Source organism: Streptomyces griseus subsp. griseus, assembly GCF_000720255.1.
In the GTDB taxonomy this organism is placed as follows: Bacteria; Actinomycetota; Actinomycetes; order Streptomycetales; family Streptomycetaceae; genus Streptomyces; species Streptomyces griseus_I.
This window is the reverse complement of record NZ_JOJE01000008.1, coordinates 114,091-171,572: the sequence shown is the minus strand read 5'-3', so window position 1 is coordinate 171,572 and position 57,482 is coordinate 114,091. Positions and strand designations below refer to the sequence as shown.

Annotated in this window: 47 protein-coding genes and 4 pseudogenes (1 of these 51 running past the window's edge); 35 read left to right on the top strand and 16 right to left on the bottom strand. The window is 70.1% G+C overall.

The window, feature by feature from the left end:
* From IG99_RS45385 to IG99_RS14680, 3 genes are all read left to right on the top strand, one after another.
* Window positions 1-297, top strand: the 3' portion of a protein-coding gene (locus IG99_RS45385; RefSeq protein ID WP_199815520.1) for a DUF5994 family protein. 276 nt of this gene lie to the left of the window's left edge; the window shows 297 of its 573 coding nt (coding positions 277-573); its start codon lies beyond the left edge, outside the window; the stop codon is at window positions 295-297.
* A gap of 218 nt (window positions 298-515) precedes the next feature.
* Window positions 516-788: a hypothetical protein gene (locus tag IG99_RS14685; protein WP_037673951.1), complete on the top strand. Its 273-nt coding sequence runs from the start codon at window positions 516-518 to the stop codon at window positions 786-788.
* 287 nt (window positions 789-1,075) lie between these two features.
* Window positions 1,076-1,561: a DUF5994 family protein gene (locus IG99_RS14680; protein ID WP_037673870.1), complete on the top strand. Its 486-nt coding sequence runs from the start codon at window positions 1,076-1,078 to the stop codon at window positions 1,559-1,561.
* A gap of 38 nt (window positions 1,562-1,599) precedes the next feature.
* Here the strand turns inward: IG99_RS14680 and IG99_RS14675 are convergent, their stop codons facing one another.
* Together IG99_RS14675 and IG99_RS14670 are read right to left on the bottom strand one after the other, a co-directional pair.
* Window positions 1,600-2,352 carry an ATP-binding protein gene (locus tag IG99_RS14675; protein ID WP_051865394.1) on the bottom strand — a complete coding sequence of 251 codons (753 nt, stop codon included), beginning with the start codon at window positions 2,350-2,352 and terminating at the stop codon, window positions 1,600-1,602.
* Between the two features lie 327 nt (window positions 2,353-2,679).
* Window positions 2,680-3,212: pseudogene (locus IG99_RS14670) on the bottom strand (GNAT family N-acetyltransferase).
* A gap of 614 nt (window positions 3,213-3,826) precedes the next feature.
* Between IG99_RS14670 and IG99_RS14665 the strand changes: the two are divergent.
* The 3 genes from IG99_RS14665 to IG99_RS14660 all read left to right on the top strand — a co-directional run bounded on the left by IG99_RS14665 (window position 3,827) and on the right by IG99_RS14660 (window position 5,255).
* On the top strand, window positions 3,827-4,432 hold the full coding sequence (locus IG99_RS14665; RefSeq protein ID WP_051865393.1) for a DUF5994 family protein: 606 nt from the start codon (window positions 3,827-3,829) through the stop codon (window positions 4,430-4,432).
* A gap of 5 nt (window positions 4,433-4,437) precedes the next feature.
* Entirely contained in the window at window positions 4,438-4,584 is a 147-nt protein-coding gene (locus IG99_RS48725) for a hypothetical protein (protein ID WP_158973183.1), read from the top strand.
* A gap of 248 nt (window positions 4,585-4,832) precedes the next feature.
* On the top strand, window positions 4,833-5,255 hold the full coding sequence (locus tag IG99_RS14660) for an STAS domain-containing protein (protein ID WP_051865405.1): 423 nt from the start codon (window positions 4,833-4,835) through the stop codon (window positions 5,253-5,255).
* Between the two features lie 238 nt (window positions 5,256-5,493).
* Here the strand turns inward: IG99_RS14660 and IG99_RS14655 are convergent, their stop codons facing one another.
* Both IG99_RS14655 and IG99_RS45370 read right to left on the bottom strand, forming a co-directional pair.
* On the bottom strand, window positions 5,494-6,744 hold the full coding sequence (locus tag IG99_RS14655; RefSeq protein ID WP_037673868.1) for a PP2C family protein-serine/threonine phosphatase: 1,251 nt from the start codon (window positions 6,742-6,744) through the stop codon (window positions 5,494-5,496).
* A gap of 237 nt (window positions 6,745-6,981) precedes the next feature.
* Window positions 6,982-7,167 (bottom strand): annotated as a pseudogene (locus tag IG99_RS45370) (allantoin permease); the annotation flags it as partial.
* An 889-nt stretch (window positions 7,168-8,056) separates the two neighbouring features.
* Here IG99_RS45370 and IG99_RS14645 point away from each other — a divergent pair.
* Window positions 8,057-9,736 (top strand): CocE/NonD family hydrolase, encoded by a 1,680-nt coding sequence (locus IG99_RS14645; RefSeq protein ID WP_037673944.1) that lies wholly within the window; start codon window positions 8,057-8,059, stop codon window positions 9,734-9,736.
* 412 nt (window positions 9,737-10,148) lie between these two features.
* Here the strand turns inward: IG99_RS14645 and IG99_RS14640 are convergent, their stop codons facing one another.
* Window positions 10,149-11,552, bottom strand: coding sequence for a flavin-containing monooxygenase (locus IG99_RS14640; RefSeq protein ID WP_234311850.1), 1,404 nt, complete (start codon window positions 11,550-11,552; stop codon window positions 10,149-10,151).
* 289 nt (window positions 11,553-11,841) lie between these two features.
* Between IG99_RS14640 and IG99_RS14635 the strand changes: the two genes are divergently transcribed.
* Both IG99_RS14635 and IG99_RS14630 read left to right on the top strand, forming a co-directional pair.
* Window positions 11,842-12,477 (top strand): ABC transporter ATP-binding protein, encoded by a 636-nt coding sequence (locus tag IG99_RS14635; RefSeq protein WP_078947707.1) that lies wholly within the window; start codon window positions 11,842-11,844, stop codon window positions 12,475-12,477.
* Window positions 12,474-13,265: a hypothetical protein gene (locus IG99_RS14630; RefSeq protein ID WP_037673865.1), complete on the top strand. Its 792-nt coding sequence runs from the start codon at window positions 12,474-12,476 to the stop codon at window positions 13,263-13,265. Before IG99_RS14635 ends, IG99_RS14630 begins: the two co-directional genes overlap by 4 nt.
* Window positions 13,266-13,603: 338 nt before the next feature.
* On the opposite strand, the gene IG99_RS14625 is transcribed toward IG99_RS14630, so the two are convergent.
* The gene (locus tag IG99_RS14625) at window positions 13,604-14,083 is read right to left on the bottom strand and encodes an RICIN domain-containing protein (RefSeq protein WP_037673862.1); all 480 of its coding nucleotides are present in this window, start codon (window positions 14,081-14,083) and stop codon (window positions 13,604-13,606) included.
* Window positions 14,084-14,532: 449 nt separating this feature from the next.
* On the opposite strand from IG99_RS14625, the pseudogene IG99_RS52005 reads away from it, so the two are divergent.
* From IG99_RS52005 to IG99_RS45360, 3 genes and pseudogenes are all read left to right on the top strand, one after another.
* Window positions 14,533-14,659, top strand: a pseudogene (locus tag IG99_RS52005) (transposase); the annotation flags it as partial.
* A gap of 283 nt (window positions 14,660-14,942) precedes the next feature.
* On the top strand, window positions 14,943-15,068 hold the full coding sequence (locus IG99_RS51395; RefSeq protein WP_267882530.1) for a hypothetical protein: 126 nt from the start codon (window positions 14,943-14,945) through the stop codon (window positions 15,066-15,068).
* A gap of 333 nt (window positions 15,069-15,401) precedes the next feature.
* Window positions 15,402-16,208, top strand: coding sequence for a 3-oxoacyl-[acyl-carrier-protein] synthase III C-terminal domain-containing protein (locus IG99_RS45360; RefSeq protein WP_078947705.1), 807 nt, complete (start codon window positions 15,402-15,404; stop codon window positions 16,206-16,208).
* A gap of 159 nt (window positions 16,209-16,367) precedes the next feature.
* Here IG99_RS45360 and IG99_RS14610 read toward each other — a convergent pair whose 3' ends face one another.
* A complete protein-coding gene (locus IG99_RS14610) occupies window positions 16,368-16,859 on the bottom strand; it encodes an STAS domain-containing protein (RefSeq protein WP_051865388.1) in 492 nt (163 codons plus the stop codon).
* A complete protein-coding gene (locus IG99_RS14605; protein ID WP_063768315.1) occupies window positions 16,859-18,322 on the bottom strand; it encodes a PP2C family protein-serine/threonine phosphatase in 1,464 nt (487 codons plus the stop codon). The genes IG99_RS14610 and IG99_RS14605 overlap by 1 nt, the downstream gene beginning before the upstream one ends.
* 1,177 nt (window positions 18,323-19,499) lie before the next feature.
* Here IG99_RS14605 and IG99_RS14600 point away from each other — a divergent pair.
* On the top strand, window positions 19,500-20,090 hold the full coding sequence (locus IG99_RS14600; RefSeq protein ID WP_037673858.1) for an isochorismatase family protein: 591 nt from the start codon (window positions 19,500-19,502) through the stop codon (window positions 20,088-20,090).
* A 6-nt stretch (window positions 20,091-20,096) separates the two neighbouring features.
* Here the strand turns inward: IG99_RS14600 and IG99_RS14595 are convergent, their stop codons facing one another.
* Together IG99_RS14595 and IG99_RS14590 are read right to left on the bottom strand one after the other, a co-directional pair.
* Window positions 20,097-21,842 (bottom strand): prenyltransferase/squalene oxidase repeat-containing protein, encoded by a 1,746-nt coding sequence (locus IG99_RS14595; protein ID WP_051865387.1) that lies wholly within the window; start codon window positions 21,840-21,842, stop codon window positions 20,097-20,099.
* A gap of 99 nt (window positions 21,843-21,941) precedes the next feature.
* On the bottom strand, window positions 21,942-22,904 hold the full coding sequence (locus IG99_RS14590; protein ID WP_158973182.1) for a terpene synthase family protein: 963 nt from the start codon (window positions 22,902-22,904) through the stop codon (window positions 21,942-21,944).
* Window positions 22,905-23,965: 1,061 nt separating this feature from the next.
* Between IG99_RS14590 and IG99_RS14585 the strand changes: the two genes are divergently transcribed.
* The 9 genes and pseudogenes from IG99_RS14585 to IG99_RS14545 all read left to right on the top strand — a co-directional run bounded on the left by IG99_RS14585 (window position 23,966) and on the right by IG99_RS14545 (window position 31,415).
* A complete protein-coding gene (locus IG99_RS14585; protein ID WP_037673856.1) occupies window positions 23,966-25,078 on the top strand; it encodes an IS110 family RNA-guided transposase in 1,113 nt (370 codons plus the stop codon).
* 198 nt (window positions 25,079-25,276) lie between these two features.
* Entirely contained in the window at window positions 25,277-26,392 is a 1,116-nt protein-coding gene (locus tag IG99_RS14580) for an IS110 family RNA-guided transposase (RefSeq protein WP_037673853.1), read from the top strand.
* A 32-nt stretch (window positions 26,393-26,424) separates the two neighbouring features.
* Window positions 26,425-27,726 carry a bifunctional 3-oxoadipate enol-lactonase/4-carboxymuconolactone decarboxylase PcaDC gene (pcaDC, locus tag IG99_RS14575; protein WP_037673851.1) on the top strand — a complete coding sequence of 434 codons (1,302 nt, stop codon included), beginning with the start codon at window positions 26,425-26,427 and terminating at the stop codon, window positions 27,724-27,726.
* A gap of 45 nt (window positions 27,727-27,771) precedes the next feature.
* The gene (locus IG99_RS14570) at window positions 27,772-28,407 is read left to right on the top strand and encodes an MBL fold metallo-hydrolase (protein WP_037673930.1); all 636 of its coding nucleotides are present in this window, start codon (window positions 27,772-27,774) and stop codon (window positions 28,405-28,407) included.
* Between the two features lie 49 nt (window positions 28,408-28,456).
* On the top strand, window positions 28,457-29,236 hold the full coding sequence (locus IG99_RS14565; protein ID WP_037673849.1) for an exodeoxyribonuclease III: 780 nt from the start codon (window positions 28,457-28,459) through the stop codon (window positions 29,234-29,236).
* A gap of 115 nt (window positions 29,237-29,351) precedes the next feature.
* Entirely contained in the window at window positions 29,352-29,768 is a 417-nt protein-coding gene (locus IG99_RS14560) for an ATP-binding protein (RefSeq protein ID WP_078947703.1), read from the top strand.
* A gap of 43 nt (window positions 29,769-29,811) precedes the next feature.
* Window positions 29,812-30,171: a hypothetical protein gene (locus IG99_RS14555; RefSeq protein ID WP_063768314.1), complete on the top strand. Its 360-nt coding sequence runs from the start codon at window positions 29,812-29,814 to the stop codon at window positions 30,169-30,171.
* A 99-nt stretch (window positions 30,172-30,270) separates the two neighbouring features.
* Complete coding sequence (locus IG99_RS14550) at window positions 30,271-30,678, top strand: DUF6278 family protein (protein WP_037673846.1); 408 nt, start codon at window positions 30,271-30,273, stop codon at window positions 30,676-30,678.
* A 129-nt stretch (window positions 30,679-30,807) separates the two neighbouring features.
* Window positions 30,808-31,415, top strand: a pseudogene (locus tag IG99_RS14545) (amino acid ABC transporter ATP-binding protein).
* 182 nt (window positions 31,416-31,597) lie between these two features.
* On the opposite strand, the gene IG99_RS14540 reads toward IG99_RS14545, so the two are convergent.
* A complete protein-coding gene (locus IG99_RS14540) occupies window positions 31,598-33,169 on the bottom strand; it encodes a CocE/NonD family hydrolase (RefSeq protein ID WP_037673843.1) in 1,572 nt (523 codons plus the stop codon).
* A 117-nt stretch (window positions 33,170-33,286) separates the two neighbouring features.
* Window positions 33,287-34,051, bottom strand: coding sequence for a hypothetical protein (locus IG99_RS14535; RefSeq protein WP_199815519.1), 765 nt, complete (start codon window positions 34,049-34,051; stop codon window positions 33,287-33,289).
* Between the two features lie 104 nt (window positions 34,052-34,155).
* On the opposite strand from IG99_RS14535, the gene ggt reads away from it, so the two are divergent.
* Window positions 34,156-35,955, top strand: coding sequence for a gamma-glutamyltransferase (gene ggt, locus IG99_RS14530; RefSeq protein ID WP_037673840.1), 1,800 nt, complete (start codon window positions 34,156-34,158; stop codon window positions 35,953-35,955).
* Between the two features lie 98 nt (window positions 35,956-36,053).
* On the opposite strand, the gene IG99_RS14525 is transcribed toward ggt, so the two are convergent.
* On the bottom strand, window positions 36,054-38,597 hold the full coding sequence (locus tag IG99_RS14525; RefSeq protein ID WP_037673836.1) for an ATP-dependent Clp protease ATP-binding subunit: 2,544 nt from the start codon (window positions 38,595-38,597) through the stop codon (window positions 36,054-36,056).
* 307 nt (window positions 38,598-38,904) lie between these two features.
* Between IG99_RS14525 and IG99_RS14520 the strand changes: the two genes are divergently transcribed.
* Window positions 38,905-40,113 carry a PP2C family protein-serine/threonine phosphatase gene (locus IG99_RS14520; RefSeq protein ID WP_078947702.1) on the top strand — a complete coding sequence of 403 codons (1,209 nt, stop codon included), beginning with the start codon at window positions 38,905-38,907 and terminating at the stop codon, window positions 40,111-40,113.
* Between the two features lie 21 nt (window positions 40,114-40,134).
* On the opposite strand, the gene map is transcribed toward IG99_RS14520, so the two are convergent.
* Window positions 40,135-40,911 (bottom strand): type I methionyl aminopeptidase, encoded by a 777-nt coding sequence (gene map / locus IG99_RS14515; RefSeq protein WP_037673827.1) that lies wholly within the window; start codon window positions 40,909-40,911, stop codon window positions 40,135-40,137.
* A gap of 32 nt (window positions 40,912-40,943) precedes the next feature.
* Between map and IG99_RS14510 the strand changes: the two genes are divergently transcribed.
* The 9 genes from IG99_RS14510 to IG99_RS14470 all read left to right on the top strand — a co-directional run bounded on the left by IG99_RS14510 (window position 40,944) and on the right by IG99_RS14470 (window position 52,063).
* The gene (locus IG99_RS14510; protein WP_037673825.1) at window positions 40,944-41,195 is read left to right on the top strand and encodes a helix-turn-helix domain-containing protein; all 252 of its coding nucleotides are present in this window, start codon (window positions 40,944-40,946) and stop codon (window positions 41,193-41,195) included.
* 148 nt (window positions 41,196-41,343) lie between these two features.
* Window positions 41,344-42,921 carry a hypothetical protein gene (locus tag IG99_RS14505; protein ID WP_037673823.1) on the top strand — a complete coding sequence of 526 codons (1,578 nt, stop codon included), beginning with the start codon at window positions 41,344-41,346 and terminating at the stop codon, window positions 42,919-42,921.
* A gap of 181 nt (window positions 42,922-43,102) precedes the next feature.
* Complete coding sequence (locus IG99_RS14500) at window positions 43,103-43,945, top strand: nitrilase-related carbon-nitrogen hydrolase (protein ID WP_037673822.1); 843 nt, start codon at window positions 43,103-43,105, stop codon at window positions 43,943-43,945.
* Complete coding sequence (locus IG99_RS14495; RefSeq protein WP_037673819.1) at window positions 43,942-45,225, top strand: aspartate aminotransferase family protein; 1,284 nt, start codon at window positions 43,942-43,944, stop codon at window positions 45,223-45,225. Before IG99_RS14500 ends, IG99_RS14495 begins: the two co-directional genes overlap by 4 nt.
* Window positions 45,226-45,253: 28 nt before the next feature.
* On the top strand, window positions 45,254-46,834 hold the full coding sequence (locus IG99_RS14490; protein ID WP_037673817.1) for a PucR family transcriptional regulator: 1,581 nt from the start codon (window positions 45,254-45,256) through the stop codon (window positions 46,832-46,834).
* Window positions 46,835-46,989: 155 nt separating this feature from the next.
* Window positions 46,990-47,832: a nitrilase-related carbon-nitrogen hydrolase gene (locus IG99_RS14485; protein WP_037673815.1), complete on the top strand. Its 843-nt coding sequence runs from the start codon at window positions 46,990-46,992 to the stop codon at window positions 47,830-47,832.
* A 139-nt stretch (window positions 47,833-47,971) separates the two neighbouring features.
* Window positions 47,972-49,375: a dihydropyrimidinase gene (hydA, locus tag IG99_RS14480; protein WP_037673812.1), complete on the top strand. Its 1,404-nt coding sequence runs from the start codon at window positions 47,972-47,974 to the stop codon at window positions 49,373-49,375.
* Window positions 49,376-49,386: 11 nt separating this feature from the next.
* A complete protein-coding gene (locus IG99_RS14475) occupies window positions 49,387-50,406 on the top strand; it encodes a TIGR03842 family LLM class F420-dependent oxidoreductase (protein ID WP_037673809.1) in 1,020 nt (339 codons plus the stop codon).
* Window positions 50,407-50,536: 130 nt separating this feature from the next.
* Window positions 50,537-52,063: an NCS1 family nucleobase:cation symporter-1 gene (locus IG99_RS14470; RefSeq protein WP_037673806.1), complete on the top strand. Its 1,527-nt coding sequence runs from the start codon at window positions 50,537-50,539 to the stop codon at window positions 52,061-52,063.
* A 28-nt stretch (window positions 52,064-52,091) separates the two neighbouring features.
* On the opposite strand, the gene IG99_RS14465 is transcribed toward IG99_RS14470, so the two are convergent.
* Entirely contained in the window at window positions 52,092-52,757 is a 666-nt protein-coding gene (locus IG99_RS14465) for a hypothetical protein (protein WP_037673923.1), read from the bottom strand.
* 168 nt (window positions 52,758-52,925) lie between these two features.
* Window positions 52,926-54,653, bottom strand: coding sequence for a DNA polymerase/3'-5' exonuclease PolX (polX, locus tag IG99_RS14460; protein WP_037673803.1), 1,728 nt, complete (start codon window positions 54,651-54,653; stop codon window positions 52,926-52,928).
* Between the two features lie 123 nt (window positions 54,654-54,776).
* On the opposite strand from polX, the gene IG99_RS14455 reads away from it, so the two are divergent.
* Together IG99_RS14455 and IG99_RS14450 are read left to right on the top strand one after the other, a co-directional pair.
* Window positions 54,777-56,102, top strand: a complete 1,326-nt coding sequence (locus IG99_RS14455; protein WP_037673801.1) for a phosphoribosyltransferase — start codon at window positions 54,777-54,779, stop codon at window positions 56,100-56,102.
* 14 nt (window positions 56,103-56,116) lie between these two features.
* Entirely contained in the window at window positions 56,117-57,226 is a 1,110-nt protein-coding gene (locus IG99_RS14450) for a CapA family protein (RefSeq protein WP_051865403.1), read from the top strand.
* Window positions 57,227-57,482: the final 256 nt, after the last annotated feature.

Sequence of the window (57,482 nt, the reverse complement as noted above, 5' to 3'; positions counted from 1 at the left end):
GATCCGCACAGACTCACTCTCTTCTCCGCTGACGGACGCCGCGACGTGCTGGTGATTCCGCCGGAAACCGGTGCGGATGCCGCCGCGCAGCTGATGGCCGGCGACGGCATCGATGTCCCGGCGCGGGAGCAAGCAGCCGAAAGGATCGATGCCCGAAGCAGGGAAGAAGCCTGGGAGACCGACGGCGGAGCGGGCCGACCGTCGTCCCTGCCCCGGCCCGTCGGCTCGACAGGACCTTCGCCCGGCGGAGGTGAGATCCCGTGCTCGTCATCGCCGTGGCCGTGCTGCTCGTCCTGATCGCCGTCGGAGTCGCTCTGATCCACCAGCTCAACGGTCAGCACGACGAACGGATCGCTGCCTTCCACTACAGCGATGTTCTGCCGGGGATCGGGCGTCGGCCCCAGAGGCACCGTCGGTCGTCGGCGGACGCGAGCGTTCCGACGCGCCCCACCGCCCCGGCGGCCGCGGATGACATCGACTCCGGCCCGACGGTGGGCAGTAGAGGAAGGCGCGTCATGGCGATATTGCGAGACCGGAAGACGTACCGCGAGAGGATCATGCAGGCTCTGTACCAAGCCGCCGAAGGCAATCGCCTCCTGGGCGTCGATGGGGCGAAGCTCCGCAACGATCTCGGTATCCCTGAGCAGGACATGGCGGCTGCCTGTACGTACCTGGCGGGCGAAGGCTGGGTCGTCGTGGACTGGGCGAGGGGCAACACGCCCGCGATGATCACGCTGACACACCAGGGGATCCGGCAGATGGAGACAGAAGAGGAAGGGCGAAGCTGAGCCGCCGCGTCGGCTTCTCGGACCGCAGTGAACCTTGGCAAGGAAGTGCTTATGCCGGAGTAATCCCTTTGGCGTAATGTGGAAAGCGGGTCGGCGCACGCTCACGTGCAATGACCCGGAAGGGCGGCTCCGGCGGGTATACGTCGGAGCCGTTGCCTGTCTCCGGTACCGCCTGCGGCGAAGCGCTCGCTTGAGCGTCGTGCGCAGTACGGTGAGGTGGCAGGATCACTTCGTGCGGCGGTCGCACGCCCTGCAGTCGCACAGCTCTCTGCGGACGGACGGACACCATGGCCGACTCCGACACCCCCGACCTCCCCAAGCTCCTGCCGGACGCCGTCCACCGGTCGGTGAAACCCGGGACGGCCCTGCTGAGGCTGGAGACGACACACGCACGCGAGGCAATCCTGGACGGCGCATGGTGGCCGCGGTCCCGGGACATCGGTGCCGAGCTCCCCTCGCTCATATCCGCGTTGAGCGAGCATCTCGGTCCTGTCACTCGGGTCGGCCTGGACGGCGGTGCCTGGGACGAACTGCCGACCCGGGTGATGGTTGACGGCCGAGTCGTGCACATCGACTCCTTCCCGGTCGGTGACGACACCGTCCTCATCACCCGAGGCGACCGGGACCATTTCTCCCTGTTGGTGGTCCCACCGGACATGTCGCCCGACGCTGCACGCGACGCGATGGCCAGGGCGGTACGAGCCGACAACGTCACCGAGGCCAAACAGATCCTCATCGATACCGGCAGCGACACGCCACCTACGCCGGCCTGACACCTCCGTCGCAGATCGACTCCCCGCCGGCCAAGACGCTAGATGCGGGCGAACTTCTGCGTCTGCTGGGCGAATTCCTGGGCCATGGCGGCGCTGACCGTGGCCCTGGTGTCGCGGATCGAGTCCAGGTAGTCGTCGGTGGTGGGGGCGGTCCTGGTTCCGGTGTCGAAGGTGCGCTCGAACTGGGCCTGGGAGACGGTTCGCGCAGCGCGGGCGATGTCGGCGGGGGTGAACCCCTCGTTGGCGGACGCGAGTACCGCGCTGTCCGCCCGCGCGCCGGCTCGGGCTGGGCAGCTCTCCCACAGCGCGGTCCTGGCGGTGTGGTCGGGAGGGCCGATCGGCAGCACGTAGTCGAAGCGGTCGTGCCGCAGAAAGGCGGGGTCGAGCGTGGGCACGTTGTTCGTGGCGCAGACGAGGAGCCGCCCGTCCTGGCTTCGGAACCGGACGATCGCCTTGAGCAGTTCGTCGACGACGCCGACAGCGGTCGCGTCCGCGCCGCCGCGTTCGCCGGCCAGACGTGCGGGGAACAGTTCGAGGAAGGGCCAGCCCAGGCCGCTGGCGATCGCGTGCGCCAACGTGCTCTTGCCGGTCCCGGGCGGGCGGAACAGCATCACCGCCCGGGACAGTTCCACCCTGTGCTGTGCGGCCAGTTCGGGATGGGCTAGCGGCAGGACCAGGGGGCTCTCGATGAGCCGCCTCTCGTTCTGCGTGCCCGCAACCTTCTGCCACAGTCCGCCGGGCGGCAGCTGCGTTCCGAGCGAGGACAGCGTGCCGACGGACTGTGGGGTCACCGGCCCGCGTTTCTCGAAGCAGACCAGTCCGGAGCGGGCGCCGAAGTCGCAGTTGCGCAGAGCGGTGGCGTCTCGTCCTCGGGCGGGACGGCGTGCACCGCCCGGACGCCGTCGGAGGCAGCTGTTGCTCAAGGGCTGTGATCAGGGCACCGCCCAGCCCGCGCTGCCGCCAACCGGGCGCCATGCAGATGCGCTGGATCCATGCCCGTCGCCCTCCACCCTGAAAGCAACGTCTCTCGCCTGGGTGTCCACTCCGTGGCGATCAATGTGGTCAGGGACGTATGGACAGCGGTCGGTTGTCTTGTGGCGATCGACGGCTCGGCCGGTTCACGCCTGGAACTCGGTGAGATCGATGGTGTGAACGCGCAGCGGAGAGCCGTACACCGGGTGCGCTGTCTCCCGCTCCGGCACCATGCCGAGTTTGCGGATGACGTTCTCCGAGGCGTCGTCACCCACCCGGTGAATACTGATGACGCGGTCGAGGCCGCGGTCCTGGAGCGCGAACTCCAGCGTGGCATGGGCGGCTTCGGATGCGTATCCCTGACCCCAGAACTGTGAGCCGAGCCGCCAGCTGATCGCCACGGCAGGCAGTACCTCCGGCAGGAACTCAGGCACGGACAGACCCGTGAAGCCGGCCAGCTCACCCGAAGCCAGCAGCTCGACGGCAAAGAGTCCAAAGCCCTCCTCGTCCCACTCCTCCTCCCACCGCTCGATGGCCTCTACCGTGTGGTCCAGATCGCGCACCGAGCCGTCGTCGGCCCAGCGCATGACCCGCGGGTCCGAGTTGATGTCCGCCATCGGCGCGAGGTCGTCGTCATGCCAGCGACGCAGGAGGAGGCGGGTGTACGGATCTCGGTCATGGCGCCCATCCTGCCAAGGGCAACGGCCTCATCAATAATCGGCGCTACGTGGCTTGTCCAAGAGGCCGCGGGACGTGCCGTCGGTCTTCAGCGCGAGACGCGCGGCCGGGGCTGCGACTGGCTCGTGGTGTGGCAGGGGTTGGGGCAAGGTCGCCGACATCATGCGAACCCGTCTCCGGGCCGCCTGTACAGCGACCCGGGCTTCATCTCTCGCCGAGAACGACCCGGCGTGGAAGCCAGTGTGCGAAATGCCCTCGGTGGTATCCGCGGTACTCCGTACACGCCGGGGGCGGGCTCTGGAGACGTCTCCGCATTCCGCGAAGCGGCCGCCCGCTACCCACGGGAGTGCGCTGCGGGCGGCGGGGCACGTCGTAACCGGACCGGTCTCACGCTGATGGCGCGCGCCCTGGCCCAGCACTCCTTGGCTGCGTTACGTGAGAGGTGTTGCTCGTGCTCCGTTCAGCCCGTCACTCCCTCTCGGTCCGCCGGGCCTCGGCGAGGAGTACCCTGGTGATTACCGAGGGCATTTCGTACAGCGGCTTCCATGCCAGGTGGTTCTCGGCGATTCATGACAACCGGGCCGGCCGTGACCGGCCCGGGGTTGGGTCCGCATCATGACCGCGACCATTCTGTTGACGCCCGCGGTCGAAGAGCGGGCCCCTTGTACGTTGCCGCCCCGACTCGTACTGGCACCTGGCGAGACCACCCCGGTCCTGATCGACGGTGCCTGGTGGCCCCGCTCCCGCGACCTGACTGCGGAGCTTCCGGCACTCATCGAGATCCTTGACCCTCTGTGGGGGCGGATCACCCGAGTAACGGTGAACCCCACGTTCTGGCCGGTCATCCCGCGAAAGGTGCCCGTCCGAGGGCACGTGGTGCACGTCGGCTGGTTCGAAGCCGAGCAAGACCCGCACAAGCTATTGCTGCTCTCCTACACCGTCGGCCGCTGGGACCTGCTGGTGATCCCACCGGAGACAGAACCGGCCATCGCCGCCCGGCTGATGGCCACGGCCACCGACCCGTCGCGAAGTCTCACGGCGACCGGTCTGATCCATGAGGCCGAACGCTTCCGGATCACGGCAGAGGAGGCGGTCGGCTCGGACTCGCTCCGGGAGGCGGTCTGGGACTCCGAAGGCGGGAATGACGCCCGCCGCCCGGCCTCACATGCCTCTGCCGGAGCGGTCATCGACCACGTGCCCAGCCCGGCAGAAGGAAGGTGAGAGGCATGGAGACCGTCACGACGGTGGGCGTCGCCCTGGGCGTGCTCCTGATGCAGCTCTTCACCACGCGCCACGCTGATCGCATGGCGACCTTGCCCTCCGGCCGTTCCCGGCGGTGGCGGCGCTGGCCGTGGCACCGCACCGAGACGTGAACCCCCTGCACACGGCTCTGTCCCAGATTCCGATGCGCGTTGCTGTTGGCACAGATGTCTGCGGTAGTGGACTTCGTCCGATCGCCGGCGCATCCCCCGAGGCAACCAGTCGGCCCTGCGCCTGGAACACAGGCTGCTGAACCGGCCGTTCGCCTTTCTGCACGAGAGCACGACCGTGTACCGAGCGCAGGAAGAGCCGGATGTCCGGCCCTTGGCGCCGCCAGGCCGGTCTCCTGAACCGAGGTGCCATGCCCTTTCCACAGCTGACCCTCTACCGGCACGACAGGCACAGCCGGGCGTTGATCACCCTGGCGGGTGAGATCGATCTGACAACGGAGCGCATCGTGCGCGAGTCACTGGGGCAATGTGTGCGCGACGGCATCCGCGCCATCGACGTCGACCTGACCACGGTCACCTTCTGCGACGTGACCGGCCTCAACGCCTTCCTCCACGCGTCGCGGGCCACTGCCGTGGCCGGCGGGTCCCTGCGCTTGCACCACCCGCCCTCGGCGCTGGCTCGAATCATCGCACTCACCGGTAACAGCACCCTGCTCCACGGCTACCCGGGCGTCCCACCGCGGCCTTCGTCGCCGCCCTGGACGCCCGGAGCGCCAAGTGGGGAACCCTCCCGCGCACCGACGGCCACCGCGATCCCTACGCCAGGGAACTGACCGACTCCGATCCCGACCGACCGCAGCCGACCCCCACCCCTCACCGCCCGCCGTAAGCGCCGAATGCGGCAACACCTCCATGACGCTCGCTCAGCACGATCCGCCTCAATTTAGTGAGGCGGCTGGCTGGGGTGCGTTGAGCCATCAGACGCGACAAGCTCACAGCTATACCGAAGCCCCGGGTCCGACGGTCTTGCGCATCGCTGCTTCGAGTCCACGCTCGGGTGCTGGGACAAGCTCAGGCCGGGATGGCCGGGATGGCCGGGTGGTCGGCGGTGCCCCCGCGCCACTCGACCAGGAAGAGCGTCGCGTCGTCGCTGGTGTGGCCGCCTCGTTCTTCCTTGAGGGTGTGGGAGAGCCGGCGAAGCTCTCCGCGTAGTCCCTCTTCCGCCGGCTGCATGCTGTTGATGCAGTTGATGAGACGGTCCTCGCCGAAGGTCTCTCCGACGAGGTTGCGCTCCTCAATGACGCCGTCGGTGTAGAACAGCACGCGATCACCGCGCTGGAGCTGTCGCCCGCTGATCTTGGGACGTTGTCCGCCGAAGCCGACCGGCAGGGTGGTCGCGCTCTCCAGCCGCTCCACGACCTGGTGGTCGCGGATCAGCAGCGGAGCCGGGTGGCCCGCGTTCACCCACAGCAGACTGCCCTCCACGATGTCCAGATGCATCATCTGGGCCGTGACGAATCGTTCGGGCCCGAACATCTGGGCGATGGCCTGATCCATGAAGATGTACTTCTCGGACAGGTCGACCTGGGCGCGCCGGGCGTGCCGGTATGCGCCGACGGCGACGGTCGCCATCGTGGCGGCCTCCAGGCCGTGGCCCATCGCGTCGAACACGGCGGCGTGCAGGATGGTGTCGTTGAGGGCGTAGTCGAAGCTGTCACCGGCGATGTTGTAGGCGGGTTCCAGGATCCCGGCGACCGCGACCTGCGGAACCGCCATCGCCAGCGGCGGCAGCAGGGACCACTGCATCTCCGCCGCGACGCTCATGGGTTCGCGACGTCTGGCCTGGAAGAACTGGTCGGTGTAGCTGTGCTTGGTGACGATGATGTCGGCGACCAGTCCGCCGAGCCTGCCCAGCAGGCGCCGGTCGTCGTCGTCGACGGTGTCCAGAGTGACGGCCATTACCCCCACCTGGTCGCTGCCGTCCAGCAGGGGCAGGTACATCCGGACGCCGTCCCCCTGCGGGACCTCGACAGCGGTCGCGTTGAGGAACGCCCGGCCGGCGGGGGAGTCGGCGATCGGCTCGGGCCCGCCGACCAGCAGTCCCCTGCCCGGCAGCGGCGCCAGGAGTTCCTGGCCGTAGTCCTGCAGCAGGATCGACACCTCGCGGCCGCCGATCCTGGCCACCTCCTCCGCGACCAGTGGAGCGATCAGCTGCGGTGGCATCTCGTGGGCCCGGTCCAGCAGCAGGCCCAGGAGCCGCTCACCGAATCCTTCCGATCGGTCGGGCTTGCTCCGAGGAGGCTGCCGGTCACCTTCCGCCATGCCCCCACCCTCCCCTCCACGTCCCTAAGCTGCCACTCGTGCGTATCCGGCGACGGGCACGGTGCCCCTCTCGAGCACAGTGCGTACAGAGTGCCGCCGCACATCGGCCGTACGGGGCCATTACGCCGACTGCGGCATGTCCACCCCGCCGTCGACTACACCCACCGCGCGCCGGACCTGGCAGACCCCCTCCTCCAGGGCGCATATCAGGTCGAGAGCGGTCGGCGGCTCCACAGGCGGCGTGAGTACGAAGGCGATGACGGCGGCTACGGGAGAGTACGGCTGGAGGGTGTCGCCGAGGACGTGGAAGTACATGGCGATGGACAGGCCGGAGGCGGCCACGCCGACTGGGTTGACGGCGTGGAGCATGCCGCGGCGGAACTCCGGCTGGAGCGGGGAGATCTTGAGTACGTACTTGTTCATGCGCCGCACTTGCTGCTGGCGACCCCTGATCGCGCCGCTCGCCTTCGTGCGCTGTTGTGCTCGGTCGGGATCAGGTTGGGGGTGTCGCGTGGAGGGGATTGAGCATGTCCTGCGGTTCCTGCGTGGTAGCGAGATGAGGGGCGGGAGGATGGGCGGGTGCTGTCCCGGGTCCGGGGTCTGACTCATGATTCCTCTGACCGAAGTGTCTCGATCACACGGTGTCGGCCGTTGGCCGGGGATGGTGCGTTGTCGGTGCCGGGCCGGCGGGGTGTGTCCCGATAGGGGCCTGCCGATTGTTGTGGCGTCCTCACGATTCTGACCGTCCGACGCGGCCCGGTACCGGCAACGCGACACCCAGTCCATGCATTCCGTCAGTGCGTTGCCAGCGCCTCCACAACCCCTCCGATGAGCTCGGTGCTTACCGGGTAAGCACCCGTCAGCCATCCCATAGCTGTCCCTCGCTCGATTCTTAACCACAGTGCTATGCAACAGGGCCGCACTACGGCGAGAAATCTCGCCGCTGGGGCGCAGCACCCGGGGCAGGGGCTGTGGCGGGAGCTGGTGCTCCCGATCCGTCCGTGCGGGTGGTTTCACCGGGACCGGCAGCACGGTCGTGTTCCGGCGTGGAGCCTGGAGCCAGCAGTTCTCGAGGTGCTGTTTGCAGGGGCCGAGCTGACCGGCGGGCCGTCCGGACGCTCGTGGGTCCAGGTGGGCAGCGTCCTGGCCTTGCCGGTAGAGCGGTGCGAGGCGCGCGGGGGTACGGGTGGGTGGCAGGTGGCCCGCCCTCGTTCGGGTGGTGGCCGCGGTGTGCACGCCGGAAGAGATCGCACGAGCGTTGAATATGTCCCTGGCATTCCGTCACACCCCCGTCGAGAAAGGTGGCATCTTCATGCCGGTCAACGGATCCGCGGAAAACCCGTTCGCTCTCAGCCCCGACGACGTCGCCCGGCTGGAGGCCATCCGGGCGGCACTGCTCGACCCGTCACCGCGCCGGATCGGCATGCTCGACCAGTGGGGCCTCGCCGACACCTACGAGGTCCAGGCGGAGGTCGCCGAGTACCGGGAGTTCCCGATCGCCATGGCGGACGGGACCCGCATCGATGCCGGACTGAGCATGCCGCGCCGCCTCGCGCCGGGGCAGACCTGCCCCGCCGTCGTCATGCCCGCCCCGCTGAACGACCTCGGCCGCCTGGCCTACTTCGGCACCATCCCGCGCTGGACGCTGGGCGGCTACGCAGTCCTGACCTACAGCCAGCGCGGCCTGGCCCGCTCCGAGGGCGAGATCCAGGTCGCCGGACCCCAGGACGTCGCCGACGGTGTCGAGATCCTCAACTGGCTCACCGCGCTGGAAGGTGTCGACGCCGACCGGATCGGGTGCTTCGGCGCCTCCTACGGCGCCGGGACCAGCCTGCTGCTCGCCGCCGAGGACCCGCGCGTCAAGGCCGTCGCCGGCGCCAGCGCCTGGGGCGACCTGTTCACCTCCCTCTTCGAGAACGGCACCCGGCACGTACGGGCGTTCGAGGCGCTGGTGGCACTGTTCCACGAGGAGCGCTGCTCGACAGAGTTCCGCAATGTCATCGCCAAGATCCGCGACAACGTCATCGACGACGAGGTCAAGGAGTTCGCCCGGCTGCGCTCGCCGATGCAGCACCTGAAGACCTACAACGAGCGCCGGCTGCCGATCCTGATGACCACCTACTGGCACGAGACGATCTTCTCGGTGCCCGCCGTCATCGACCTGTTCACCCAGCTGCAGGGCCCCACGTCGCTGCTGGTGCAGATCGGCGACCACGGCAACGGCGAACTGCCCGGCCTGTTCGGCGCCATCTCCAAGCCCACCGAGATGACCTACCGCTGGATGGACCACCACCTCGGCGGCAGCGCCGGCGACGGTGCGAAGCCGCACTTCGGCATCCGCTCGGAGTACATGCACAACCTGCTGTCCGACCTCAGCCACCGCGACTGGGCCGACTACGCGCTGCCCCCGCAGCGCTTCCACCTCGGCGCCGTACCCGACGGTCAGCAGGACGCGCCCATGGCACAAGGTCAACCACAGCCGGGCTGGACCCGCTCCCTGCAGCCCGCCGGCCAGGACACCGGCATCGTCGTCGCCCCCAAGCTCATCCAGACCGGTCTGAAGGAACGTGCGGGACTGCCCCACGTCTACCGGACCGCCGACATCAAACGCGACGTCGCCGCCATCTGGACGACCGCGCCGCTGGAGCACCCCATGCGTGTCCAGGGCGACCTGGAGGCCAGGCTCACCGTGAAGCCGCAGACGGACAACGCGACCTTCGTCGCCTACCTCCTGGACTGCAACCCCCGCACCGGCCGCGCCGCCATCATCACCCACGCCCCCTACACCCTCACCGACCAGCAGGCCACCACCGTCACCTTCCACCTGCAGCCCGCCCACTACGTCCTGGGCAAGGGCCGCCAACTGCAGCTCGTCATCACCGGCTACGACCCCTTCTTCGCCGACGACAGCACCATCCCAGCCGCCCTCGAGATCACCTCCCCGCAAGGCAACGAGTCCTACCTCGACATCCCCCTCGCCCCGCTGCCATAACACCCAGCCGCACCCCGGGGGCAGGAGGCGCCCAGAGGCACTCCCCCTGCCCCCGGTCCCGCGGGCCGGCAGCACCACTTTGCGCACGCCGTTGGCCGCGCCGGAAGGAAGGGAACGGCGAAGCCCGCACGGTCGACTCGCCTCGTGGTTGGTCGAGATGCGCACGCCTCCGTCGGGTCTGATCGTGCGTATGCACATGGCGCTGGACTGATCGGTACGCTGTGCCGGACGCGTCGTCCCGGCCGCCACGGCCGCCCTGGCCATCGAGCGCCACCGCGCCGGATACGCCCGGCAGGCAGCGGATACCTGATCACACGCCTTCTGTCGCGTCTGCGCGAAGGCATGCTGAATGCCGGGTGAAGGCCGCTGGCGCAACCGAGCGCTCCGGCAGTATCGGAATACTTCGGGCTTATCACTCCGGAGTTGGTCCTTCGCCACCGAGTCCAACCTCTCCTGGGTCATTCACCGCCGGATTCCGGCGAACACCCGCTGACCTGCGGCCAGGACAGATCACAGCATGCGCTTGCGCTGCTCTCCGACGTAACATCCATGCTTGCCACCGCGGCGTCCCATCGCCCTGCAGGGCAAACGCTGAAGGGTCAGGCTTCCGAAACTCCGTCAGCTCGGAGCATTCCCCCGAGGGGCGAGAAGGGGTCGATCGGGCCTTCTCACCGCGAAAAGCGTGGGCGATGGCGCGCGCCTCGATGCCCGCCTGGCGGAGAACCCCTGTGAGGGGATTGGTGTAGCCGGCGAAATACAGGCGTGGGGCTTCGGGATGGGTTTCCGACCCTACGACGAGGGGGAGTCCGTCCTCGTCGAGTACGCCCAGTGAGCCCACCAAGTCGTTCAGGTTGGTCCGGTACCCGGTGGCGGCGATGACCGTGTCGGGCCGCAGTCGGGTGCCGTCGGCCAGTACCACGTCGGGCCCGTCGAATTCCCGGACGGTCGTGACCGGTTCGACCCGTCCGGACCGCACGGCGTCCACGAAGCCGTGGTCGAGCACCGGGTTGACCCCCTCGCGGGCGTTACGGGTGTACAGGCCCGTGCGGGGCCGCGGCAGTCCCCGCGAGGTCAGGTCGGGCACCGCGACACGTTGCGTGAGCAGGGAGGTGCGGTCGCGCCACGCCAGCGGGAGAGCTTTCGTCAGCCGGCCGACCGCGTGCCATCGGGCGCTGGAGCGGGGCAGGATGTTGGGCGGGGTACGCACCGAGATCTGTACCCGCGCGGCTCCGGCCCCGGCGAGGACGGCGGCGATCTCGGTGCCGCTGTTGCCGGCGCCGACCACCAGGACGTGCTGTCCGCGGTAGGGCGCCGGGGAGCGGTAGCGGGCCGAGTGCAGCAGCCTGCCGGTGAAGGCCGCACGCCCGGGCCAGTGGGGGACGTGCGGGGTGTGGCAGCGGCCGGTGGCCACCACGACCGCGTCGGTGGGGATGGTGCCGTCCGGGGTGTGGACCAGCCAGCGGGCGTCCGAGCCGGGCCCGGCCCGCTGGATGCGCAGCACCGGGGTGGTGAGCCGGACGTCGAGCCGGTGGTGGGCGACGTAGCTCTCCAGGTAGCGCACGTAGTCGTCGCGGCTCACCCAAGGGCCGGCCTGGCGCGGTACCGGCAGGCCGGGGAGTTTCGAGGTGCCGGGGGTGGTGTGCAGGCGCAGGTGGTCGTATCGCTGCGCCCAGCTGTTTCCTACTCGGTCCGACCTTTCGAGGATCACGGTCAGTACGTCGAAGCGTTTGAGTAGCGCGGCGGCCGCCAGCCCGTGGGGGCCGGCTCCGATCACGATCGTGGGAGCGCCGAGGTCTCGCTGTGGTGTCGGGGGCATCGATTCCTACAACGGCGGACCGCGGCGCACGTCACGCCCCACTGGCGGGTGTGGAACATCGAGCCGGCGCCGTTACACCGGCCCATATGCAGTCGTTGGGCATCGGGCGGCAGCGCGCCGCCTCGCATGGCGGGTCCGGCACGCCAGGCCGGACCGTCCGGGCCGGACGAGGCTGAGCCGTCATGAGCCGGGCAGGCCGGCGGACGTGAGCCTGCGCGGTCCCGGCCACCGTGGCGGGCTTTCCTGCGGGTCGGCTCGCTCCACCTGTCCGATCTTTCAAGGGGCTCATGTGCAGGCAGTAACCACGCGACACCAGTCACGGCTGCTGATCAGCGGAGTCTGCAAGGCGTACGGCCGCAGGCAGGTCCTGCGCGACGTGGACCTTGATGTGTCCGCCGGGACGCTGGTCGGAGTCGTCGGCGAGAACGGCGCGGGGAAGAGCACTCTGCTTCGGGTCGCCGTAGGACACCTCGCACCCGACCGCGGAACGGTGACACGGACAGGGACAGTGGGGTACTGCCCGCAACGGGCTGTGCTGAACGACGCGTTCACCGTCGGACAGCATCTGCGGCTGTTTCGGACGGCCTACCGGCTGCCGACACTGGAACGCGCCGACGAGCTGATGGAATTGCTGGCGCTGACCGACTGCCGACGACAGCAGGTCGGCGAACTCAGCGGCGGAACACGCCAGAAAGTGAACCTGCTGATCGCTCTCATGCACGATCCTCAGCTGCTGGTCCTGGACGAGCCCTACCAAGGCTTCGACTGGGACACCCATCAGCGGTTCTGGACCCTGGCCGCCGACTTGCGTGACCGAGGCCGGTCGATCATCGTGGTGTCCCACCTGCTGCACGACCTGCACCACTTCGACGCGATCGCTCACCTGCGCCAGGGCCGTCTGCACTTCGAGGGGACCGACCGATGAGGCTCTCCTGGACGGCATTCACCCAACTGCTGCGCTGCACTCTGCTGGGCCACCTGCGCAACCGGCTGGCCCTCGTTCTGGCGGTCGCGTTCATCCCGGTTTGGATCACCGTGGCACGCCTGTGCACCTCCGACCAAGTGGTGCGCATCTCGCTGGACACCATCAGCGCCCCTGTCTCCGTCCCGGCCGGTCAGGTGGGGCAGGTGGCCAGTGCGCTGGGCGCCGTCACCATGGTCGCCGGCTTCATCACCTTCACCGAGACCTTCCTGTCCCGGCAGTTGGACCGCCGTCTGCTGCTGGCCGGCTATCCCCGGCTGCCGATGCTGCTGGCGAAGCTCGCTGCCGTCGCCCTCACCGCCGCGGTACTGGCGTGCTACACCACGATCCTGCTGTGCATCTCCCTGCCCGTTCGCCACGCGGCACCCCTGGCGCTGGCCCTTGCCGGCGCCGGCCTCGCCTACGGCGGCATCGGCCTTCTGCTCGGCTCTCTCGTCCGCGGCGAGCTGGAGGGCTTCTTCCTCATCATCATGCTCAGCCTGGTCGACACCGGCCTGCAGAATCCCGTCTTCAACACGCTCATGGACGTGGCAGGCGTGTTCGCGCTTCCCCTGTACGGCGTGACCCAGCTGGCACTGAGCTCAGCCCTCACCCCGCACATCCCCTGGTCCAACGGCCTGCTCACCCTCACCTGGTCCGCGGCAACCGGCGCCCTGGCGCTGCTCGTCCTCCACCTCCAGCGCCCTTCCCGCTCCTCGTTGGCGCGCAGGGCGAGGGCCCGGACTGTGTGATCACGGTGAGCACGGGCCTCTTCCTTCCGGGCCTGCACTGATCGTTGGAAGTACGTCGAGCCAGGGGTAGATCACCATCCACCTGTCCGGATCAGCGGCTGCGACCGGTGCGTCTCGGCCCGCCAGCGTCTCGTCATCTACGCGACGACGACTTGGCTTCAGGCCCGCGGGGTGTTGGCGAGGAAACCGGAGCAGCGCTTTTCGCGGCCATCCTCCGAGCCGCCGACATCGCCTGCCCTGACTGCCTGCTGGAGATGACCGTATGACAGGCCCGCCCTCCGAGGGCGGGCCTGTCATACGCGTCTGCCGTGGATGTCTTCGAAGCGTGCTGGGGGCTGTCAGTCCTGGTCTTCTGACGAGGGGTAGATCCGCCACAGCTGGGAGAGGTTGGGGCCGCCCCACATGCGGGTCAGGCCGACCAGCCGGTCGTTGCCCTGGAGGTGATCGGCGATGGCCAGGGCGTAGCGCGGGTGTACGACCGAGACCAGGTAGAAGTCGTTGCCTCGCTCCGCATGGGCAACGAGCCGCCAGTGCTGGTTGAGGCTGTCGGTGCTTTCCCGCAGGGTCACGATGTCGGACGGATTGGCACCGGCGGTGAGGCAGCGGTGGTTGGCGTACGACTCGATGCGCACGGTGCCGCCGGTGTTCTGCCGCAGGAACCACCGATGCGAGGTGTTGTCCTTGGCGAACGGGTCCTGTGCCCAGGTCTGGGTGTGGTTGCCGACGCCATCGTGCCAGTCGTTGCACATGAAGTAGGTGCCGGTGATGTGGTGGGTCATCGTCACCGGTCCGCCCGCGAGCAGTACGAGGTCCGTCACGGCAGTGCTCCTCCGCCTCGAGTTCGTCACAGGGGCGGGCGCCCCTTGCGACCCAGCGTAAGGAACGGCTCGCTGTTCAACAGGACGGTCAACCGGTCGTCTGCCGAGGTCAGACCCTGTCCGGGAGCTCCCGAACAGGCGGACGGCCTTACTCGAACTACGTGACCGAGCGTCACTCACATGCGCAACGGCCGGCGCAGTGTGGGGGTAGGACAGCGGTGGTTTCGAACAGGCAAGGGGGCCGGCACGCTGCGGGCGAGTGCGGCAAGAACGAGAAAAGGGCAGCTGTCTCTCCAGGTTGGCTGTCTCGTTTCAGGTGTCGCTGATCAGGCTAGCCCGCCCGTCGGCCCGCCTGCTTCCCGCAGCCGGGTCTTCGCCCAGCCACAGATGGGCAGCACGCGACTTCATGACCCTCGCGCCGGACCACGTTGCCTCTCCAACCGCCGCGCAACAACCCGGAACGCCTGGGCAGTGAGGCGTCCTTCGCGGCCCTGTGCGGCGTCAGCCCAGTCGAGCGTTCCCCGGGCAGCCGGCAGCACCGTCGCCTCAACTGGGGCGGCGACCGACAAGCGAACGCGGCCCCTGCATCAGATCGTGCGGACCGCCTGCAGGCAAAACCCGGCGCGAGACAGTCCGCAACCTCAAGCGCTACGCGGCCCGGGATGTTTTCCACCTGGATCGCATCGAAGCAATGACCCTGGCCCCCCCAGCAGCGGTCACGCCCGTCCCTCTGACCTGCATGGACGGCCGAGTCGTTCACTCGAACGGCCTCACGCCTGAACAGGCGCCCACCCCCCGTTCGGAGCAGTCTGGAGCAGCAGGAGTAGTCACCTGTGTCACCGCTTCCCCGGGAGGCGTCATGGCCGTGATCGTTCTGATGCTGCCGGTACTGCTCGTGCTCATGCTGTTCGGGTTAGACGCTCTGGAGCATGCCTTGTTCACCGAGGCGGAGCACTCCCGCAACCCTGGAGGAGCAAACCCCTGAACCCCACACAGCTGCGGCGCCGATACGGACCCACCGATCCCTGAGCCGTCGGATGTGAGGTGAGCTGACCTGGGCGGTCGCAGACGTTGCTCCCCGGATCGAGGACCGGCTGCGGGAAGGCAGCCCCGGACTGCGCGTCCCCGACGGTCTTCGACGTCTCCAGCGCCTGCAACGGCGTGCTGAACGTTCTTGAGGTCGCCGACGCCTGATCCGCGCCGGTTCCTACCGGCGGCGTACTGATCGCCTGCGATGAAACCCTCAGCCGCTTCAGCCGCTGGACCCTGACCGGCAGCCAACTAAGACCGCCTCGGCTGGCGTCCCTGACCGGCGCCGATGTGGGCGCGGCCGTCTTGGTCGAGGCCGGTAACTCACCGGGCATCCTCGCCTCCATGTTCCTGGCCGACTCCGCCGGGTGGCCGGCTGCCACGCTTTTCAATACCTACCAGGCGTCCCGCATGCCCCAGAATCCACATCGACTCCGAGCGGCTGCTCGCCTCCTTCCACGGACTCGACACCCAGGCCACGCTGTGGCTGGCAGAACAGGGCGCGGACCTGGACGCTTTCGACCTCGTCTGCGTCCATCAACCCTCCGTCCCCTTCCTGCACGTCTTGTGCGACCGCGCGGAAATCCGCCCGGAGAGCGTGGTGCCCGCGTTCCCCGGCGTCGGCAACGCGGCCTGCGCCACGGTTCCGCTTCAGCTCGCCTTCGCCGCTGAGCAGCACCGGTTACGTCAAGGGGCGGCAGTCGCCCTGTTCGGCCTCGCCAGCGGGGCCAGCGCGGGAGAGGCGTCGCAGACGCGGGCCTGGTCGGCGGGCTACCTCGACACCAACGGCGGCGCCAGCGGCGGCGGGGGAGCGAGGTACCAGGTGTCCACGGCGACCGTCCCCAACCGCGGCCCCGGCACGGGCACGGGCACGGGCACCTGGGAGTCGTCTCCGGTTCGTGCCAGGCCACCGGAAGCCCGGTCAGGAGCGGCGACATCATCTACCTGCGCAACCTCTACAAGAACGACGGCGGCTACCTCGACGTCAACGGCGGCGCCAGCACCGCCCAAGAAGAACGCCGGCGGCATCTACGACGTCTCCACCGCCTGGGGCAAGGACCGCGACGGCACCGACCGTCATGGACCTCGCACGTAAAGCTGATAACGTGCGCCTGTCGGTGTCGGGGAGATCGAAGTGATGCGCAACCAGCTCGCCCACCGCGGCGCCCGGGGAAGGGATCAGCTCGGACCCCGTCCTCCGGCGGGAGGGCCGGGCCCGATCGCTGGTACGAACCCTCTGGCGGGGTCGACGCGATCAGCTCAGGTCGGCAGAGGTATTGCGCGCGCTGTCGCAGGCCATGGGCTCCACCCGGGTCGGCGCACTGGCTCCGCCACCTGCGGAGGCGTGGGTGATCGAGCCGTGCTCGCCTGCGCTGGTGATCTGGCTGTCGGTCATGGTGGTGACGGCTTCGGCGGCGGTGGCATGGACCGGCAGGATCGTGTCGACACCGGTGAGGACGAGCATCCGCATCAGGCGGTCGGGGACGTCGGCGAGCCCGAGTGCACCGCCCACCGCCTGGGCGGCGTGCCAGAGACCGATGAGCGCGCTCAGACCGGCGGAGTCGCAAAAACCGACCTGTGACAGGTCCAGAACCAGGTGCCGAGACCCCTGCTCGATGATCATCGAGGCGTCGCGGCGCAGGGTTTCCGCGGTGCGCATGTCCACGTCCCCGGCGACTGTGGCGATGGCGAGGCCGGGACGGGGGTGCTGGACGGTCAGATGCAGCGTGTCGGTCACGTCGGTCATCACTCCTGGCCGAAGTGTTCGGGCGCGGCGGCGGTGTGGGCGGTGGCAGCGACACTGCCGTCGGGGGTGGTGTGAGGGTGGGGGACGGACAGGGCCAGCAGGGCCACGTCGTCGCCGGCTCCGTCGGGCAGCGAGGCCAGCAGGGTGATGCTGTCCTCGACCAGGGAGGTGGCGGTGACGGGCCCGGTGCGCTGGTGGAGGAAGCCGGCCAGGCCGTCGTCACCGAGCATGGCGCCCTCGGTGGTGCGGGCTTCGATCAGCCCGTCGGTGTAGAGGAACAGGCTTTCCCCGGCCGTCAGGGAGAAGGTGGTCTGGGCGAAAGGCGCCTGGGGAAAGGCGCCGACGAGCATGCCCCCCTTGGGGCGTATGGCCCGCACCCAGACGGCGCCGCTGTCGTCGGGGCGCACGTGGTAGGCCGGAGGGTGGCCGCCGGTGGCGACGGTGACGGTGAAGCCGCCGTCCTCCCGGGGCTCCAGGAGGCCGAAGACGACGGTGCAGAAGCGGCGGCCGGCGGTGACGTCGGTGAGCAGCATGGTGTTGAGCGCGCTCAGCACGGTGACGGGGTCGGCGTCGATCTGGGCCGTGGCGCGCAGGGTGTGGCGGGCCAGGGCGGTGACGGTCGCCGCCTCGGGGCCTTTGCCGCACACGTCACCGAGGAAGAACGCCCACCGGCCGCCGTCGAGGGGGAAGACGTCGTAGAAGTCGCCGCCCACGTCGTGGGCGGAGGCGGTGCGGTAGTGGCAGGCCAGTTCCAGGCCCGGCACCACGGGAAGGGCCGGGGGCAGGAGGGTGCGCTGGAGGGTGGAGGCGAACGCGGCGATGGCGGCCTTGTCCTGCTCCGCCTTCTCCCGCGCTGCCCGCTCCGCCTCGGCGTGCCGCCTCTCCGCCTCCCGGCGGGCCTGCTCGTCGCGCAGGGCGCGCAGCGCCGACAGCCGCAGCTCCATCTCGTCCAGCACGATCGCGGCGAGATCGGCAAGAGTGGCGGTGTCCTCCTCGGTGATCGAGCGCGGCCGGGTGTCGAGGACGTTGACCGTGCCCAGCCGGTGCCCGTCGGGGGTGATGATCGGTGCGGCGGCGTAGAAACGCACCCCCATCTCTCCGGCGACCAGCGGATTGTCCACCGCGATGGGGTCCTTGAGAGTGTCGGGGATGACCATCGTGTCATCGCGCAGGATCGCCGAGCCGCACAGGCCCGGATCACGGCCGATCTCCGTGACACCCTCCAGGCCGTGGGCGGCCTTGAACCAGATGCGGTCGGTGTCCACGACCGTGACGGTCGCCACCGGCACGTCGAAGAGCCGGGCAGCCAGTGCCGCCACCCGGTCGAACGCCCCGTCGGGCGGAGTGTCGAGTATGTCGTAGCGGCGCACCGCAGCGATCCGGGCCGCCTCCGCATCCGGGTCGGGGACCAGCTCGGGGCGGCGCCCGGGAGCCGGGTCGGTGGCCGATGCCTGCTGCATCATCGGCTTTCCTCTCCGTCGATGGGCTGCCGCCGTGAACGGCACGAATCGACGCAGCCTAAATCGACAACACGCCCGAACGCCAATGCCGCCGTCGGCCGGGCTCCGGTCGCGGTCTGCCGTGCGATGTGCCGGGCCGGCGTCGGTGGAAGGGCCCTACGGCGGGGTCTGTGACTGCTGACCGCGTCGCCCTGATCGAGTCGTGCTGGTACTCCAGTGCGGTTTCGTGATCTATCCAGCGAGTTCGTGGTTGGATCGCCGTCGGTAGTGGCTGCGTCGGGCTGTTGCCTGGTGGCGTCTGCGCCAGATCGACCAGTGCAGCAGCCTGGCAGCTGTCACGGCCGGCGGGCCGAAGACGAGGGTGCACAGGTGGCAAACCTCCGGGACGGTCAAGGAGATCGGTTCGCTGTTGCGAGTCGGGCGGTGCGGACCGGTGGACCGCTTCGGCGGCGAGGGCGGTCAGGAAGGCCAGCGCGAGCATGGCGAGGGTGATGTGCCGGTGCCATGAGGTCCGAGGGCCGGGCGCACACCCTTGCTGACAGGCGGCGCGTCCAGGACCGTGCCGTCGTCGGTCCACCAGCCGAAATGCAGCCCGGCGACATGCCGGATCCGAGGAGGCAGAGTGTGAACCCGGGACCGGACTAACGGACGCACCAAGGTCGCGGCCTGCGCGAGAATCGTCGCGCAGTCACGAGGTGAGTCAGCCACCCGCACCCCTTCCAAGGATCAGGCCATGTCCACGCCAGGATCAGGGTGCAAGCGGCCAGAGGGACAGGGAGTGACCACCAGCGCGCGACGTACACTCCGACCCGCTCCACTCCCGTGCACGACACACTGCGCCGCACGCGCCCGGCTATCACCGGCCAGCCAGCACACCCGTAAGGGCGCGGGCCTGCTCCAAGCAGCTCCCACAGAGAGCGAGCTCTGCGGCTCCGAGGCTCCGTCGAGGTCGACTTCCTTGGCCGCACGGCCCCGAAGTGGGCCGATCGATCCGGTGCGCCAGACGGCGGGCACCCAGAGGTGTGCCCGGTGCTTGAGTCTCGGCCAAGTGCTCGACCCGCAGCTGGACCCTTTCACCAAGTGCGTCCCTATCGGGTGAGTACCGGCGAGTGCTGCGTCGGCCCACCGACGAAGGGAGCGACCATACCGGCAATGGCTTCTTCCGAGAGAAAGGGTTCCCGTGCGCCGTGCACTGATCGTTGTTGATGTGCAGAAGGACTTCTGCGAGGGCGGCAGCATCCCGGTGAAGGGCGGCGCGGGCAGGGCCGTGGCCATCGCCGACCTGGTGCGGCGCGCCGATGGCAGGTATGCGCACATCGTCGCCACCCGAGACCACCACATCGACCCGGGGGCCCACTTCTCCGAGCACCCGGACTTTCAGAGCTCCTTCCCCGAGCACTGCGTCGTCGGCAGCGAGGGAGGCGAGTTCCATCCGGACTTCGCGCCCGCCGTCACCTCTGGCGGCGTGCACGAGGTCTTCTACAAGGGGGCGTACTCCGCCTCGAAGAGCGGTTTCGAGGGCTCAACTGAGGACGGCACATCACTGGCCGACTGGCTGCGCGCCCGCCACATCAGCAAGCTCGACGTCGTCGGCATCGCTACCGACCACTGTGTGAAGGCCACCGCGCTCGACGGCGTACGAGCGGGCTTCGCCGTCCGGGTCCTGCTCGACTACACCGCCGGCGTTGCCGCCGATACCACCAGCATGGCGATCAGTGAACTACGCCAAGCCGGTGTGACGCTGAGCGGCAAGCCAGTCGTCCTTGCCTGAGAACCACTAACGCCCTTGGCCGCGGGACCGGTCCGCACCAGGCGCACTGCTCTGGTGGGGCCGAAAAGGGTGGCCGTCGGCCGCCCGCAGAGTTCGCCACAACTGACCTCCTACACTGCCACCCGTGACGCCGCGTCCAGGACCGGCCTGCTTGCAGCCTGGACACGAACGAATGACGCCTTCACCGTGGTCAGGATTGCTCACCGGGAGTGTTCGGCATGGGGCGGATTCCAGGCGGCGGGTGAGGTGGCCGAGGGCGAGCAGGGTGAAGACATCGGCGAGTGCGGGAACGGTGAAACCGAACGGGCGGGGGCCGATCGAGTCCGGGATACTCGCGATCGATCCGTCGGAGCGTTGCTGGGTGAGCAGGTAGGCGACGCCCCGGCCGGCGGGGCCGGGAGTGTTCTGGGTCGTAAGGACCGTCAGGGCGTAGGCGGTGCTCAGCGCGTCGCTCGCGTCGCCGTCCTGCTGGCCCCACCCGCCGTCGGCGTTCTGACAGTCTGCCACCAACGTCACGGCTTTTCTGATGATGTGCTGTGCGAGGCTGCCGGGGCCTCTGTGGGGGTGGTGGGAGGCCGCTAGGACGGCGCGCGAGACGGTGTGCAGGCGGCTGCTGCTCCAGTCCGGCGGGAAGGAGCCGTCGGGGCGCTGCTGGGAGGCGATGTAGCTGAGGGCTGATGCGAACTCACGGTGGTAGGCCGGGCCCTGGGTGCTGAGGGCATTGGCTGCGGCGGCGGTCATGCAGGCTTCCGACGGCGCGCCGGCCAGGTAGGTCGGGAACCCACCGTCCTTGCCGCGCAGGGCGTGCAGCGCGCGCAGTGCGCCCTGCAGCGGTGCGCGGTAGGTGTCGGGGCCGGCGAGGTGGAGGACTTCGACGGCCACCGACGTGCAGTCCACGTCCGGGAGTTGGACACCATCCGTAAAGGACCAGCCGCCTGCGGGGTCTTGGAGAGCGACCAGGCGCCGGGCGATGAGGTCCACGACCGGTGCGCCGGCTCCGGCAGCGTGCAGGGCGACCCCGGCGGTGGCGGTGACCCAGGTGTCCTCGTCGCAGATGAACGGCATCCCGCCATCGGGACGCTGGTGCCGCAGCGCGGTCCGCACCCCCTCGACGACCAGCGGGTACTGGCCGGGGACGGGTAGCAGGGCGTGCAGTACCGAGAGGTGGATGAGCAGGTTGGCCTCCCAGACGGTTCCGGGCCGCTGGGTGGAGCGCAGCAGTTCCAGATCGCCTTTGTCGATCAGGCGGTGCCCGCGGGCGTGGGCGAGGACGGCTTTGACCGCGGTGACCTGGACGCGCGCCCACGTGTGCAGACCGTGCAGACTGGACGCCTCGGGGGAGGTGGGGATCTCGTCGTCGGTGGGGGCGGCGTCCAGGAGCGTCAGGACGGCATGCAACAGGGCGCGTTTGCGGGGGCCGGTGAAGTCCGGGGCCCGGGCGAGGAACCGTTCTACATCCAACAGGCAGGCCGGGTCGGGCCTGTGGTGCAGGGCGGCCCGGGCCATGAGCCGGTCCAGCGGTTCGGGAGAGTTGCAGTGCAAGGACAAGTAGGCGGCCAGGCGGCTGCGGGCGGCGGGTTCCACTCGGGCGCGGTCCAAGAGGGCCAACAGCAGTGCGGATTCCAGGACGCGGCTGCGGCACGGACTGTGCAGGGTTCCGTCCGGCCGGATCAGGCCCAGGAGATGAGAGTGCAGTCGTGCGGTGGCGGGGACCAGTTCGGCAGGCAGCGCGGAATGTGGCCAGCGGGGCATGCACGCAACAGGGGCAGCTGCTCTCATCGGGGTCAGTTCCTCCACATCGTCGTGTCCGGCCTGTACCTGGTGCGTCCGGTCGAATGGCCCCTCTTCGGGTCAGAGCAGCGGCCCTGACGTGTGAGGGGGTGCCGGCGGCCCGGGTTCGGGAGTGAAGCGCCCGGTGCGGGCCAGCCAGCGCAGCGTGGCGGCCATGAACGTCTGCGTCAGGTCCACGTACCGGCACACGTCTACCTGCCGCTCAGGGGGCACGCCCTGGCCCGTGCGCAGAGCGGTAGCGGCGGTGCGGAAGCCGCTGCGGCGGCCGGCGACCATGACAGCGGCCCGTGCACGGGCCGCAGGCAGGGAGCAGCCGTCCTGCCGGGCGAGAACTGTCACCAGATTGTCCTGACCGGCAGCCGCGTCGTCGGCCGCCGAGGCCAGATCATTCGCCCATCCCGCCACATCGGCCAACGCCTGCCGTAGCTCGCCCAGTCGGGCACTGACCTGCGGACACTCCACCAGCGGAGCATTGCCGGTGCGCTCCAGCACATCGAGAAGCGGAAGCAGGGTGATCGTTCGGCGGCGCAACCGCACATACGGCTCAAGGGACAGTCGGACACCGTGGCGGCGCAGGGCCACTTCCTCCTCGGTCGCATCCAAGAAGTCGGTGTAATCCGCGGTGAAACGCTCCCTCCACTGGGCGGACATCCCCTCGGCCGTGCGCTCCCACAGCCCTCTCAGCACTGCGGCATACGGGGCCGTTGCCGCGGGCATCAGACCACCGCCGGCGGTCAGGATTTCACGCAAAGGAGCAGTCAACTCCTCCACCTCCCCGGCGACCACCCCCATGCCTCGCCGGTCGATCAGGTCGTCCACCCAGCAGATGAACACCGCCCATTGGGCCGTCAGCGCCACGTCCTGGGCTCCGGCCCGCGGCAGAGCCCATTCAGCGAGTGCTTCCAACCTCATCGCGGCAAGCCGCCGCTGCTCAACCTCATCCCCCACCAGTCCCACTGCCCGAGCCCACCGCAGCACCGTCCCGGGCCTGGAAGTGCCCGAACCTGTCTGCGGGGCGTCCATGCCTCCACGGTGAGCGAACCGATTCCCGGGCGGCAGGCCAGGCGCCTGAATTAACCCATATGGATGATCACCGCCTACCCCTATCCCTTATTCGGGAGGCGACGGCAGAAGAACGGCACCCCAGGGCTCGGCAGAAAGACTGGTGCCTGTGACGTGGATGCTGCCGGAGCCGGTGCTGTGCACTCCGGTACCCAGGCCGGCCCAGGCGGGAGAACCGCCGTGGACGAGTTGAGGCAGCCTCGCCTGTATCCCTCGGCGAGGGGGCTGTTGCTCATGACGCTCGTGGTACAGCGGGCCGTGAAATGGGCTCTGACCTGTGCCCTAACGAACTTCGCCGAAGCCGACATCTTCCCGATGACTCATCATGTGGAATCAGCAGCCACACCGGCCTTCGGGGGTGGCTGACTCTCGTGCCCGACCTCGGTGCTGGCAAGTCGCGGGCCGGAACGGGGACCGTGCTGCCGGACTGTGGCTCAGGCGTCGATGATGCCGCGGACGATAGAGGGCTCCCGTTCCTGATGGGTCCGACGAGCTGAGCCCGGAGTGAGAGGCAGGGAGGAGGAGCCGCATTGGGGGCTGAGGTTGGTGGCGATTCCGATGAGGGTGCCGTTTCTGGTAGAGGGCCATTTTGCCGGGGCTGGGGTTTCCCGGGTGGGCGCTCGGAAGGTGGCGACGAGGTAGGTCCCAGGGCTTGCCCCTGGCGACACCTGATCGTGCCGCTCGCCTTCGTGTGCTGTTGTGCTCGGCCGGGATCAGGTTCGGGGTGTTGCATGCGCGGGATTGAGCATGTCCTGCGGTTCTGGGGCGATAGCGAGATGGGGGCGGGAGGATGGGCGGGTGCTGTCCCGGGCCCATGGCCTGACTCATGATATTTCTGACCGAAGTGTCTCGATCACACGGTGTCGGCTGTTGGTCGGGGACGGTGCGTTGCCGGTGCCGGGCTGGCGGGGTGTGTCCCGATAGGGGCCTGTCGATAGCTGTGGCGTCCTCACGATTCTGACCGTCCAATGCGGCCCGGTACCGGCAACGCGATACGCCATCGGACGGGAAGGGGAACGGGCATGTGCAGTTCGACACTGCCCGGAACGACGCCTGTTGCGCGGGCCCGTCGTCGCCCTGCGGGGGAGGTGGTGCTGGGCGTGGACACGCACCGGGATGCCCATGTGGCTTCGGTGCTCTCCTTGGCGGGGGCGGTGCTCGCTACCGACGAGTTCCCGGCCACCGCGGCTGGATACCGCGATCTGCTGAAGTGGGCGAGGAAGTGGGGAAGCGTGGGGCGGGCCGGCGTGGAGGGGACCGGCTCCTATGGGGCGTCCCTGTCCCGCTATCTCCTGGCCCAGGGCGTGGACGTGCTCGACGTGAACTGGATGGACCGGGCGGATCGTCGGCGGCGCGGTAAATCGGATCCGCTCGATGCCCAGAATGCGGCGCGAGCCGTGTTGAGCGGGCGGGCCCGGGCCAGGGCCAAAACGGGCGACGGGCCGGTGCAGATCGCGAGAATGTACAAACTCACGAAGGCGTCGGCGGTCAAAGCCCGCACCCAGGCCATCAACCAGCTCAAGGCCGTCCTCATTACCGCTGATCCCGTTTTGCGGGAAGAACTGGCCGGACTCGGCAATGCCGAACTCCTCCGCATCTGTGCGCGGTTCGCGGACGCGAGCAGTCGCGAGGAGGTCGGCGAGGAGTCGGTGCTGCAGGCCACGCGGGTCACATTGGGCCTGCTGGCTCACCGGATCGGCCAGCTCTCCGAGCAGATCCGGGACGTGGAGACTCGTCTTGCCCGGCTCGTGGAATGCCACGCCCCGCAGCTGCTCGACGTGGTGGGGACCGGTCCGGACACGGCGGTCGCTCTGCTGATCACGGTGGGGGACAACCCGGAACGGCTGGACAGTGAGGCGTCGTTCGCCGCGCTGTGCGGTGTCAGCCCGGTTGAGCGTTCCTCGGGACGCCGGCAGTTCCGTCGCCTCAACCGCGGTGGCGACCGGCAGGCCAACGCCGCGCTCCACCGCATCGTCTTCACCCGCCTGCGGGTCGACCCGCGCACCCAGGACTACTACGAGCGCCGGATCAAGGAGGGCAAGACCCGACGCGAAATCGTCCGTTGCCTCAAACGCTACGCGGCCCGCGAGGTCTTCCACCTGGTCAAACAGCCACAACCAGCACCCCGCTCATAGGGGCTGTGACCGAAGTGTCCCGCTGTCACAGTGTCGGCCTTTGGCCGGGGATGGTGCGTTGTCGGTCGGTGTACCGGACTGGCGGGGCGTGTCCCGATAGGGGCCTGCCGATCGCTGTGGCGTCCTCACGATTCTGACCGCCCGACGCGGTCCGGTACCGGCAACGCGACATGTCATAAGACCGGGAAGGGATCGAGTATGGCGAATTCGACCACGTCCAGTACGTCGCCTGCTCCGAAGTCCCGCCGTCGCCGCCCTGCGGGGGAGGTGGTGTTGGGAGTGGATACACATCGTGATGCCCATGTGGCTTCGGTGCTCTCCTTGACGGGGGCGGTGCTGGCCACCGACGAGTTCCCTGCCAGCGCTGCCGGATATCGGGATCTGCTGGAGTGGGCCAGGAAGTCGGGAGCCTTGAGGCGGGCCGGGGTGGAGGGGACCGGCTCCTACGGGGCATCCCTGTCCCGCTATCTGCTGGCCCAGGGCGTGGACGTGTTTGACGTCAACTGGATGGACCGGGCGGACCGCCGTCGGCGCGGCAAATCTGACCCGCTCGATGCCCAGAACGCGGCGCGAGCCGTATTGAGCGGGCGGGCCTGCGCGCGTGCCAAATCGGGCGACGGGCCGGTGCAGATCGCCAGGATGTACAAACTCACGAAGGCGTTGGCTGTCAAAGCCCGAACCCAGACCATCAACCAGCTCAAGGCCGTTCTCGTCATCGCCGATCCCGCCTTTCGAGAAGAGCTGGTCGGCCTGGGTAATGCCGAACTCTTCCGCACCTGTGCACGGTTCACCGACGTGAGCGGTCGCGAGGATGTCGGCGAGGAGTCGGTGCTGCGGGCCACCCGGATCACTTTGGGTCTGCTGGCATCCCGGATTGGCCAGCTCTCCGAGCAGATCCGGGAGGTGGATGCTCGTCTGGCCCGGCTCGTGAAATGCCACGCCCCGCAACTGCTCGACGTGGTGGGAATCGGCCCGGACACGGCGGTCACGTTGCTGATCACGGTGGGGGACAACCCGGAACGGCTGGACAGTGAAGCGTCCTTCGCCCCTTTGTGCGGGGTCAGTCCCGTGGAGCGTTCCTCGGGGCGCAGGCAGGTGCGTCGTCTCAACCGTGGCGGCGACCGGCGGGCCAACGCTGCGCTCCATCGCATCGTGTTCACCCGCCTGCGGGTCGACCCGCGCACTCAGGACTACTACGAGCGCCGGATGAAGGAGGGCAAGACGCGGCGCGAAATCGTCCGCTGCCTCAAACGCTACGCGGCCCGGGAGGTCTTCCACCTGGTAAGACAGCTACAGCCAGCCCCCCGCTCATAGGGGCTGTCGTGACAGATGAGAGGCTCAGAAGGGTGAGCGAGACACCACCGAACACCCTGCAATACCGCTTTGACGGGCCAGAAGAGGCTCCCGTCCTGATCCTGGGTCCCTCACTGGGTACCACATGGCACATGTGGGACCGGCAGGTCCCGGAGCTGGCCAAGCAGTGGCGGGTCTTCCGGTTCGACCTGCCGGGCCACGGCGGGGCCCCGGCGTATCCCGCGGGCTCCGTCGGTGACCTCGCCGCCCGGCTCCTCACCACCCTCGACAGCCTCGGCGTGCACCGGTTCGGCTACGCGGGCTGCGCCCTCGGCGGTGCGGTCGGCGTCGAGCTGGCCCTGCGCCACCCCGAGCGAGTCGCCTCCCTCGCGCTGAACGCCGCCTCCCCCCGCTTCGGCACCGCGGACGAGTTCCGGCAGCGCGGCGTGATCGTCCGTACGAACGGGCTCGACCCGATCGCCCGCACCGCGCCCGACCGCTGGTTCACCAGCGGGTTCTCCGCCGCCCAGCCCGCGATCACCGACTGGGCCGTGCAGATGGTCCGCACCACCGACCCCGGCTGCTACATCGCGGCCTGCGAGGCGCTCGCCGCGTTCGACGTACGGCACGAGCTGTCCCGCGTCGGCGTGCCGACCCTGGTGCTGGTCGGCTCGGACGACCAGGTCACCGGCCCCGCAGAGGCCCGCACGCTGGTCGCCGGCATCCCGGACGCCCGGCTCGCCGTCGTCCCCGGCGCCTCCCACCTCGTCCCGGTCGAGCAGCCGGCCGCCGTCACCGACCTCCTGGTCCGGCATTTCTCCACCGCCTGGCAGCCCGCCTACGACTCGACCACCGGCCAGACGGCGATCCCCGCGGCCCCGGTCAAGCCGGTCCTGGCCGCCGCGCCCCCGCAGCCCTCGCCGATCGCCGAGATCGCCGCGGCCGTCGTCGAACCGCCCCAGGTGATGGGGCGGCCGGACCCGTACGACGCCGGGCTCAAGGTGCGGCGCGAGGTGCTCGGGGACGCGCACGTCGACGGGGCGCTGGCGCAGGCCGACGAGTTCTCGGGCGACTTCCAGGAGTTCGTCACCCGCTACGCCTGGGGTGAGATCTGGGACCGTCCCGGCCTCGACCGGCGCTCCCGCAGCTGTGTCACCCTCACCGCCCTGGTCGCCGGCGGTCACCTCGACGAACTCGCCTTCCACACCAGAGCCGCCCTGCGCAACGGCCTGACCCCGGCCGAGATCAAGGAAGTGCTGCTCCAGGCCGCGGTCTACTGCGGGGTGCCCGCCGCCAACAGCGCGTTCAAGGTGGCACAGCAGGTCATCCGGGAGGAGACCACTCCCGAGGAGTGAGCACCTGGGTGAGCGACCCAGCGCGGGAGCGGCAGGATGGACCCCATGAAGCTCACGAAGAAGTCGCACGCCTGCATCCGGCTCGAGAAGGACGGGCAGACGCTCGTCCTCGACCCCGGAGGTTTCAGCGAGGCGGACGCCGCCGCCGGCGCGGACGCCGTCCTCGTCACGCACGAGCACCCCGATCACTTCAACGAGGAGCGGCTGCGGGCCGCCATGGAGGCCAACCCCGCCGCCCGGATCTGGACCCTGAAGTCGGTCGCGGAGAAGATCTCCGCCGCCTTCCCGGGCCGCGTCCACACCGTCGGCCACGGCGACACCTTCACCGCGGCGGGCTTCGACATCCAGGTGCACGGCGAACTGCACGCCGTCATCCACCCGGACATCCCGCGCATCACCAACGTCGGCTTCCTCGTCGACGGCGGCCGCGTCTTCCACCCCGGCGACGCCCTCACCGTCCCCGACCACGCCGTCGAGACGCTGATGCTGCCGGTGATGGCACCCTGGAGCAAGATCTCCGAGGTCATCGACTACGTCCGCGAGGTGAAGCCGCAGCGCGCCTACGACATCCACGACGCCCTCCTGACCGACCTCGCCCGCCCGATCTACGACAACCAGATCGGCGCCCTCGGCGGTTCCGAGCACCTGCGGCTGGCTCCCGGGGCCTCGGCGGAGGTGTGACGAACCCGGGCGGGCCGCGTTGTCGGACCCGCCCGGTAGGTTGTGAGGCATGCGCATCGCGACCTGGAACGTGAACTCGATCACCGCCCGCCTTCCGAGGCTGCTGGCCTGGCTGGAGAGCAGCGGCACCGACGTGCTGTGCCTGCAGGAGGCCAAGGTCGCCGAGGAGCAGTTCCCGGTCGACCAGCTGCGCGAACTGGGCTACGAGGCGGCCGTCCACGCGACCGGCCGGTGGAACGGCGTGGCGGTGCTCTCCCGCGTCGGCATCGACGACGTGGTCAAGGGCCTGCCCGGCGACCCCGGCTACGACGGTGTGCGAGAGCCGCGCGCGATCTCCGCGACCTGCGGCCCGGTCCGCGTCTGGTCGGTGTACGTGCCCAACGGACGCGAGGTGGGCCACCCGCACTACACCTACAAGCTCCAGTGGTTCGAGGCACTGAAGGCTGCCGTCGCCGGGGACGCGGCCGGCGGCCGCCCCTTCGCGGTCATGGGCGACTACAACGTGGCACCCACGGACGACGACGTCCACGACGTGGCCGCCTTCGAGGGACTCACCCACGTCACCCCGGCCGAGCGCGCCGCGCTGGCCTCCCTGCGCGAGGCCGGCCTGTCGGACGTGGTCCCACGGCCGCTGAAGTACGAGCACCCGTTCACCTACTGGGACTACCGCCAGCTCTGCTTCCCCAAGAACCGCGGCATGCGCATCGACCTGGTGTACGGCAACGAGCCGTTCGCGAAGGCGGTCAAGGACGCCTACGTCGACCGGGAGGAGCGCAAGGGCAAGGGCGCATCGGACCACGCGCCGGTCGTCGTCGACCTCGACGTGTGAGCTCCTGCGGCCGCAAGACGGCGGCGTCCTCGTGTCCGTGTGTCTGTTGCGGCGGGTGCAGGGTACTAGGTGCATGCACGTGCTGGTGCGGGGACGAGTGAGGAGGCCGGGGCCAGTGGCGGTGAAGGCGATGGGATGGGCGCACTCGTTCCCCATGTCCGAGGGAGTGCGTGCCGGGCGGGAGTGGACACGCGGGCGTCTTGAGTCCCTGCCCTGGGCCGCTGCCGAGCCGGACAAGATCGACGCCATTGTGCTGGCGGTGTCCGAGCTGATCACCAATGCGCACATCCACGCGCACAGCGACGCGCACCTGGTCCTCACGTGGGACGGCGACCGCCTTCATGTGAGCGTCCACGACGAGGACCCGACACTGCCGCGCCAGGGTGAACCCAAGCCGGAGGAGCCTTCCGGCCGCGGAGTGGCGATCGTGCGGAAGCTCGCCGACGAGTGGGGGGTGAGGTGCCAGCGGCACGGCAAGACGGTCACGGCATGCTTCCGCCCCGCCGACGCCGATGGTGGCAGCGGCAGTTGAGTTCTGCTCACCGGTGAAGCCCTCCTGAGAGGAAAGAGGTGTCGTGTACCTGGCACGAGGGGCGAGCGACGATCCCTACGTCCTGCTCCATGTCCTGGGCGCTCTCACGCTTTATGCGCTGATCAGCTACGGGCTGACATACCGGGCCCGCGCCCAGCGCGGTTCCGCGCATCCGGCTCATGACGCCCTGCACGACCTCAAGGACCGGGAGGAGCCCCAGCTGCCGAGAGCCCGCTTCATCAGCCGCTTGATCATGATGTTCGGAGCCGGACTCGTCGGCTCCGTCGCCTACCTGACCAGCGGCGCCGTGCGGATCCTGGCCGTCGGGCTCGCGGCCGTGATGGCGGCGACCGCGTGGGCGTACTACGACCACCGCACGCAAGGGCGCACCTCCGCGCAGTGATGACGCCGGCCCGTCCCCCGGCCGGAGCGTAAATCGCCCCGAAACGACCGCCCGCGCGCCTGTGGTGCGTACGCCGGTGCGAATGACACGCTGGGTGTTATGAAGATCCCTTTTCTGGGCCACCGGAGTGAGAAGCCCGGCTCCTTCGATCCCGAGGGCATCGCCGAACTCCTCTCCGAGTGCGACCTGCTCCGCTCTCAGGCGTCGAGGAGCGGTGTACGCCTCGACGACACCGCCGCCTCGTTGGAGGCACTCGACCAGTTGCTGCCCGGCTGGCGGGGTGACGAGGAGATCCTGCCCTGGCTCGGCAACGACGCGGGGCTGTACCTCGGCACCGTGATCGTGCGCACGGTGTCCGGTGCCGTCTGGGAGATCCGCGCCGACGGGCAGCCGGTCGTACGGCTCGACTCGGGCCGTGAGTTCGACGTCGTGGCCTCCGGTCAGGAGTGGGCGGTCAGCGGGGCGCCCGAGCTGTCGCAGCTGTACGCCGAAGTCGCCGAATCGTGAACCCGTGGCCAGAGGTCTCTTGTAAATACGGCTAATGAATAAATGGTGCGTGTCGGGCATTTCCGGCATGCAGGTCTGGATAGTTTGCGGCAACCACGACACAGCTGCTGAAAGTGAGTAGGGCTGCGCATGGTCGTTGTCGATCCTCTGATCGAACTACCTGACGTCAACAAGTACTACGGGGAGCTGCATGTCCTCCAGGACATCGACCTCGCCGTCGGAAAGGGGGAGGTGGTCGTGGTCATCGGCCCGCCGGGGCCGGGGTCGACCTCTTCGCCCACAAGACGGTCCCGCAGACCGTGTCGTTGGGTCAGGTCAGGGCCCGGGGTCGCAAGAAGGAGGATGCCGACCGGCGTTCGCGTGAACTCCTCGACCGGGTCGGCCTCGCCGACCAGGCGGCCAAGTACCCGGCGCAGCTCTCAGTGGCCGGCAGCAGCGTGTGGCCATCGCCCGGGCCCTCGCGATGGAACCCCAAGGCGATGCTGTTCGACGAGCGCACCTCCGCCCTCGACCCCGGACTGGTCAGCGTGGCGCTCGAGGTGATGCGGCAACTCGCCCGTGAGGGCATGACGATGGTCGTCGTCAGCCATGAGATGGGCTTCGCCCGCTCGGCCGCCAACCCCATGGTGTTCATGCACGACGGGCGTATCGTCGAGGACCGGACACCCGACGAGTTCTTCACCCGCCCGAACACCGACCGCGCAAAGGACTTCCTCTCCAGGATCCCCAAACACTGATGTCCGGACACTGAGTTCGTCCCACCGGGAAAACCGTCGTGTCGGTCCTCGACTACGATGTGCCGTTCATGCCCGTGGCCGAAACCGGGACGCCGCTGCCGGTTGGGGAAGCCCCCCATGGCCCCGAGACCGTAGGGGGGTGGCAGCTCACGGAGCCAGGCCCGACCGGCGGCAGCCGGAGATCACTGCTCGCGCAGCGGAATCGACACGTAGGACGGGTCGTTCGCCGGCGAGGAGAAGGTCAGCTGCGCGCCGGGCGGGTTGTGCTCGATGTAGAGCGGGTCGACCGTGTCGACCACCAGGGCGAGTCGGTGCCCTGCCGGGACGTCGTAGGCCGTGGAGTACAGCTCCAGGCCGATACCGAACGGCTTCCCGGGTGTACGCCCGTGGAAGGTGCAGGGCGCGTGGCTGACCAGCTTGCCGAGGCCGAGCGGCCCCACGTCGTAGAGGTACGCGACGAGGGTGCCGCTCTCCTTGGTGGGCGTGACCGTGGTGTGCAACTCGGCCGTGCCGCGTATGTGTTGGGCGGTCGCGTACTTTCCTGACTGCCAGACCGCGGCCCAGCGGCGGGGGAGCAGCGGGATCGAGGCCACCGGGGGCAGTTGGGCCGCCTGGTCGAGGATGCTGGACAGGAAGACGATCCCGCCGTCCGCCCCGGAGTCGACGTTGGTGCGGATCGTGGTGGTGCCCGCCAGATCGATCTTGCGACCGGTGGCGCCGACCGACTTCCAGTCCGGGTATCCCTCGTAGCCGCCCGACGAACGGGACTTCAGACGCACCGGCAGCTCGCGGTCGATGCCGTTGTCCGTGCCCTTGAGGTAGCGGTCGAGCCAGCGCCGGGTGTCGGTCCAGACGTCGTTGGGCAGGCCGAACAGGCCGGTGAGTTCGGCGGTCGCGTGGTCGCCGGGGCGCAGTTCCAGTCTCTTCGGACCGGTCAGCTTCTCGTAGAAGTCGGCGTACTGGTTGGGCGGGAAGACCGTGTCGCCCCAGGCGTTGGCCAGCATGACGGCCGCGCCGTTCTGGTTGAGCTGGTCCACGTAGGTTCCGGCAGAACGTTTCTTCCCCCAGTCGATCATGTCCTGCTCCTTCGCCAGGTTCGAGGCGTAGAAGTCGTCGAAGATCTGCCGGAGTTCGGCGCTCTGCCGCCCGGTGACGAGGCTCGCCCCGTCGAGCAGTCCCGCCGCCTGGACGTGCTGGGTGCGGCCGGAGTAGATCGAGCCGATGAGGTCGGCCCAGCCGCTGAGCGCGGCGACCGCCTTGATCCGCTTGTCGTGCGCCGCGGCGAGCAGGCTGATCCCGGCGCCGTAGGAGACGCCCGCCATGCCGATGTGCCGGGCGTCCGACGGGGTGTTGGCCAGCGCCCAGTCGATGACCTTGGAGGCGTCCGCCACGTCGGGTGGCCCCGCCACTTCTATCTCGCCGCCGGACTGCCAGAAGCCGCGCACGTTGTAGGTGAGCACGACGTAGCCGGAGTCGGCGAGCTGCTGGGCCTGGGCGAGGTACTCGACCTGCGGCAGGCCCCAGCTCGTGGGGAGCACGACCAGGGGGTAGCGGTGCGACGCGTCCGCTCCGGCGGGCGTGACGACGTTCGCCTTGAGGACGGTGCCGCCCTCGCCCGTGATGTCGACGAAGCGCACGCCGGCGTCCGCCGCGTGCGCGGCCGGGGCGAGGCCGAGGACGCCCCCGGCGACCAGGGTCGCGGAGACGGCGCCCACGGCGGTCGTACGCAGGGCCTTGCGGTGCTGGTGTCCCACAGGGTCACTCCTCACTCGTGTCAGTGCAAAGTGACCAGACGGTAACCGCGGTTCTTTACCGCAGGTAACCCGTCGGTAAGTTACGTGGCAGTAACGATTGTTGGCCTGTGCAGGTATTCAGGAGGAGCGGTGTGAAGGGCGTGGAGCGGTGGGCGTGGGTTCCGGCAGGGGCGCCTGAGCCGCCCGGGTCACGTCCGCGACGAGCTCGACGACATCGGGACCGTACGCCTGGGAGTTGACGACCTTCAGCAGCAGTACGAAGGAGCCGTTGCCGTGCTTGCGGGCCAGCCGCTCGTGGTGACGGGCGAGATAGCGGGTCGCCGCCTGATTGGTGATCGATTGCTGCCCGCAGAAGAGGAACACCGGCCGCTCCTCCCGGCGTTGGCCCGCGGTGAGCCGGGCCAGCAGCACGTACTCGTTGCTGCCGGGTTCCCACCGATAGTGCTCGCTGCCGATCAGGAAGGAGCCGCGGTCCGGGCCGGGTTCGCTGTCGACGTTCACCCGGATGCCCGGCAACAGGGATGTGAGGTGAGCCGCCATCCGGGAGTTGGAGCTCGGTCCGCCGACGCAGAACTCCGTGCGTTCCCCGAAACCCTGCCGTGCCGTGTCGTGGCCGACGACCTGGGTGTGGGCGTTGCAGTCCTTGATGAGCGCGGCGAGTTCGAGGAGGGCGAACACGTCGTGGCGCGCCACCGACATCTCGGTGCCGCCCGCCTTGCGGTTCACCACCAGCAGCGACTCGGAGTTGTCCGGCAGCCCGAAGAAGGCCTGTTTGCGCCGCAGCTTCCTCTTCCAGAGGTACGTGCGGGCCAGCCAGCCGAGCGCGGCACTGACACCTGCGGCTATCACGCCCAGGACGATGTTGCGCACGTCGTCGTTCATGGGCGCGCATGGTAGCGGGCGCGACGCACACTCGCGTTCGAGATACCTGACGGGTGCGGGGCGTTGGATTAAGCTGCGCGGACGGTCCCTGACTGGAGGTGCGGATGCGTCGCCCTGTCGCACGCAAACTGTCGGTCCTGGCGGTCTCGGCCGCCGTGGTGTCTGTGGGGGCGACAGCGCCACCCGCCGCCCCGAGCACGTCCGTCGCGAAAGCCCCCCTGGCCGTCGGCTACGGCGGCGCCGTGGCCAGCGTCGACGCGGACGCCTCCGCCGCCGGCATCGAGGTCCTCAGAAAGGGCGGCAACGCCGTCGACGCGGCCGTCGCCACCGCCGCCGCCCTCGGTGTCACCGAGCCCTACTCCTCCGGCATCGGCGGAGGCGGCTACTTCGTCTACTACGACGCCAAGTCCCGCACCGTGCACACCATCGACGGCCGCGAGACCGCCCCGCTGACCGCCGGCTCGGACCTCTTCCTCGAGAACGGCAAGCCCCTTGCCTTCGCCGACGCCGTCACCAGCGGCCTCAGCGTCGGCACGCCGGGCACCCCCGCCACCTGGCAGACGGCACTCGACACCTGGGGCAGCCGGACACTCGGTACGGTCCTCAAGCCGGCCGAGCGGATCGCACGCGACGGATTCACCGTCGACGACACCTTCCGCTCACAGACGGCCGCCAACGAGACCCGCTTCCGCTCCTTCCCGGACACCGCGAAGCTGTTCCTGCCCGGCGGACAACTGCCCGTCGTCGGCTCCACCTTCAAGAACGCCGATCTCGCCCGCACCTACGCGGAGTTGGGACGCAAGGGGGTCGGCGCCCTCTACCGCGGCGACATCGGCGAGGACGTCGTCGACACCGTCAACCACCCGCCCGTGGACCCCGCCTCGGGCTGGAACGCCCGCCCCGGTGACCTGTCCCGCAAGGATCTGACGGCCTACCGCGCCAAGCTCCAGGCGCCCACGAAGACCTCGTACCGCGGCCTCGGCGTCTACTCCATCGCGCCCTCCTCCTCCGGCGGTACCACCGTCGGCGAGGCGCTCAACATCCTGGAGAACACCGACCTCTCCAAGGCGAGCGACGTCCAGTACCTGCACCGCTACATCGAGGCCAGCCGCATCGCGTTCGCCGACCGCGGGCGCTGGGTCGGCGACCCCGCCTTCGAGGACGTCCCGACGAAGGAACTGCTGGCGCAGAAGTACGCCGACTCGCGGGCGTGCCTCATCAAGGACGACGCGGTCCTCACCAGCCCCCTCGCCCCCGGCGACCCGCGCCACCCGGCCGCCTGCGCGACCGGTGGCACGGCGGCACCCACGACGTACGAGGGCGAGAACACCACGCACCTCACCGTCGCCGACAAGTGGGGCAACGTCGTCGCCTACACGCTGACCATCGAGCAGACCGGCGGCAGCGGCATCACCGTGCCCGGCCGCGGGTTCATCCTCAACAACGAGCTGACCGACTTCTCCTTCGCCCCGGCCAATCCGGCCGTCCACGACCCGAACCTGCCCGGTCCGGGCAAGCGGCCGCGGTCGTCGATCTCGCCGACGATCGTGCTGGACCGGCACGACAAGCCGGTGGTGGCGCTCGGTTCACCCGGCGGCGCGACCATCATCACCACGGTGCTGCAGACCCTGACCCAGTTCCTCGACCGGAAGATGCCGCTCGTGGACGCCATCGCCGCGCCACACGCCAGCCAGCGCAACGCGGCCCAGACTGAGCTCGAACCCGGCCTCTGGGGCAGCGGGACGCAGAAACAGCTGGAGGCCCTCGGGCACTCCTTCAAGCTCAATCCCGAGATCGGCGCGGGCACGGGCGTGCAGCGACTGCCGAACGGGAAGTGGCTGGCCGCGGCCGAGAAGGTACGGCGGGGCGGCGGCTCGGCGATGGTGGTGCGTCCGGCACCGTAGAGCATGGTGCATCGTGAAGGGCGGGTGCTCCCGGAGGAGCACCCGCCCTTCAGCACGTCAGGCCGTCAGCACGTCACGCCCGTCAGCACGTCACCACGTCACAGCTCGGGCGCCGGACGTGCCTCGCCCGTGCGGAACGCCAGGCGCCCCTCGTCGACGTCGACCGTCACCCGGCTGCCCTCCGCCACGCGCCCGTCGAGCAGCAGCCGGGACATCTGGTTGTCCACCTCGCGCTGGATGGTGCGGCGCAGCGGCCGGGCGCCGTACTCGGGCTGGTAGCCGCGCTCGGCGAGCCAGTCGACGGCCGCGTCGGTGAACTCGACCGCAACGCCCTGCGCGGTCAGCAGCCGCCGCGTCTTCTCCAGCAACAGGTCGGTGATCTGCCGCAGTTGGTCGCCGGTGAGCTGGCGGAAGACCACGATCTCGTCGATGCGGTTGAGGAACTCCGGCCGGAAGTGCTCCCGCAGCGGCCGCAGGATCTGCTCCCGCCGTGCCTCCTCGTCGGCCTCGGCGCCGCCCGACCCGAACCCTATGCCGGCGCCGCGCCGGGTGATCGCCTCCGAACCGAGGTTGCTGGTCATGACGATGACGGTGTTGGTGAAGTCCACCGTGCGGCCCTGGGAGTCGGTGAGCCGCCCGTCGTCGAGGACCTGCAGCAGGATGTTGAAGACGTCCGGGTGCGCCTTCTCCACCTCGTCGAGCAGCAGCAGCGAGTACGGATGCCGGCGCACCACCTCGGTGAGCTGGCCGGCCTCCTCGTGGCCGACGTACCCGGGCGGGGCGCCGACCAGGCGGCTGACGGTGTGCCGCTCCTGGTACTCGCTCATGTCGAGGCGCACCATGCGGTCCTCGCTGCTGAACAGCGCCTCCGCCAGCGTGCGGGCCAGCTCCGTCTTGCCGACTCCGGTCGGACCGAGGAAGAGGAAGCTGCCGATCGGCCGGTCCGGGCTGGCGAGCCCCGCTCGGGAGCGCAGCACCGCGTCGGCGACCACGGCGACCGCCTCCTCCTGGCCCACCACCCGCTCGTGCAGATGCTGCTCCAGCTCCAGCAGGCGTTCCTTCTCCTCCTGCGTGAGGCGGCTGACCGGGACGCCGGTCTGCCGGGACACCACCTCGGCGATGGCCTCCGCGGTCACCTGCAGGTCCGTCCCCTCGTCGGCCTCGTCGTGGTGCGCCGCCCGGGCGATCTGCTCCTTCAGCTCCACGATCCGGTCGCGCAGCTGCGACGCCTGCTCGTACTGCTCGTCCGCGGCCGCCTGGTCCTTGTCCCGCGCGAGCTGCTCCAGCTCGCGCTCCATGGCGCGTACGTCCGTGCCCTTCGTCCGGGCGCCCAGCCGCACCCGCGCCCCCGCCTGGTCGATCAGGTCGATCGCCTTGTCCGGCAGGCGCCGGTCGGTGAGGTAGCGGTCGGACAGCTCCACGGCGGCCACCAGCGCCTCGTCGGTGTAGCGGACCTGGTGGTGGGCCTCGTAGCGGTCGCGCAGACCGCGCAGAACCTCGATCGCGTCGCCGGTGGACGGCTCGGTCACCAGGATCGGCTGGAAGCGGCGGGCCAGCGCCGCGTCCTTCTCGATCCTGCGGTACTCCTCCAGCGTGGTGGCGCCCACGATGTGCAGCTCGCCGCGGGCCAGGGCCGGCTTGAGAATGTTGCTCGCGTCCATGGAGCCGCTCTCACCGCCGCCCCCGGCTCCTACGACGGTGTGCAGCTCGTCGATGAAGACGATCAGCTGGTCGGAGTGGGCGCGGATCTCACCGACGATGTTGTTCAGCCGCTCCTCGAAGTCACCCCGGAAGCGGGTGCCCGCGACGACCCCCGTCAGGTCCAGGGCGACCACGCGGCGGCCGGTCAGGACGTCGGGCACGTCCCCGTCCGCGATCCGCTGGGCGAGGCCCTCCACGATGGCGGTCTTGCCGACGCCCGCGTCACCGATCAGCACCGGGTTGTTCTTGCCGCGCCGGGAGAGCACCTCGATCGTCTGCTCGATCTCGTCCTCCCGGCCGATCACCGGATCGATGCCGCCCTGGCGGGCCAGGTCGGTCAGGTCGCGGCCGTACTTGTCGAGGGTGGGCGTCCCGGTGGGCCGCTGCCGTTCGGCACGCGCCTGCGGGGCCTCGGGCGCCTCGGGCGGCAGGCCGGTGTGGCCGAACCGGGCCGAGTTGAGGATGTGGCCGGCCGCGGAGTCCGGGTTCGAGGCCAGGGCGCTCAGCACGTGCTCCGGGCCGATGTGACCGGCGCCCCGCGAGCGGGCCAGTTCGTGCGCGTCCAGCAGGGCGCGCTTGGCGGCGGGCGTCAGGGACAGCGAGGTGGGCGGCGGGGCCTCGCCCGGCGGGTGCTGGGCCGGACCGGACCGCTCGTCGATCTGCGTCGCCAGCGAGTCCGGGTCGGCGCCCGCCCGGCTGAGCAGACTGCGCGTCGGCTCGGCGGAGAGGGCGGCGCGCAGCAGGTGCTCGGTGTCCAGGTCGCGACTGCCGTGTTCGGCGGCGTATTGGGCGGCGCCGCGTACGAGTTCCCTGGCGGGCTGACTGAGCAGCTGGCCGATGTTGATCTGACGAGGTCCGGGGCGGGGGCCGCCGAAGAAGCGGGCCAGGAATTCGCCGAAGGGGTCGCCGTAGCCCTCCGGGCTGGTGAAGCCGCTGGTCATGGCGTTCCGTTCGATCGACTTGCATGTGCGTTGCGGTGCCGACGGGTGCCCTTTCCGTGCCGGGCTACACCGGGTGGGTCCCTTTACTCACCTTGGCATGAAGAGGGGGGTTGGGCATGTCGGCGCCTGGTGGGGCGGGGTGACCCTTGGGCCCACTGCTCGCCGGCAGGCCGGCTGCGGCCGCTCCCCGATGGGCCGGGCCGTGCGATGGGGACACGCCCGCCGTCGGACTGATCGGCACTTCTGGGAAGCAGCCGCGTGAGAGTCGGCGTATGACAGAGGACGGGTGGAAGTCCGGCAAGGAGAGGTGGACCGGTCGGAGGGGTTCGGAGAACGGCTGCTGGGGCTGTTGCTGGACCGGGCGCTGGGCCTGCCTCCTCAGTTGATCGCTCCGCTGGTCGCGGAAGAGGTGGCCAGGATCGGCGGGCACGAAGTCTCGATCCTCCTCCAGGACTACGCGCAGACCCTGCTGGTACCGCTGGCGGGCAGGGGGCTGGTCGTCGGCGGACCCGAGCCGATCACCGACTCGGCCGCGGGCCGGGCCTCCCTGGGCGCGAAGCCCGTCGAAGTGGCGATGGACGGCGGTGTCCGGCTGTACATGCCGCTGCTGGACGGCAGCGACCAGGTGGGCGTCATGGCCATCACCCTGGACAGCGTCGACGAGCACGATCGGCGCCTGCTGCGCAGGCTGGCCGCCCTGGTCGCCGACATGCTGGTCACCAAGCACAGCTACACCGACCTGTTCTTCCAGGCCCGGCGACGGGAACCCATGAGCGCGGCCGCCGAGATGCAGTGGTCCCTGCTGCCGCCGCTGGCGATGGCCGTACCCCAGGTCGCGGTCGCCGGAATCCTCGAACCCGCCTACACCGTCGCGGGCGACAGCTTCGACTACGCGCTCAACGACAACATCCTGCACGTGGCCGTCGTCGACGCCATGGGCCACGGACTGGACGCCGCCACCATGGCGACCGTCGCCATCGGCGCCTACCGGCACGCCCGCCGTTCCGACATCGACCTCGCCGAGAAGTACGTCTTCATGAACCAGGCCATCGCCAGGCAGTTCGGGCCCGACCACTTCGTCACCGCGCAGATGATGCACCTGCACATCACGACGGGCCATCTGGAATGGGTCAACGCGGGCCATCCCGCGCCCCTGCTGATCCGCGACCACCGGGGCGTCCGGCAGTTGGAGAGCCCGACGACTCTGCCGGCCGGCTTCGGGGACGAACAGCCGCAGGTCAGCCAGTTCAAGCTGAAGCCCGGCGACCGGCTGCTCTGCTACACCGACGGCGTGACCGAGGAGCGCAACGAGCAGGGCCAGTCGTTCGGCGAGGAGCGGCTCATCGACTGCGTCAACCGCCTCGAACACGACGAGGAATCCGGGGTACGGGGATCCGTGCGCCGCCTCTCCCACCTTTTGAAGGAGGAACGGGAGGGGCGCACCAGTGACGACGCGACTCTGTTCATGATCGAGTGGACCGGAGGCGCCGCCGACCACCTCGCCACCCTGGACTGAGCCGTCACAGTCCGTGTTCCGTTACGCCTGCTGTCGAGCCGTCAGCACCCTCGGTCCGGTTTCCGTGATCGCCACCGTGTGTTCCGCGTGGGCCGCCCGGGAGCCGTCGTTCGTCTTGAGGGTCCAGCCGTCGGGGGCCGCGTGATAGCCGTCGGTGCCGCCGGCGATCAGCATGGGTTCGATGGCGAGGACCATGCCGGGGCGGAGAGGGAGGCCGCGGCCGGGACGGCCCTCGTTGGGGACGCCGGGGTCCTCGTGCATGTGGCGGCCGATGCCGTGGCCGCCGAAGCCGTCGGGGATGCCGTAGCCGGCGGCCCGGCAGACCGTGCCGATGGCGTGGGCGATGTCGCCGATGCGGTTCCCCACGACGGCCGCCTCGATGCCGGCCGCGAGTGCGCGCTCGGCGGTCTCGATCAGGCGCAGGTCGGCGGGGCGCGGGCGGCCGACGGTGAAGCTGATCGCCGAGTCGCCGACCCAGCCGCCGAGCTTGGCGCCGAAGTCGGCGGAGAGGAGGTCGCCGTCGCGCAGGCGGTAGCGGGTCGGGATGCCGTGCACGATCGCGTCGTTCACCGAGGCGCAGAGGACGGCCGGGAACGCGGTGGGCGCGAAGGAGGGCCGGTAGCCGAGGAACGGTGAGCTCGCGTCCGCGGCGCGCAGTACCTCACGTGCCACCTCGTCCAGCTCCAGCAGGGATACGCCCACGTCAGCGGCCTCGCGTACGGCCGTCAGCGCTCTGGCGACGACCTGGCCCGCCGCGTACATGGCGTCGATCGATGTGTCTGTCTTCAGTTCCACCATGCCAATTATTATACCGGTATTAGAATGGCGGCATGGTGCGTACCCCTCTCACCCCCGAAGAGCGTGAACGCGGCGAGCGGCTCGGTCGACTGCTCCGCGAGTCGCGCGGCGACCGCAGCATGGCCGAGATCGCGGCGAGCGCGGGCATCTCCGCGGAGACCCTGCGCAAGATCGAGACCGGACGCGCTCCGACGCCGGCGTTCTTCACCGTGGCGGCGCTCGCGCGTGCCCTCGGACTGTCGATGGATGAGCTGGCCGGGCAGTGCGCCCTGGCCGTGGCGTGAGGCGGCTGCCGCTCGATCCGTCTGCGCGCAATGGTCAAGATCGCGCAAGGAGGCGCCCGCTCACTCGTTGAAAAGTGTTCGTGACCTTGCCGTAACACGGCTGGTGTTGCCTACGGACCGGAGAGCTCGGTCTGGCGGGAGTTGAGCGATGACTGTGGATCAACTCCCGGGACAAGTGCGGGAGTTCGCGAACTACCTGGATGGTCTGCTGGCGCGCCTGGACCAGGGCGGCGGCTGGTGCGGGGTCTTCTGGCAACGCGACCCCGAAGGCATGCAGGCCTGCCTCACCGGGCGCGAAGTGCCGCCCTGGGACGTCATGGAGGCGCTGTTCCAGGACCTCGCCGTGGCGTACGGGCCCCAGGTCGCCGCCGAGGAGCAGGAACGGGTTCGCTCCCTGCACATCGCCGCGCTCATCGCGTACGACGCCCGGCCCGGTGGCCGTGATGCCCTCGGAGACCGGCTCGACGTCATGCTCCGCGAGCAGCGGTACGCGGCCGAACGGCAGGCCCAACTGGGCCACATGCTCGCCGCGGCCGCCACGCAGGAGGAGGCCGACGCCATCCGCCTCGACCTCGCCTGGGCCCGTGACGACCATGACCGGGCAACCGCCCGCTGTACCGAACTGCGCTCCCGCATGGCCGAGTCGGACCGGCGGGCGGGCACCGGGCAGATCTGGGACGCGCAGGCGATACGGCGGGGGAGCGAGGCGCGTTCGGGCAGCGGGCGTGAGCCGGTGACGGACGGATACGGCCACGGAACCTCGGACACCGGCACCCACGGTCAGTACGCGCCGCGGCCCAGTGAGGCCAGTGCGGCGGGCGGCGGTCCGGGCGCCCCGCAGTCGGCCGTGACCGACAGGCTCGCCGCCGACACCGCCCCCGTTCCCGCCCCCGCCCCCGCCGAGGCGGACCCCCCGGCCCCCGCCCCCATCCCCAAGCAGCGCAGGCGCCGACGGGGCAGTGCCCGCTTCGCCGGGATGGTCGAGGAGGACGTCGTCGCCCCCGCGTCCGCGGCGCCGACCGACGTGCCGTCGCTGCCCGCGCCCGCTGCCACCACCGGACGTACCCCGCGCGGGGCCAGGTTCGCGGGGGCGGCCGAAGCGGATGCGTGGCCGGAGCGGCAGGGCGAGACGGCGATGGACGGTACCGCGCGGCGGGAGACGGCAGCGACGGCGGAGACGGCGGAGACGGCGGAGACGGCGGAGACGGTGGAGACGGTGGAGACGGTGGAGCGACTGGTGCGGCTGCGTGCGGAGAGCCGCAGCGGTGAGGCGCACGCGCTGCTGGTGGAGATCGCGCACTGGCCGGCAGCCCGCTTCCCGCTGCTCGCGGCCGAGCTGCAGCACGCCGGGCTGGGCGCGGACTGGACCACGCTGCTCTGGGAGGCCGCCTCGCTGCCCGCCGACCGGCTCGTCGCCGCGGCGGACGCGCTGACCGCCGCCGGCCGCCCGGCCGACGGGGAGCAGATCCTGCGGCAGGGCGTCGCCCGGCCCGCCCCGGAGATAGGGGAGGCCGTGCTGGGGCTGGCCGCGCGGGGGCACCGACGCGAGGTACGCGCGCTGCTCGACGCGTACGTCCGGGTCCGCACCCCCGAGGAAGCGGCCCGCAGCGTCGACGCCGACCCGCGCACCCTCGTTCCGTTGCTCGTGGAGGCCGCCCGGGGCGTCTCGGACGAACGCCACTGGGACCTGGTCCACGCCCTGCGGGTCGCCGGGCACACCACCTGAATCAGCCGACACAGAGTCCCCGCAGGCCCCATCGCTCACCCACAGGAGTGTGAAACGGGATGGACTCAGCGGGTTAACGGCGATGGTCTTGGCAAGGCTGCCGGTGAGGCTTACGTTCGTGCCTCTACGGCCTGCCGTCTACGGGCGTAGAGGCTCTGGCGTCCCGTCGAAGGAGCAGCTCATGGCCAACGTCGTTCGCGCCGCTCTGGTACAGGCGACCTGGACCGGCGACACCGCGTCCATGGTGGCGAAACACGAGGAGCACGCCCGCGAGGCGGCCCGTCAGGGGGCCAGGATCATCGGGTTCCAGGAAGTCTTCAACGCTCCCTACTTCTGCCAGGTCCAGGACCCCGAGCACTACCGCTGGGCCGAGCCCGTCCCGGACGGCCCCACCGTCCGCCGGATGCGGGAGCTCGCCCAGGAGACCGGCATGGTCGTCGTCGTGCCGGTGTTCGAGATCGAGCAGTCGGGCTTCTACTACAACACCGCCGCCGTGATCGACGCCGACGGCTCCTACCTCGGCAAGTACCGCAAGCACCACATCCCGCAGGTCAAGGGCTTCTGGGAGAAGTACTACTTCCGGCCCGGCAATATCGGCTGGCCGGTCTTCGACACCTCTGTCGGAAAGGTCGGCGTCTACATCTGCTACGACCGGCACTTCCCCGAAGGGTGGCGGCAACTCGGGATCAACGGCGCCCAACTCGTCTACAACCCCTCCGCCACCCACCGCGGCCTCTCCTCCCACCTCTGGCGGCTCGAACAGCCCGCCGCGGCCGTCGCCAACGCGTACTTCGTCGCCGCGATCAACCGCGTCGGCGTCGAGGAGTACGGCGACAACGACTTCTACGGGACGAGCTACTTCGTCGACCCGCGGGGCCAGTTCGTCGGGGACGTCGCCAGCGACGAGAGCGAGGAACTCGTCATCCGGGACCTCGACTTCGACCTCATCGAGGAAGTGCGGCAGACGTGGGCCTTCTACCGCGACCGCCGCCCCGACGCCTACGAAGGGCTGGTGCAGCCGTGAACGACCTCTACGACCGACACCGCCGCGTCCTCCCGGACTGGCTCGCCCTCTACTACGACGACCCGCTGGAGATCACCCACGGGGAGGGGCGGCACGTCTGGGACGCCGACGGCAACAGGTACCTGGACTTCTTCGGCGGCATCCTCACCACGATGACCGCGCACGCCCTGCCCGAGCTGACCAAGGCGGTCAGCGAACAGGCCGGGCGGATCATCCACTCCTCGACGCTGTACCTCAACCGGCCCATGGTCGAGCTCGCCGAGCGGATCGCCCACGTCAGCGCCATCCCGGACGCGCGCGTCTTCTTCACCACCTCCGGCACCGAGGCCAACGACACGGCGCTGCTGCTGGCGACGGCCTACCGGCGCAGCAACACGATCCTGGCGATGCGCAACAGCTACCACGGCCGTTCCTTCAGCGCGGTCGGCATCACCGGCAACCGCGGCTGGTCCCCGACCTCCCTGTCACCGCTGCAGACGCTGTACGTCCACGGCGGCGTCCGCACCCGCGGCCCGTACGCCGACCTCGACGACGCCGCCTTCATCGCGGCCTGTGTCGACGACCTCAGGGACCTGCTCGGTCACACCCGCCAGCCCGCCGCCCTGATCGCCGAGCCCATCCAGGGCGTCGGCGGCTTCACCTCACCGCCGGACGGCCTGTACGCCGCCTTCCGCGAGGTGCTGCGGGAGCACGGCATCCTGTGGATCGCCGACGAGGTGCAGACCGGCTGGGGACGCACCGGCGAGCACTTCTGGGGCTGGCAGGCGCACGGGCACAGCGGCCCGCCGGACATCGTCACCTTCGCCAAGGGCATCGGCAACGGCACCTCCATCGGCGGGGTGATCGCCCGCTCCGAGATCATGAACTGCCTCGACGCCAACAGCATCTCCACCTTCGGCGGCACCCAGCTCACCATGGTCGCGGGCCTCGCCAACCTCGCCTACCTCCTGGAGCACGACCTCCAGGGCAACGCCCGCCGGGTCGGCGGACTGCTCATCGAGCGGCTGCGCGTGGTCGCCGCCCAGGTGCCGGGCGTACGGGAGGTGCGTGGCAGGGGGCTGATGATCGGGATCGAGCTGGTCAAGCCCGGCACGGACGACGCCGACCCGCAGCGCGCGGCCGCCGTGCTGGAGGCGGCCCGCGAGGGCGGCCTGCTGATCGGCAAGGGCGGCGGCCACAACACCAGCGCCCTGCGCGTCGCCCCGCCGCTGTCCCTCACCGTCGCGGAGGCCGAGGAGGGCGCCGCGATCCTCGAACACGCTCTGCGGAGCACCTCGTAGTCACAGAGCTCAGCAAGGGAACACCGCGATGACCGCCATCCTGGAGCCGCTGGAACCCACGGAACCGCTGGAACCCGCGCTGTCGGTCCGCCAGGTCCTCACCCTGGAACGGGTGCTGGCGGGAGAGCCCGAGGTGGTGGCCGGTGCCGGTCAGCTGGACCGTCCGGTGCGCTGGGTGCATGTCGCCGAGGCGCCCGACGTCGGTGTGATGCTCAGCGGCGGCGAGATGGTGCTCACCACCGGCGTGCTGCTCGCCGGGGACCCGGCCAAGCAGGTTGAGTACGTCCAGTCGCTGCACCGCGCCGAGGCGGCGGCCGTCGTCCTCGGACTCGGCCGCGCCTTCCCCGCCCCGCCGGAGGCGATGCGCCGGGCCGCCGAGCGGTGCGGGCTGCCCATGATCGTGCTGCACCGGCCGTTCCCCTTCGCCGAGCTGACGGAGGAGGTCCAGGCCCGGCTGGTCCGGCGCAAGTTCGCCGCCGTCAGCCTCTCCGAGTCCGTGCGCACGGCCCTCACCGGGCTCATCACCGCGGGCGCGCCGCTGCAACGCCTCCTCGACGAGGTCGCCCAGCACAGCGCCTGCCCCGTCGTCGTCACCAATCTCGCCCACCGTGTCCTCGCCACGGCCGGGGAACGGCCGGCCGTCGACGACGTGCTGCGCGACTGGGAGCGCATCGCCCGCCAGGCCGGCGGGACCGAGGGCGACGGCTGGATCCGCGCCGAGCTGGCCGGACGTGGTGAGCGGTGGGGCCGGATCATGCTGTGCGGCTACCGCGGCGACACCGCCGCCGGACGGCTGCTCGCCGACCGGGCCGCGGAGGCCCTCGTGCTGCACCGGATGCTCGCCGGCAACTCCGCCCACACCTGGGAGGAACAGTCGGCTCAGAGCCTGCTGACGGACCTCGTCTCCGGTGTCGTGGCGGCCCGGCAGCTGCTGCCCCGCGCGCGGGCCGCCGGACTGCCGGTCAACCGGCGCACGTTCGTGCCGCTCGTCGTGCACGACGGCGACCCGGCCGGGATCGACCGCGTACTGCGCATGCTGGGGCTGTCCGGGCTCGTCGCCGAACTCGCCGACGGGGCGACCGCCGTGCTGCTGAGCCTCGCCCGCGACCAGGACGCCCAGGCGCTGACGGCCCACTTCGCCGCCCGGCTGCGCACCGAGTCCGGCGCGGTCCGCACGGTCGCCGCCGCCGACGCCCGTACCGCCTGGGACGACGTGCCCTCCGGACTGCGCGAGGCGCAGCACGTCGCGGACGCCGTGGCCGACTCCGCGGCCGCGCTCGACCTGCCGGCCGTCGTACGGCTGCGGGACGTCCATCTGCGCGGGCTGATCCGGCTGCTGCGGGACGACCCGCAGGTGCAGTCCTTCGCCGAGCGGGAGCTGGACGGGCTGCTGTGCGCCGCCGACGAGGATCTGCTGTCGGTGCTGCGGACCTATCTCGCCACCGGCCGCAACAAGTCCCGCACCGCCCAGCTGCACCACGTGTCCCGGCCCGCGCTGTACCGACGGCTGGAGGCGATACAGGCCCGGCTCGGCGTCGACCTCGACGACTTCGAGCAGGCGGCGTCGGTGCACATCGCGCTCCTCGCGCATGACGCGCAACAGCGGTGAAACATGGAACGACCTGGGAAAACGGCGGTGAAACATGGGACGGCGAAGGCGTGACACCGTGGCACGCCACACGCCCGCAAACGTGACACGGTGCAACTCAAAGCCTGCTTTGGGACTTCCTAGCCTTCTCGCACACCGAGCGACCGGAGGTCCCGATGAGCAGAGTGATCCGTGCCGCCGTCTTCCAGACCGCCTGGACCGGCGACAAGGAATCGATGATCCAGGTTCACGAGCAGGCGGCCCGCGACGCGGCCGCGCAGGGTGCCCAGGTCCTGTGCTTCCAGGAGCTGTTCTACGGACCCTACTTCTGCCAGGTCCAGGACAAGGCGTTCTACGAGTACGCGGAGCAGATCCCCGACGGCCCGATCGTGGGGCGCTTCCAGGCGCTCGCGAGGGAACTGGGCATCGTCCTGATCCTGCCGATGTACGAGGAGGAACAGCCCGGCGTCCTCTACAACACCGCTGCCGTGATCGACGCGGACGGCTCGTACCTCGGCAAGTACCGCAAGCACCACATTCCCCAAGTCCCCGGTTTCTGGGAGAAGTTCTACTTCCGCCCGGGCAACGCCGGCTGGCCGGTCTTCGACACGGCCGTCGGCAGGATCGGCGTCTACATCTGCTACGACCGGCACTTCCCGGAGGGCTGGCGTGCCCTGGGCCTCGCGGGCGCCGAGATCGTCTTCAACCCCTCCGCCACCTCGCGTGGCCTCTCGCGCTACCTGTGGCAGCTGGAGCAGCCGGCGGCCGCCGTCGCCAACGAGTACTTCGTCGGCGCGATCAACCGGGTCGGTGTGGAGGACCTGGGCGACAACGACTTCTACGGGACGAGCTACTTCGTCGACCCGGAGGCACAGTTCGTCGGCGAGGTGGCGAGCGACAAGGAGACCGAACTCGTCGTCCGCGACCTCGACCTGGCCAAGCTCCGAGAGGTCCGCGACCGCTGGCAGTTCTACCGCGACCGCCGCCCGGAGGCATACGGCCCGCTGACGGCCCCCTGACACGGGCGGTGACACGCGCCCCCTGAAGGGCGAACCCCTTCAGGGGGCGCGGGATCCCGCCCGATATGCGGCTTCCGCCGCGTGAGCGCGACCAGCCCACGACGACCCGCACCCGACTACACCCCAGCGGAGTCAAGCCATGAGCAGCCGTACCGTCATCCGGAACGGTCTCGTCATCACCGCCTCCGACGAGATCCACGCCGACGTCCTGATCGAGGACGGCCGTATCGCCGCCCTCGCCGCATCGAATACCCCTGCCGCCGAAGCATGGACTGCCGAGCGAACCATCGACGCGACCGGGAAGTACGTCATCCCGGGCGGCGTCGACGCCCACACCCACATGGAGTTGCCCTTCGGCGGCACCTTCGCCTCCGACACCTTCGAGACCGGCACCCGGGCCGCCGCCTGGGGCGGCACCACGACGATCGTCGACTTCGCGGTGCAGAGCGTCGGCCACACCCTGCGCGAGGGCCTGGACGCCTGGCACGCCAAGGCCGAGGGCAACTGCGCGATCGACTACGGCTTCCACATGATCGTCTCCGATGTGAACCAGGGGACGCTCAAGGAGATGGACCACCTCGTCGAGGAGGGCGTCACCTCCTTCAAGCAGTTCATGGCCTACCCGGGCGTCTTCTACAGCGACGACGGCCAGATCCTGCGCGCCATGCAGCGCTCCGCCGAGAACGGCGGACTGATCATGATGCACGCCGAGAACGGCATCGCCATCGACGTGCTCGTGGAGCAGGCGCTGGCCCGCGGCGAGACCGACCCGCGCTACCACGGCGAGGTTCGCAAGGCCCTCCTGGAGGCGGAGGCCACCCACCGCGCGATCAAGCTGGCCCAGGTCGCCGGCGCCCCCCTGTACGTCGTGCACGTCTCGGCGCAGGAGGCGGTCGCCGAGCTGGCCCGGGCGCGCGACGAGGGGCTGAACGTCTTCGGCGAGACCTGCCCACAGTATCTGTTCCTGTCGACCGACAACCTCGCCGAGCCCGACTTCGAGGGCGCCAAGTACGTGTGCTCGACCCCGCTCAGGCCGAGGGAGCACCAGGCCGCGCTGTGGCGGGGCCTGCGCACCAACGACCTCCAGGTGGTCTCCACCGACCACTGCCCCTTCTGCTTCGTGGGCCAGAAGGAGCTCGGGCGGGGCGACTTCTCCAAGATTCCCAACGGCCTGCCGGGCGTCGAGAACCGTATGGACCTGCTCCACCAGGCCGTCGTCGACGGGCACATCTCGCGCCGCCGCTGGATCGAGATCGCCTGCGCCACCCCGGCCCGCATGTTCGGCATGTACCCGAAGAAGGGCACCATCGCCCCCGGCGCGGACGCCGATGTCGTCATCTACGACCCGCACGCCGAGCAGGTCCTGTCCGCGGTGACCCACCACATGAACGTCGACTACTCGGCGTACGAGGGCAAGAGCGTCACCGGCCGGGTCGAGACCGTGCTCTCGCGCGGCGAACCCGTCATCACCGAGCGGGAGTTCACCGGGCGCACGGGACACGGCGTCTACACCCCGCGGTCCACCTGTCAGTACCTCAACTAGGAGTGGCGCACATGGACTTCGGACTCGTCCTGCAGACCGATCCGCCGGCCTCGCGGGTCATCGGCCTGATGAAGCGTGCCGAGGAGCACGGCTTCACCTACGGCTGGACGTTCGACTCCGCCGTGCTCTGGCAGGAGCCGTTCGTGATCTACAGTCAAATCCTGGCGAACACCACCGAGCTGACGGTCGGCCCCATGGTCACCAACCCGGGCACCCGCACCTGGGAGGTCACCGCCTCCACCTTCGCCACCCTCAACGACATGTTCGGCAACCGCACGGTCTGCGGCATCGGCCGCGGCGACTCGGCGATGCGCGTCGCGGGCCGCAAGCCCAACACGCTGGCCCGCATCAGCGAGGCGATGAAGGTCATCCGGGCCCTCGGCAGCGGGGGAGAGGCCGACCTCGGCGGTACGGTGATCAGGTTCCCCTGGATCAAGGAGGGCGCCGAACTCCCCGTGTGGATGGCCGCGTACGGGCCCAAGGCGCTGAAGATGACGGGCGAGGAGGCCGACGGGTTCATCCTCCAGCTCGCCGACCTCTACCTCACCGAGTACATGGTGAAGGCGGTCAAGGACGCGGCCGTCGCCGCCGGACGCGACCCGGCGGAGGTGAAGATCTGCGTCGCCGCCCCCGCGTACGTCACCGACGACGACTCGCCGGAGGCGCTCGCCCACGCGCGCGAGCAGTGCCGGTGGTTCGGGGGAATGGTCGGCAACCACGTCGCCGACCTGGTGTCGAAGTACGGCGAGCACTCCGCCGCCGTACCCGACGAACTCACCGACTACATCAAGGCCCGCGAGGGGTACGACTACTCCCACCACGGGCGCGCCGACAACCCGGACACCCAGTTCGTGCCCGACGAGATCGTCGACCGGTTCTGTCTCATCGGCCCGGTCGAGAAGCACATCGAGAAGCTGAACGCGCTGCGCGAGCTGGGCGTCGACCAGTTCGCCGTCTACGACATGCACGACGCGCAGGAGAAGGTCATCGACGTGTACGGCACGACGGTGATCCCCGCCGTCAACGGCTGACGCACCCAACCAGGATCGACACCACCCCACCCCCCACTCCAGTTCTCCCCTCCCCGCCCCTTCCGGCGGGGAGGGGGCCGGAGACCCGCACGGCCTTTCCGGATCCGCCCCTCGTTTGATTGGCCTGCCCATGACCGACACCGCTCCCACGGCCATACCGCCGTCCGCCCAAGTGACCCTGGCCGACGGCCGGGTGGAGATCGCCCCTGGTTCGCCGCTGCCCAGCGGCCCGTACGCCAACGAGGACCTGCTGCCGGTCCCCGTCGAGAAGCGCACCTGGACCACGTACAACTTCTCGGCGCTGTGGGTCGGCATGGCCCACAACACGGCCTCGTGGACCCTGGCCTCCGGGCTGATCGCGGTCGGCATGGACTGGAAGCAGGCCGTGCTGACGATCGCGCTGGCCAATGTGATCGTGCTGGTCCCGATGCTGCTCACCGGGCACGCCGGACCGAAGTACGGCATCCCCTTCCCGGTCTTCGCCCGTGCCGCCTTCGGCATCCGGGGCGCCAACCTCCCCGCTGTCGTACGGGCGTTGGTGGCGTGCGGCTGGTTCGGCATCCAGACCTGGATCGGCGGCGAGGCGATCTACTTCCTCGCCGGGAAGCTGATCGGCAGCGGCTGGAGCGACGCCGGGAAGATCGGCGGCTACGCGTGGACCATGTGGCTGTCGTTCGCCATCTTCTGGGCGCTCCAGGTCGCGATCATCTACCGGGGCATGGAGACCATCCGTCGCTTCGAGAACTGGGCGGCGCCGTTCGTACTCGTCGGCGCGTTCGTGATGCTGATCTGGATGAGCAACAAGGCGGGCGGCTTCGGCCCGCTGCTCGACCAGCCCTCCAAGCTCGGCTGGGGCGGTGACTTCTGGAAGCTGTTCTGGCCCTCCCTCATGGGCATGATCGGCTTCTGGTCCACTCTGAGCCTGAACATCCCGGACTTCACCCGGTACGGCAAGAGTCAGAGAGCGCAGACCTGGGGACAGGCGCTCGGCCTGCCGACCACCATGACGCTGTTCGCGCTGCTGTCCGTGATGGTCACCTCCGGCTCGCAGGCCGTGTACGGCGAGACCGTCTGGGACCCGGTCCAGCTCGCCGCGAAGACGGACAACGTGGTGGGTCTGCTCTTCGCGCTCGTGACCGTGCTGGTGGCGACGCTGTCGGTGAACATCGCGGCCAACCTCGTCTCGCCGGCCTTCGACTTCTCCAACATCGCGCCCAGAAAGGTCAGTTTCCGGGCCGGCGCGCTCGCCACCTGTGTCCTCGGCGTGCTGATCTTCCCGTGGAAGCTGTACTCCGACCCGCAGGGTTACATCTTCACCTGGCTGGGCCTGGTCGGCGGTCTGCTCGGCACGGTCGCCGGCATCCTCATCGCCGACTACTGGATCCTGCGCCGGGGTCGGCTGGTGCTGGCGGACCTCTACCGCAGCGGCGGCCGCTACTGGTACGAGAACGGCTGGAACTGGCGGGCCGTCGTCGCCTTCCTGGCCGGCGGTGTGCTGGCCGTCGGAGGAGCCAGCTTCAAGCCGCTGATCGACGGCCGGCCCGTCCCGGCCCTCGAACCGCTCGCCGACTACGGCTGGGCGGTGGGCCTGGGCACCTCCATGGTGCTGTACGTGGTGCTGATGCTGCTGCGGGGCCGGGAGACGGCCGAGGCGTGACGCGAGCCCGGGCGGAGGGCGGCCGGTTCTACCGGCCGTCCTCCAGCGCGGCCACCGCGTCCTTCGCGGCCTTGATGGCACCCTTGTTGATCACGTCCGTACTGGGTGCCTTCTTCGACTCGAAGTCACTGCCGTTGTAGGTGATGATCACCAGCGCGTTGGAGGCACGGACCAGCACCACGCCCTCGCGGGTCTGCTGCTTGTCCTCGGTGGTGAGGTTCACGACGGAGTACGCCGAGTCGCCGAGCCCGGGGACGTCCCCTCCGCCGCTGTGCTCCTTCACGCGATCGGCGTACGACTCCTTGGCCTCGTCGTCCGAGCCGGTGATCTCGAAGGAGACGTCGAGCCAGCGGTAGTCGTACCCCTTGAGCGCGTTCCACGAGCAGGTGCGGCGCACCTGCGTGTCCGTCGAGGGGATCTCCTTGCCGCCCGCCTTGGCGCCCGGCACCAGTGACTTGACCGTGCTCCCGGTGACGCCGGCGCACGGCGCGGGGGCCGCCGCGTACGTCTTGGTCTGCGCCGTGGTCGACGGGGCCGTGGCCGACGCCTGCGTACCCGTCTTGGCGGCCGTCCCGTGCTCGGCGGCCGGCGCCGGAGCGAGCGGTCCGGACGCCAGTGCCCAGCCCGCGCAGGCGAGCACGGCGACGGGGGACAGGCGCGCGGTCAGGGTGAGCGGCAGGGGGAGAGAACGCACGGCGCACTTTTCGTGGGGGTCGGTGCGGAGGGGTCCGCACTGCGGACGGGACGACAGTTTCACATGCCTGCGTGTGGTTCGGAAGGGCGAACTCGCTCCGTACCGGCGCGGTGACGGAGGCCGGTTGACGATACGTCATGTGTCCCGTTATGTCCGGCACGTGATGCTTCAGTCGGACCGGCCCTTGCGCAGGAACCGGCGCAACCGCCGCAGGGGCCAGGTGTTGATCACGTCGTCCGGGGTGAGCCAGCCGCGCTGGGCCAGACCGATCCCGTAGCGGATGTGGTCGAGGTGGCGCAAGGAGTGGGCGTCGCTGTCGACGGCGAACTTCGCCCCGAGGCTGCGGGCCCGGAGGATGTCCTCGTCGCCGAGGTCGAGCCGGTCGGGCTGGGCGTTGATCTCCAGGGCCGTACCCGTGCGGGCGCAGGCGGCGAACACCGCGTCGAGGTCGGCGTCGATCCCGGGCCGTCTGCCGATCAGACGGGTGGTCGGGTGGCCGATGACATGGACGTGAGGGTGCTCGCAGGCGCGTACGATCCGCCGGGTCATCGCCTCCCGGCCGAGGCCGAAGTGGGAGTGCACCGAGGCCACGCAGAGGTCGAAGCCCGCGAGGAAGTCGTCGGGCCAGTCGACCTCGCCGTCGGGGCCGATGTTCAGCTCGCTGCCGTGCAGCAGCCGCATCCCGCCGTGAGCGCCGTCGAGTGAGCGCACCTGCTCGCGCTGGGCGAGCATCTTCGCGTCCGTCATGCGCTGCATGTACATGTCCGGCGCGTGATCGGTGACCGCGTAGTACGCGTACCCCCGTCCGGCGGCCGCCGCCACCATCTCCTCCAGCGGGGCGAGGCCGTCGGTGAGGTCGGTGTGGGTGTGCAGGTCACCCTTGATGTCGGCCTCCGTCACCACTTCGGGCAGCTCGCCGCGCAGCCCTGCCTCGATCTCCCCCCGGTCCTCGCGCAGCGTGGGCGGGATCCACGGCAGGCCCAGCCTGGCGTACACCTCGTCCTCGGACCGGGAGGCGACCCGCCGGCCGCCCTCGTTCTCGAACAGGCCGTACTCGGAGAGCTTCAGCCCCATGCGGACGGCGATCGTACGGGTGCGGATGTTGTGCGCCTTCGAGCCGGTGAAGTACTGCAGGGCGGCACCCCACGAGTCCGGCGGCACCACCCGCAGGTCCACCTGGACGCCCTGGACGGTACGGACCGAGGTCTTCTTCCGGCCGTGTGCGATCACCTCGGCTGTGGAGGGCAGCCCGGTGAGCGCGGCCATGAAGGGCTCCGAGCGGTCGGCGGCGACGAGGACGTCGATGTCGCCGACCGTCTCCTTCACGCGGCGCAGCGACCCGGCGGGAGCGCAGTTCTCGCAGCCGTCGATCCCCGAGAGCGCCGCGACGATCTCCTCGGCGGCCTCCGTGGCGGTGCTCAGCAGGATCCGCTCGCCGGCCTGCCGCATCAGGGCGATGCCGTGCAGGATGTTCTCCTCGGTGCGCTCCCCGAAGCCCTTCAGGTCGCGCAGCCGCTCGTCCCTGATGGCGTCGGTCAGCTCGCCCACCGAGGAGATGCGCAGGTCCTCGTAGAGCGCCATGGCCTTCTTCGGGCCGAGGGTGGGGATGGTCATCAGCTGCCGCACCCCCGCCGGGATCTCGGCCCGCCGCTCCTCGACGGCGGCGACGGTGCCGGTACGGAAGTACTCGACGACCTTCTCGGCGATCGACCTGCCCACGCCCGGGATCTCCCGCAGTCCCGCGACGTCGAGGCGGGAGACGTCGGCGGGGTGGCCGCCGATCGCGCGTGCGGCCTTCTCGTAGGCGCGGGCCTTGAACGCGTCGCCTCCGGTGACGGCGACGAGGTCCGCGTACTCCTGCAGGAGCGCCTCGACCTCGTCGTTGGGCCGGACCATGTCCACAGTCTAGGAACCGCGCGGCGGGCCCGCCCGGCACCGACCGCACCCCGGGCCACACTGCGCTTTCCCTGCGCGCAGGTGCAGGATGGAGGTGCGGGGCCGTGCGAGGAGGGCCGGACCGTGTACTTCACCGATCGTCATGACGCCGGCCGGCAGCTGGCCGCCCGGCTCACCCACCTCAGGGGCGCCGACGCGGTCGTCCTGGGACTGCCACGAGGAGGTGTCCCCGTTGCCGCCGAGGTCGCGGAGGCGCTCGGCGCACCCCTCGACGTCTGTCTGGTGCGCAAGCTGGGCGTGCCGTATCAGCCCGAACTGGGCATGGGCGCGATCGGTGAGGGCGGCGCCCGGGTGATCAACGAGGACGTGCTGCGCAGCGCCGGCGTCACCCCCGGCCGGCTGGCCCGGGTCGAGGAGCGGGAGCGGGCCGTACTGGAGAGCCGGGCCCGGCGCTACCGGGGCAGCAGGGCACCCGTCGGGCTCCAGGGCCGTACGGCCGTGGTCGTCGACGACGGCGTGGCCACGGGCTCGACGGCGCGCGCCGCCTGCTGGATCGCCCGTGCCCGCGGAGCGGCGCGGATCGTGCTGGCGGTCCCCGTGGCGCCGCCGGACTGGACCGAGCGGCTGGGCGACGACGCCGAGGAACTCGTGTGCCTGCACACCCCGTGGGGCTTCTTCGCCATCGGCCCGTACTACGACGACTTCACCCAGACCGGCGACGACGAGGTCGTCGCCTGCCTGGAAGCGGCCGCCGCCCGGCCGGCCCGCGAGGCCCGCACCGCGCCGTACCACGCCCCGCCCGAGGACCGGGAAGTGGACGTGCGGGCCGGAGCCGCGGTGCTGCCCGGGCGGCTGACGGTACCCGAGGGCGCACCCGGGGTCGTGGCCTTCGCACACGGGAGCGGCAGCAGCCGGCACAGCCCCCGTAACCGCTTCGTCGCCGCCGGGCTGAACCGGGCCGGGCTCGCGACCCTGCTGTTCGACCTGCTCACCGAGGAGGAGGAAGTCGACCGGGCCAACGTCTTCGACACCGTCCTGCTGGCCCGCCGCCTGGCGGACGCCACCCGCTGGCTGCGGGGACAGCCCGGCACCGAGGGGCTCCCCGTCGGCTACTTCGGCGCCAGCACCGGCGCGGCCGCGGCACTCGGGGCGGCCGCCGAGCCGGGGGCGCGGATCGCCGCGATCGTCTCCCGGGGCGGCCGGCCGGACCTGGCGGGGCCACGGCTGCCGGAGGTGACGGCACCCACGCTGCTCGTCGTCGGCGGGCGCGACCAGCAGGTGCTCGAGGTGAATCAGCAGGCACAGACCCGGCTGCGCTGCGAGAACCGGCTCGCGGTCGTCCCCGGCGCCACCCACCTCTTCGCGGAACCCGGCGCCCTGGAGCAGGTCATGGAGCTGGCCCGGGACTGGTTCACCGACCACATGGCACCGGCTCCCGCGGCGGCCTGACCCGGCCCGTGACCATGAGCGTCACCCTGTCCCTCTGCGGTGACGTGATGCTGGGCCGGGGCGTCGACCAGATCCTCCCGCACCCCGGCGACCCCGTGCTGCGCGAGACGTACGTCCGGGACGCCCGTGCCTACGTCGAGCTGGCCGAGGCGGCCGACGGGCCCATCCCCCGGCCGGTGAGCCACTCCTGGCCCTGGGGCGAGGCCCTGGACGTCCTCGACCGGGCCGCGCCCGACGCCCGGATCCTCAACCTGGAGACCAGCGTCGCGCAAGGCGGCTCCTTCGCGCCCGACAAGGAGGTCCACTACCGCATGCACCCGGCGAACCTGCCGTGCCTGGCCGCCGTCCGCCCCGACGTCTGCACCCTGGCCAACAACCACGTCCTCGACTTCGGACACCCCGGACTCGACGAGACGCTCACCGCCCTGGCGGACGCCGGGCTCAGGACGGCGGGAGCGGGCCGCAGCGCGCGGGACGCACGCCGGCCCGCGGTCGTCCCGGTGCGCGACGGCGGCCGTGTGCTGGTCTTCTCCTGCGGGATGCCGTCCAGCGGCATCCCGCCCGAGTGGGCCGCGACCGACCGACGGGCGGGCGTGGCTCTCGTGGCCGGCCCGTCCGCCGCCGCTGCGGCCGAACTCACCGGGCGCATAGGGGCGTTGAAGCGGCCCGGCGACATCGCGGTGGTGTCCGTCCACTGGGGCGCCAACTGGGGCTTCGCCGTCTCCCGCGACGAGGTCCGCTTCGCCCGCGCCCTCGTCGACGGCGGAACGGACGTGGTCCACGGACACTCCTCGCACCATCCGCGCCCGCTGGAGGTGTACCGGGGGCGGCTCATCCTGTACGGCTGCGGGGACTTCGTCGACGACTACGAGGGGATCGGCGGATACGAGCGGTACCGGGACGACCTGCGGCTGCTGTACCTCGTCACGCTCGTACCGGCGGAGCCCGGGACCGGAACTCCGCCGAGCGTGCGGATGGTGCCCTTCCAGGCCCGGCGCATGCGCCTGGAGCACGCCTCGCCCGAGGACGCGGAGTGGCTGCGGACCACCCTCGACCGGATCAGCCGCGCCCACGGCACCCGGATCGACCGTGCGCCGGGCGGCACGCTCACACTCCGTCAGTGACAGCCGAGCCGCGTGCGTACCGGTTTTCGAGACGTCTGGCGCCTGGATGCGGGTGCCAGCGACCTGGACACCGGCGTTTCGACGAGGTCCCGCGCGAGGTGTGCGTGGCAATGGTCGACGACGTGGCAACCGGCCTCCGGGCTCGCACGGATTTTCCGCCCGGGGAACGGCTGTGAACCCGAAGGAAGAGCGATGGGAGTCGCCTCGGGCCCGCGCCGGGCGTCCCGCGTCGTCGCCGGCGCGCGGAAGGGGCGGG

Coding starts and splice junctions, on each gene's coding strand:
- IG99_RS14685 (WP_037673951.1), top strand. CDS start 516: ATGGCGATATTGCGAGACCGGAAGACGTACCGCGAGAGGATCATGCAG.
- IG99_RS14680 (WP_037673870.1), top strand. CDS start 1,076: ATGGCCGACTCCGACACCCCCGACCTCCCCAAGCTCCTGCCGGACGCC.
- IG99_RS14665 (WP_051865393.1), top strand. CDS start 3,827: ATGACCGCGACCATTCTGTTGACGCCCGCGGTCGAAGAGCGGGCCCCT.
- IG99_RS48725 (WP_158973183.1), top strand. CDS start 4,438: ATGGAGACCGTCACGACGGTGGGCGTCGCCCTGGGCGTGCTCCTGATG.
- IG99_RS14660 (WP_051865405.1), top strand. CDS start 4,833: ATGCCCTTTCCACAGCTGACCCTCTACCGGCACGACAGGCACAGCCGG.
- IG99_RS14655 (WP_037673868.1), bottom strand. CDS start 6,744: ATGGCGGAAGGTGACCGGCAGCCTCCTCGGAGCAAGCCCGACCGATCG.
- IG99_RS14645 (WP_037673944.1), top strand. CDS start 8,057: ATGCCGGTCAACGGATCCGCGGAAAACCCGTTCGCTCTCAGCCCCGAC.
- IG99_RS14640 (WP_234311850.1), bottom strand. CDS start 11,552: ATGCCCCCGACACCACAGCGAGACCTCGGCGCTCCCACGATCGTGATC.
- IG99_RS14630 (WP_037673865.1), top strand. CDS start 12,474: ATGAGGCTCTCCTGGACGGCATTCACCCAACTGCTGCGCTGCACTCTG.
- IG99_RS51395 (WP_267882530.1), top strand. CDS start 14,943: ATGGCCGTGATCGTTCTGATGCTGCCGGTACTGCTCGTGCTCATGCTG.
- IG99_RS45360 (WP_078947705.1), top strand. CDS start 15,402: ATGTGGGCGCGGCCGTCTTGGTCGAGGCCGGTAACTCACCGGGCATCC.
- IG99_RS14610 (WP_051865388.1), bottom strand. CDS start 16,859: ATGACCGACGTGACCGACACGCTGCATCTGACCGTCCAGCACCCCCGT.
- IG99_RS14605 (WP_063768315.1), bottom strand. CDS start 18,322: ATGATGCAGCAGGCATCGGCCACCGACCCGGCTCCCGGGCGCCGCCCC.
- IG99_RS14595 (WP_051865387.1), bottom strand. CDS start 21,842: ATGCCCCGCTGGCCACATTCCGCGCTGCCTGCCGAACTGGTCCCCGCC.
- IG99_RS14590 (WP_158973182.1), bottom strand. CDS start 22,904: ATGGACGCCCCGCAGACAGGTTCGGGCACTTCCAGGCCCGGGACGGTG.
- IG99_RS14585 (WP_037673856.1), top strand. CDS start 23,966: ATGTGCAGTTCGACACTGCCCGGAACGACGCCTGTTGCGCGGGCCCGT.
- IG99_RS14580 (WP_037673853.1), top strand. CDS start 25,277: ATGGCGAATTCGACCACGTCCAGTACGTCGCCTGCTCCGAAGTCCCGC.
- IG99_RS14570 (WP_037673930.1), top strand. CDS start 27,772: ATGAAGCTCACGAAGAAGTCGCACGCCTGCATCCGGCTCGAGAAGGAC.
- IG99_RS14565 (WP_037673849.1), top strand. CDS start 28,457: ATGCGCATCGCGACCTGGAACGTGAACTCGATCACCGCCCGCCTTCCG.
- IG99_RS14550 (WP_037673846.1), top strand. CDS start 30,271: ATGAAGATCCCTTTTCTGGGCCACCGGAGTGAGAAGCCCGGCTCCTTC.
- IG99_RS14535 (WP_199815519.1), bottom strand. CDS start 34,051: ATGAACGACGACGTGCGCAACATCGTCCTGGGCGTGATAGCCGCAGGT.
- ggt (WP_037673840.1), top strand. CDS start 34,156: ATGCGTCGCCCTGTCGCACGCAAACTGTCGGTCCTGGCGGTCTCGGCC.
- IG99_RS14525 (WP_037673836.1), bottom strand. CDS start 38,597: ATGACCAGCGGCTTCACCAGCCCGGAGGGCTACGGCGACCCCTTCGGC.
- map (WP_037673827.1), bottom strand. CDS start 40,911: ATGGTGGAACTGAAGACAGACACATCGATCGACGCCATGTACGCGGCG.
- IG99_RS14510 (WP_037673825.1), top strand. CDS start 40,944: ATGGTGCGTACCCCTCTCACCCCCGAAGAGCGTGAACGCGGCGAGCGG.
- IG99_RS14505 (WP_037673823.1), top strand. CDS start 41,344: ATGACTGTGGATCAACTCCCGGGACAAGTGCGGGAGTTCGCGAACTAC.
- IG99_RS14500 (WP_037673822.1), top strand. CDS start 43,103: ATGGCCAACGTCGTTCGCGCCGCTCTGGTACAGGCGACCTGGACCGGC.
- IG99_RS14490 (WP_037673817.1), top strand. CDS start 45,254: ATGACCGCCATCCTGGAGCCGCTGGAACCCACGGAACCGCTGGAACCC.
- IG99_RS14485 (WP_037673815.1), top strand. CDS start 46,990: ATGAGCAGAGTGATCCGTGCCGCCGTCTTCCAGACCGCCTGGACCGGC.
- hydA (WP_037673812.1), top strand. CDS start 47,972: ATGAGCAGCCGTACCGTCATCCGGAACGGTCTCGTCATCACCGCCTCC.
- IG99_RS14475 (WP_037673809.1), top strand. CDS start 49,387: ATGGACTTCGGACTCGTCCTGCAGACCGATCCGCCGGCCTCGCGGGTC.
- IG99_RS14470 (WP_037673806.1), top strand. CDS start 50,537: ATGACCGACACCGCTCCCACGGCCATACCGCCGTCCGCCCAAGTGACC.
- polX (WP_037673803.1), bottom strand. CDS start 54,653: ATGGTCCGGCCCAACGACGAGGTCGAGGCGCTCCTGCAGGAGTACGCG.
- IG99_RS14450 (WP_051865403.1), top strand. CDS start 56,117: ATGAGCGTCACCCTGTCCCTCTGCGGTGACGTGATGCTGGGCCGGGGC.